General features: G+C 56.9%; 56 protein-coding genes (2 of these 56 running past the window's edge). 37 read left to right on the forward strand and 19 right to left on the reverse strand.

Annotated elements, in window-relative coordinates:
- The 4 genes from L0664_RS10670 to L0664_RS10685 all read right to left on the reverse strand — a co-directional run.
- Positions 1–1,017, reverse strand: the 5' portion of a protein-coding gene (locus tag L0664_RS10670) for a TRAP transporter large permease (RefSeq protein WP_235226181.1). It extends 306 nt beyond the left edge of the window; only the first 1,017 of its 1,323 coding nucleotides appear in the window; it begins with the start codon at positions 1,015–1,017; the stop codon falls past the left edge of the window.
- Between the two features lie 2 nt (positions 1,018–1,019).
- Positions 1,020–1,628, reverse strand: a complete 609-nt coding sequence (locus L0664_RS10675; RefSeq protein ID WP_235225788.1) for a TRAP transporter small permease — start codon at positions 1,626–1,628, stop codon at positions 1,020–1,022.
- Positions 1,629–1,649: 21 nt separating this feature from the next.
- A complete protein-coding gene (locus L0664_RS10680) occupies positions 1,650–2,663 on the reverse strand; it encodes a TRAP transporter substrate-binding protein (RefSeq protein ID WP_235225789.1) in 1,014 nt (337 codons plus the stop codon).
- An 89-nt stretch (positions 2,664–2,752) separates the two neighbouring features.
- Positions 2,753–3,511 (reverse strand): DeoR/GlpR family DNA-binding transcription regulator, encoded by a 759-nt coding sequence (locus L0664_RS10685; protein WP_235225791.1) that lies wholly within the window; start codon positions 3,509–3,511, stop codon positions 2,753–2,755.
- A 123-nt stretch (positions 3,512–3,634) separates the two neighbouring features.
- On the opposite strand from L0664_RS10685, the gene glpD reads away from it, so the two are divergent.
- Positions 3,635–5,212 carry a glycerol-3-phosphate dehydrogenase gene (glpD, locus tag L0664_RS10690; RefSeq protein ID WP_235225792.1) on the forward strand — a complete coding sequence of 526 codons (1,578 nt, stop codon included), beginning with the start codon at positions 3,635–3,637 and terminating at the stop codon, positions 5,210–5,212.
- Here glpD and bchO read toward each other — a convergent pair.
- From bchO to crtA, 4 genes are read right to left on the reverse strand one after another with little or no spacing between them, the layout of a single operon-like run.
- Entirely contained in the window at positions 5,200–6,018 is an 819-nt protein-coding gene (gene bchO / locus L0664_RS10695; protein ID WP_235225794.1) for an alpha/beta fold hydrolase BchO, read from the reverse strand. The two genes, glpD and bchO, sit on opposite strands and share 13 nt — an antisense overlap.
- Before the next feature lie 36 nt (positions 6,019–6,054).
- Positions 6,055–7,689 carry a magnesium chelatase subunit D gene (locus L0664_RS10700; protein WP_235225795.1) on the reverse strand — a complete coding sequence of 545 codons (1,635 nt, stop codon included), beginning with the start codon at positions 7,687–7,689 and terminating at the stop codon, positions 6,055–6,057.
- Entirely contained in the window at positions 7,689–8,693 is a 1,005-nt protein-coding gene (gene bchI, locus L0664_RS10705) for a magnesium chelatase ATPase subunit I (protein WP_235225797.1), read from the reverse strand. The genes L0664_RS10700 and bchI overlap by 1 nt, the downstream gene beginning before the upstream one ends.
- Positions 8,690–9,394 (reverse strand): spheroidene monooxygenase, encoded by a 705-nt coding sequence (crtA, locus tag L0664_RS10710; protein ID WP_235225799.1) that lies wholly within the window; start codon positions 9,392–9,394, stop codon positions 8,690–8,692. The genes bchI and crtA overlap by 4 nt, the downstream gene beginning before the upstream one ends.
- Positions 9,395–9,531: 137 nt before the next feature.
- On the opposite strand from crtA, the gene L0664_RS10715 reads away from it, so the two are divergent.
- From L0664_RS10715 to tspO, 3 genes are read left to right on the forward strand one after another with little or no spacing between them, the layout of a single operon-like run.
- Positions 9,532–11,082, forward strand: a complete 1,551-nt coding sequence (locus tag L0664_RS10715; RefSeq protein WP_235225800.1) for a phytoene desaturase — start codon at positions 9,532–9,534, stop codon at positions 11,080–11,082.
- Positions 11,079–12,101, forward strand: a complete 1,023-nt coding sequence (crtB, locus tag L0664_RS10720) for a 15-cis-phytoene synthase (protein ID WP_235225802.1) — start codon at positions 11,079–11,081, stop codon at positions 12,099–12,101. The genes L0664_RS10715 and crtB overlap by 4 nt, the downstream gene beginning before the upstream one ends.
- A 30-nt stretch (positions 12,102–12,131) precedes the next feature.
- On the forward strand, positions 12,132–12,611 hold the full coding sequence (gene tspO, locus L0664_RS10725; RefSeq protein ID WP_235225803.1) for a tryptophan-rich sensory protein TspO: 480 nt from the start codon (positions 12,132–12,134) through the stop codon (positions 12,609–12,611).
- Here tspO and crtC read toward each other — a convergent pair.
- Positions 12,608–13,477: a carotenoid 1,2-hydratase gene (gene crtC, locus L0664_RS10730; RefSeq protein ID WP_235226182.1), complete on the reverse strand. Its 870-nt coding sequence runs from the start codon at positions 13,475–13,477 to the stop codon at positions 12,608–12,610. The genes tspO and crtC overlap by 4 nt on opposite strands.
- A 41-nt stretch (positions 13,478–13,518) precedes the next feature.
- On the reverse strand, positions 13,519–15,000 hold the full coding sequence (gene crtD, locus L0664_RS10735) for a 1-hydroxycarotenoid 3,4-desaturase CrtD (protein WP_235225805.1): 1,482 nt from the start codon (positions 14,998–15,000) through the stop codon (positions 13,519–13,521).
- Between the two features lie 98 nt (positions 15,001–15,098).
- On the opposite strand from crtD, the gene L0664_RS10740 reads away from it, so the two are divergent.
- The 13 genes from L0664_RS10740 to dxs all read left to right on the forward strand — a co-directional run bounded on the left by L0664_RS10740 (position 15,099) and on the right by dxs (position 27,333).
- The gene (locus L0664_RS10740) at positions 15,099–15,974 is read left to right on the forward strand and encodes a polyprenyl synthetase family protein (protein ID WP_235225810.1); all 876 of its coding nucleotides are present in this window, start codon (positions 15,099–15,101) and stop codon (positions 15,972–15,974) included.
- Position 15,975: 1 nt separating this feature from the next.
- Positions 15,976–17,124: a methyltransferase gene (locus L0664_RS10745; RefSeq protein ID WP_336247104.1), complete on the forward strand. Its 1,149-nt coding sequence runs from the start codon at positions 15,976–15,978 to the stop codon at positions 17,122–17,124.
- Between the two features lie 98 nt (positions 17,125–17,222).
- Positions 17,223–18,164: a chlorophyll synthesis pathway protein BchC gene (bchC, locus tag L0664_RS10750; RefSeq protein ID WP_235225812.1), complete on the forward strand. Its 942-nt coding sequence runs from the start codon at positions 17,223–17,225 to the stop codon at positions 18,162–18,164.
- Complete coding sequence (locus L0664_RS10755; RefSeq protein ID WP_235225813.1) at positions 18,161–19,165, forward strand: chlorophyllide a reductase iron protein subunit X; 1,005 nt, start codon at positions 18,161–18,163, stop codon at positions 19,163–19,165. The genes bchC and L0664_RS10755 overlap by 4 nt, the downstream gene beginning before the upstream one ends.
- A 186-nt stretch (positions 19,166–19,351) precedes the next feature.
- Entirely contained in the window at positions 19,352–20,920 is a 1,569-nt protein-coding gene (gene bchY / locus L0664_RS10760; RefSeq protein WP_235225815.1) for a chlorophyllide a reductase subunit Y, read from the forward strand.
- On the forward strand, positions 20,920–22,386 hold the full coding sequence (gene bchZ, locus L0664_RS10765; protein WP_235225817.1) for a chlorophyllide a reductase subunit Z: 1,467 nt from the start codon (positions 20,920–20,922) through the stop codon (positions 22,384–22,386). The genes bchY and bchZ overlap by 1 nt, the downstream gene beginning before the upstream one ends.
- Positions 22,383–22,607: a cytochrome PufQ gene (gene pufQ, locus L0664_RS10770; protein WP_235225818.1), complete on the forward strand. Its 225-nt coding sequence runs from the start codon at positions 22,383–22,385 to the stop codon at positions 22,605–22,607. Before bchZ ends, pufQ begins: the two co-directional genes overlap by 4 nt.
- Before the next feature lie 123 nt (positions 22,608–22,730).
- Positions 22,731–22,886, forward strand: a complete 156-nt coding sequence (gene pufB / locus L0664_RS10775; protein WP_235225819.1) for a light-harvesting antenna LH1, beta subunit — start codon at positions 22,731–22,733, stop codon at positions 22,884–22,886.
- Positions 22,887–22,900: 14 nt separating this feature from the next.
- A complete protein-coding gene (gene pufA / locus L0664_RS10780; protein WP_235225821.1) occupies positions 22,901–23,059 on the forward strand; it encodes a light-harvesting antenna LH1, alpha subunit in 159 nt (52 codons plus the stop codon).
- 129 nt (positions 23,060–23,188) lie between these two features.
- A complete protein-coding gene (gene pufL, locus L0664_RS10785; protein WP_235225822.1) occupies positions 23,189–24,037 on the forward strand; it encodes a photosynthetic reaction center subunit L in 849 nt (282 codons plus the stop codon).
- Positions 24,030–24,947 (forward strand): photosynthetic reaction center subunit M, encoded by a 918-nt coding sequence (gene pufM, locus L0664_RS10790; RefSeq protein ID WP_235225823.1) that lies wholly within the window; start codon positions 24,030–24,032, stop codon positions 24,945–24,947. Before pufL ends, pufM begins: the two co-directional genes overlap by 8 nt.
- Positions 24,948–24,963: 16 nt before the next feature.
- Positions 24,964–25,212 (forward strand): RC-LH1 core complex protein PufX, encoded by a 249-nt coding sequence (gene pufX / locus L0664_RS10795; protein WP_235225825.1) that lies wholly within the window; start codon positions 24,964–24,966, stop codon positions 25,210–25,212.
- A gap of 204 nt (positions 25,213–25,416) precedes the next feature.
- Positions 25,417–27,333 carry a 1-deoxy-D-xylulose-5-phosphate synthase gene (gene dxs / locus L0664_RS10800; protein WP_235225827.1) on the forward strand — a complete coding sequence of 639 codons (1,917 nt, stop codon included), beginning with the start codon at positions 25,417–25,419 and terminating at the stop codon, positions 27,331–27,333.
- Between the two features lie 9 nt (positions 27,334–27,342).
- Here dxs and L0664_RS10805 read toward each other — a convergent pair whose 3' ends face one another.
- The 6 genes from L0664_RS10805 to L0664_RS10830 all read right to left on the reverse strand — a co-directional run bounded on the left by L0664_RS10805 (position 27,343) and on the right by L0664_RS10830 (position 33,623).
- A complete protein-coding gene (locus L0664_RS10805) occupies positions 27,343–27,891 on the reverse strand; it encodes an isopentenyl-diphosphate Delta-isomerase (RefSeq protein ID WP_235226184.1) in 549 nt (182 codons plus the stop codon).
- The gene (locus tag L0664_RS10810) at positions 27,888–29,066 is read right to left on the reverse strand and encodes a geranylgeranyl diphosphate reductase (RefSeq protein WP_418888028.1); all 1,179 of its coding nucleotides are present in this window, start codon (positions 29,064–29,066) and stop codon (positions 27,888–27,890) included. Before L0664_RS10810 ends, L0664_RS10805 begins: the two co-directional genes overlap by 4 nt.
- Positions 29,067–29,068: 2 nt before the next feature.
- Positions 29,069–30,349: a BCD family MFS transporter gene (locus tag L0664_RS10815; RefSeq protein ID WP_235225831.1), complete on the reverse strand. Its 1,281-nt coding sequence runs from the start codon at positions 30,347–30,349 to the stop codon at positions 29,069–29,071.
- A complete protein-coding gene (gene chlG / locus L0664_RS10820) occupies positions 30,346–31,248 on the reverse strand; it encodes a chlorophyll synthase ChlG (protein WP_235225833.1) in 903 nt (300 codons plus the stop codon). Before chlG ends, L0664_RS10815 begins: the two co-directional genes overlap by 4 nt.
- 111 nt (positions 31,249–31,359) lie before the next feature.
- On the reverse strand, positions 31,360–32,715 hold the full coding sequence (gene ppsR, locus L0664_RS10825; RefSeq protein ID WP_235225834.1) for a transcriptional regulator PpsR: 1,356 nt from the start codon (positions 32,713–32,715) through the stop codon (positions 31,360–31,362).
- Between the two features lie 95 nt (positions 32,716–32,810).
- Complete coding sequence (locus tag L0664_RS10830; protein WP_235225836.1) at positions 32,811–33,623, reverse strand: hypothetical protein; 813 nt, start codon at positions 33,621–33,623, stop codon at positions 32,811–32,813.
- A 289-nt stretch (positions 33,624–33,912) separates the two neighbouring features.
- On the opposite strand from L0664_RS10830, the gene bchF reads away from it, so the two are divergent.
- From bchF to L0664_RS10930, 20 genes are all read left to right on the forward strand, one after another.
- On the forward strand, positions 33,913–34,401 hold the full coding sequence (gene bchF, locus L0664_RS10835) for a 2-vinyl bacteriochlorophyllide hydratase (RefSeq protein ID WP_235225837.1): 489 nt from the start codon (positions 33,913–33,915) through the stop codon (positions 34,399–34,401).
- Complete coding sequence (locus tag L0664_RS10840) at positions 34,398–35,684, forward strand: ferredoxin:protochlorophyllide reductase (ATP-dependent) subunit N (RefSeq protein ID WP_235225838.1); 1,287 nt, start codon at positions 34,398–34,400, stop codon at positions 35,682–35,684. Before bchF ends, L0664_RS10840 begins: the two co-directional genes overlap by 4 nt.
- Positions 35,681–37,201: a ferredoxin:protochlorophyllide reductase (ATP-dependent) subunit B gene (gene bchB, locus L0664_RS10845; RefSeq protein WP_235225839.1), complete on the forward strand. Its 1,521-nt coding sequence runs from the start codon at positions 35,681–35,683 to the stop codon at positions 37,199–37,201. Before L0664_RS10840 ends, bchB begins: the two co-directional genes overlap by 4 nt.
- Positions 37,173–40,733, forward strand: coding sequence for a cobaltochelatase subunit CobN (locus L0664_RS10850; RefSeq protein ID WP_235225840.1), 3,561 nt, complete (start codon positions 37,173–37,175; stop codon positions 40,731–40,733). Before bchB ends, L0664_RS10850 begins: the two co-directional genes overlap by 29 nt.
- 17 nt (positions 40,734–40,750) lie before the next feature.
- Positions 40,751–41,653 carry a ferredoxin:protochlorophyllide reductase (ATP-dependent) iron-sulfur ATP-binding protein gene (gene bchL / locus L0664_RS10855; protein WP_268821640.1) on the forward strand — a complete coding sequence of 301 codons (903 nt, stop codon included), beginning with the start codon at positions 40,751–40,753 and terminating at the stop codon, positions 41,651–41,653.
- Positions 41,653–42,339 (forward strand): magnesium protoporphyrin IX methyltransferase, encoded by a 687-nt coding sequence (gene bchM / locus L0664_RS10860; RefSeq protein ID WP_235225841.1) that lies wholly within the window; start codon positions 41,653–41,655, stop codon positions 42,337–42,339. Before bchL ends, bchM begins: the two co-directional genes overlap by 1 nt.
- The gene (locus tag L0664_RS10865) at positions 42,336–43,769 is read left to right on the forward strand and encodes an MFS transporter (RefSeq protein WP_235225842.1); all 1,434 of its coding nucleotides are present in this window, start codon (positions 42,336–42,338) and stop codon (positions 43,767–43,769) included. Before bchM ends, L0664_RS10865 begins: the two co-directional genes overlap by 4 nt.
- Before the next feature lie 16 nt (positions 43,770–43,785).
- Entirely contained in the window at positions 43,786–44,559 is a 774-nt protein-coding gene (gene puhA / locus L0664_RS10870) for a photosynthetic reaction center subunit H (RefSeq protein WP_235225843.1), read from the forward strand.
- A 23-nt stretch (positions 44,560–44,582) separates the two neighbouring features.
- On the forward strand, positions 44,583–45,215 hold the full coding sequence (gene puhB, locus L0664_RS10875; RefSeq protein ID WP_235225844.1) for a photosynthetic complex putative assembly protein PuhB: 633 nt from the start codon (positions 44,583–44,585) through the stop codon (positions 45,213–45,215).
- Positions 45,216–45,220: 5 nt separating this feature from the next.
- Positions 45,221–45,679 (forward strand): photosynthetic complex assembly protein PuhC, encoded by a 459-nt coding sequence (gene puhC, locus L0664_RS10880; RefSeq protein ID WP_235225845.1) that lies wholly within the window; start codon positions 45,221–45,223, stop codon positions 45,677–45,679.
- A 25-nt stretch (positions 45,680–45,704) separates the two neighbouring features.
- Entirely contained in the window at positions 45,705–46,001 is a 297-nt protein-coding gene (locus L0664_RS10885) for a hypothetical protein (RefSeq protein WP_235225846.1), read from the forward strand.
- A complete protein-coding gene (gene acsF, locus L0664_RS10890; protein WP_235225849.1) occupies positions 45,998–47,125 on the forward strand; it encodes a magnesium-protoporphyrin IX monomethyl ester (oxidative) cyclase in 1,128 nt (375 codons plus the stop codon). The genes L0664_RS10885 and acsF overlap by 4 nt, the downstream gene beginning before the upstream one ends.
- On the forward strand, positions 47,125–47,925 hold the full coding sequence (gene puhE / locus L0664_RS10895) for a putative photosynthetic complex assembly protein PuhE (RefSeq protein ID WP_235225851.1): 801 nt from the start codon (positions 47,125–47,127) through the stop codon (positions 47,923–47,925). The genes acsF and puhE overlap by 1 nt, the downstream gene beginning before the upstream one ends.
- Entirely contained in the window at positions 47,915–49,129 is a 1,215-nt protein-coding gene (hemA, locus tag L0664_RS10900) for a 5-aminolevulinate synthase (RefSeq protein WP_235225852.1), read from the forward strand. Before puhE ends, hemA begins: the two co-directional genes overlap by 11 nt.
- Before the next feature lie 120 nt (positions 49,130–49,249).
- Entirely contained in the window at positions 49,250–49,711 is a 462-nt protein-coding gene (locus L0664_RS10905) for a c-type cytochrome (RefSeq protein WP_235225854.1), read from the forward strand.
- A 142-nt stretch (positions 49,712–49,853) separates the two neighbouring features.
- Complete coding sequence (locus L0664_RS10910; RefSeq protein WP_235226186.1) at positions 49,854–50,471, forward strand: CDP-alcohol phosphatidyltransferase family protein; 618 nt, start codon at positions 49,854–49,856, stop codon at positions 50,469–50,471.
- Positions 50,471–51,670 carry an ABC transporter substrate-binding protein gene (locus tag L0664_RS10915; protein ID WP_235225856.1) on the forward strand — a complete coding sequence of 400 codons (1,200 nt, stop codon included), beginning with the start codon at positions 50,471–50,473 and terminating at the stop codon, positions 51,668–51,670. The genes L0664_RS10910 and L0664_RS10915 overlap by 1 nt, the downstream gene beginning before the upstream one ends.
- Before the next feature lie 19 nt (positions 51,671–51,689).
- Positions 51,690–53,366, forward strand: a complete 1,677-nt coding sequence (locus tag L0664_RS10920) for an ABC transporter permease (RefSeq protein WP_235225858.1) — start codon at positions 51,690–51,692, stop codon at positions 53,364–53,366.
- On the forward strand, positions 53,359–54,006 hold the full coding sequence (locus tag L0664_RS10925) for an ATP-binding cassette domain-containing protein (RefSeq protein ID WP_235225860.1): 648 nt from the start codon (positions 53,359–53,361) through the stop codon (positions 54,004–54,006). The genes L0664_RS10920 and L0664_RS10925 overlap by 8 nt, the downstream gene beginning before the upstream one ends.
- 88 nt (positions 54,007–54,094) lie before the next feature.
- Positions 54,095–56,089 carry a hydantoinase/oxoprolinase N-terminal domain-containing protein gene (locus L0664_RS10930; protein ID WP_235225863.1) on the forward strand — a complete coding sequence of 665 codons (1,995 nt, stop codon included), beginning with the start codon at positions 54,095–54,097 and terminating at the stop codon, positions 56,087–56,089.
- Here L0664_RS10930 and msrA read toward each other — a convergent pair whose 3' ends face one another.
- The 3 genes from msrA to L0664_RS10945 form a co-directional block, all read right to left on the reverse strand.
- A complete protein-coding gene (gene msrA, locus L0664_RS10935; protein ID WP_235225865.1) occupies positions 56,090–56,596 on the reverse strand; it encodes a peptide-methionine (S)-S-oxide reductase MsrA in 507 nt (168 codons plus the stop codon).
- Positions 56,593–57,042, reverse strand: coding sequence for a peptide-methionine (R)-S-oxide reductase MsrB (msrB, locus tag L0664_RS10940; RefSeq protein WP_235225866.1), 450 nt, complete (start codon positions 57,040–57,042; stop codon positions 56,593–56,595). Before msrB ends, msrA begins: the two co-directional genes overlap by 4 nt.
- Before the next feature lie 94 nt (positions 57,043–57,136).
- On the reverse strand, positions 57,137–57,220 hold the end of the coding sequence (locus tag L0664_RS10945) for a trimethylamine methyltransferase family protein (protein WP_235225867.1). It continues 1,434 nt past the right edge of the window; the window shows 84 of its 1,518 coding nt (coding positions 1,435–1,518); its start codon lies off the right edge, out of view; it ends in the stop codon at positions 57,137–57,139.

Consider the following 57,220-nt stretch of genomic DNA (forward strand, 5'->3'; position numbering starts at 1 on the left):
ATCCATGACCGTTCCGAGGACAAGATAGAGCAGGAGCATCCCCGCGAGGATCAGCCATGGATCAAGGTCGGTTGTGGCGAATAGATCGGCCATTGTTTGGGGCACTTGGGCGGATGATAGGAACGAATTGAACACGCTTGCACCCACCACGATGAAGAAGATCATCCCCGATGTGCGGCCTGTTGCCAAAAGGCTGTCGCGCAGTGCGGGCCAGTCAAGGGACCGGTTTGCGAATGCGACCAATGCGGTGCCCATGACACCCACGGCGGCGGCGGCCGTGGGGGAAAATGCGCCAGTATAGATGCCGCCAATGACCAGCGCGAAGATCAGCAAGACAGGCCAGACAGGACGCAGGGCGCGCAGGCGGTCGGGATAGGATTGGCGCGGGCCGCGTGTGGCGGAGTCCGGTGCGACGCGGGCGTAAATGGCGATGGTGATCATATAGCCGATCATCGCGATGAGGCCGGGGATGAACGCGGCGATGAACAGTTTTTCGATGTTTTGTTCGGCGAGGATTGAATAGACGACCAGCACGACAGACGGCGGAATGAGGATGCCGAGGGTGCCACCCGCGGCGAGAGCGCCTGTCGATAACGCCCCCGAATAGCCCGCGCGTTTGAGTTCTGGCAGCGCGACTTTGCCCATGGAAGATGCGGTGGCCAGCGATGATCCGCAGACGGCGCCAAATCCGGCAGATGCCCCGACGGCCGCCATGGCCAGCCCGCCTTTGCGGTGGCCAAGCCAAGCGTTGGCCGCATTGAACAGACTGCGGGACATGCCGCCGCGTGTGGCGAATTCCGACATCAGCAGGAACAGCGGGATGATCGACAAGGAATAGCTGGTGAATTGGCCGTAGGTGAAGGTTTTGAGCTGGCTGTCCATCAGGCGCATGTTGCCTTCGACGAGGTACGTGCCGATCAAGCCGACAGTGAACAACGCAGCGGCGACGGGCACGCGCACAAAGATCAGGATCAGGAGGGCGGGAAAGCCCAGCAGGCCGAGTTGGAAATCGGTGATCATCATTGTGGGGCCGCCAGTGCGCGCAGGCTGCGCATGACACAGAACACGGCGACAATCAGGAACAGCGCAGTGAGGAGTTCTGCAACCAGATAGGTGGGCCAGAGTTTGAGGCCAAGGATTTGGCTTTCTTGGCGGTCGCGCAGGCGGTCCGCGATTTCGGCCCAGTTGCCGCTGATCAGGGCTGTGAACCAAAGCGGGTCATCGCCGCGCGCCGAGCTGAACAACAGTGTCCATTGGCGGGTGAACAACAGGTAGGCCAGGGTGGCGAGGATTGCGTCGCTTATCAAATCCAGGACGCGGTTAAGGCGCGGGCCGAAGGCGTTGGCAAACAGGTCTACTGTGATGTGGCCCTTGGCGTACATCACGTAAGGCAGGGCGGCGAACAGAGCGAGGGCGACGCCGTACTGCACCAGTTCTTCTTCACCCAGAATAGGCCGCACCCATGTGAGCACATCTGGCGTCCAGTCGATGTTTTCCATGCCGCGTCGGACGAGTTTCAGGATGATTGAAACGCATGTGATCACAGTCGCCACAAGGAGGCCGACGCCGCCCGTGACGGCGATTGCGATGCAGGATCGATGAACGAAGTGGTCGAGGCGGTCGAACATGATCGGTCCGCCCCGTGCCGTTTAACGGTTTGCTTCGATCAGGTCTTGGGCTTGATCGATTGCGGCCGAGCCGTCGAAACCTTCGTCTTCCGCGCGATCGATCCAGCGGTCATAGACAGGACCAGCAGCATCGACCCAACGCACGAGTTCATCTTCGTCCAGTTCGATGAAGGTGTTGCCCGCAGCAGCATCGCGGCCAACCTGATCGCGGTTGCGCATGACGCTTCCGGCAAATTCCGACATCAGCTTACCCGTCTGAGCATCTAGGATTTCGCGCAGATCGTCGGGCATGTCGTCATAGACATCGCGGTTCATCGCAAGGATGAAGGTTGCCGTGTAAAGGGCGGGGCCTTCTTCGATGACAGTATGGTTTGTCACCAATTCCGCAAGACGGATAGACGGTGTGATTTCCCATGGAAGCGCCGCACCGGAGATAACGCCTTTGGACAGGTTTTCAGGAATGAGCGGGAGCGGCATGCCAACCGGCGTCGCGCCGAGTTCGCCCAGAAGGTCGGTTACAACACGGGTCGGGCCGCGCATTTCTTTGCCTGCGAGGTCTTCGAGCGTGTAAATCGGTTCTTCTGAATGGAGGTGGCCGCGACTGTGAACCCATGCGGACAGGATTTGGGTTTCGTCGTATTCTTCTTCTTGCAGTTCTGCTTCGACCAGGTCCCAGAACGCCATTGAGCCTGCGACGGTGTCGTCCATCAAGAACGGCAGTTCGAACACCTCGGTGCGGTTGAAACGGCCAGCGGTGTACCCGGGCAATGTCAGGATTACGTCAACGGCGCCATCGGCGGCTTGATCGTAAAGATCGCCGGGACGCCCACCGAGAGACATCGAGGCATAGAGTTCAATGGCAATCCGTCCTTCGCTTGCGGCCTCAATGCTTTCTTTGAAGGGCACCAGCATATCGGCGTGAAGGCCGGATGTTTCGGCCATAAAGTGATGCACCTTGAGCGTGACATCCTGTGCCGCGAGCGGGGACGCGCAGGCAAGGGCTGCAAAGAGAGTGGAGCGAAGCAGATGAGCCATGGTGAATGTCCTTCCAAAGGCTTGGGTCGTTTGGGCCGTGTTTAACGCGGAGCTGAATGAGGGGCCAGTCTATTTGATGTCGTGGACTGTCAGCTTTCGTTGACGACGCGAATCGTGGGAATTGCGGCGTTCGCCGGGGGCTGGAGCGGGGTTGGTGCCGTGTCGGTCATGAAAAAGGACAGATCGGACAGGGCCGCGATGCGGGCGGGGGCCGCGCGTTCAAACTTTGACGCATCAGCCACGAGGGCGGTGGCGCGGCTGTTGTCGATGACCGTTTGGCTGACGATGACCTCATCGAGGTCATAATCAAACAGGTCGCCGGATTGATCGAGGGCGGAACACCCGATGACCGCGAGGTCGAATTTAAGGTTGCGCGCCGTGCTGGCCGCCTGTGCGCCAACAAGGCCGGAATCAGCGGCGCGGACCGTGCCGCCTGTCACAAGAACTTTGCAGTTTGGATTGGCAGACAGGATTGGCACCGCGTTCAGGTTGTTTGTCATCACCAGCAGGCCTTCGTGATGGACGAGGGCACGGGCCACGGCCTCGCAGGTTGTGCCGATACCGAGGAAAACAGAGCTGCCGTTTTTGATCTCATGGGCGCACATCACCCCGATGCGCGTTTTTGCGGCATCGTTAAGGCGGCGGCGGTCTTCGTAGCCGATATTGGTGATGCCCGACGGGAGAACCGCGCCGCCGTGCACACGCGACAAACGGCCCTGATCGGCGAGGTCAGACAAATCGCGCCGGATCGTTTGCAAGGTGACGCCGAACGCGGAGGCCAGCCCTTGCACGGTGACTTTACCGTGAAGACGCGCCCGATCGAGGATTTCTGTATGGCGAAAATTCATGGGGAACGTATAGCGGCAAATGTTCGTTTTGACCAGAAGCGAACATAAACGAACTTCGTTCTTTTTCTTTTACGGGCGATCTGATAGGGGCAATGCAACAGATTTTTGCATGGGGCGGGCCAGATGGCGGATGTGGAATTGGACTTTGATCTTTTTGTGATTGGTGGCGGCATCAACGGGTGCGGGATTGCGCGGGATGCGTCGGGGCGCGGCCTAAGTGTTGGCCTGGCCGAGATGAATGATCTGGCGTCTGCCACATCGTCTGCATCGACGAAATTGTTTCATGGCGGGTTGCGGTATTTGGAATATTTCGAGGTGCGTTTGGTGCGCGAAGCCTTGATTGAACGTGAAACCCTGCTGCGCGCCATGCCCCATATTTCATGGCCCATGCGGTTTGTGCTGCCCTACCACAAGGACATGCGGTTTGAGGGCGACACGCCGACATCCAAGCTGTTGAATATCGTGATGCCGTGGATGAAGGGGCGCCGCCCTGCGTGGCTGATCCGGCTGGGGTTGTTCATGTATGACAACTTAGGCGGGCGAAAGATTTTGCCGGGCACGAAGACGGTGGATCTGCGCACCGATCCTGCGGGCGAAGGGATCAAGGACCAGTTCGAGAAAGCCTATGAATATTCCGATTGCTGGATCGAGGATTCGCGGCTTGTTGTGTTGAATGCGCGGGATGCGGAAAGCCGCGGGGCGAAGATCATGGTGCGCACCAAGGTCGTGTCGACGATCCGCCACGAGGATCATTGGGTTGTGCAATTGGCCGACCAAGACACCGGTGAGCAAACCACGATCCGCGCCAAGATGCTGGTGAATGCGGCGGGCCCTTGGGTGGGTGATATCATTCAATCCAAGGTTCGGTTGAACACCAAAGAAGGCGTGCGGCTGGTTCGTGGTTCCCACATCGTGACCAAGCGACTGTTTGATCATGACAAATGCTATTTCTTCCAAGGGACGGACGGGCGGATTATCTTCGCCATTCCCTATGAGACGGATTTCACCCTGATCGGGACAACGGATGCGGAACAGGACGATCCGAACGAAAAGCCAGTTTGTTCGGATGAGGAACGTGATTATCTTGTGGCGTTCGCGAACCAGTATTTCAAACGCGATATAACGGCGGATGATGTCGTGTGGCGCTATTCAGGTGTGCGGCCTTTGTATGACGACGGGGCCAGCAGCGCGACGGCGGCAACGCGGGATTATACGTTGAAGGTGGATGCCGATGGTGGTGCGCCGATCCTGAATATCTTTGGCGGTAAGATCACGACCTATCGCCGCCTTGCGCAAAGCGCTTTGGCCAAGATTAGTCCGTATTTTGATGATGTGTCGGGCGATTGGACCGCAGGTGTCGCGCTGCCCGGTGGGGATTTTCCGGTGGACGGTGTGACGGATCTGATCACGGGCCTGATGGCTGATTATCCGTTTCTGAATGACGCTTGGGCCAAACGTCTGGTGCGCGCCTATGGCACGGATGCCAAGGTGATGTTGGGGGATGCGAAATCTGCGACCGATCTGGGTGCGGATTTTGGTGCGACCCTAACAGAGGTTGAGGTGATCTGGCTGATGGAGCGCGAATATGCGCGCCGCGCCGAAGATGTTGTTTGGCGGCGCAATAAGCTGGGCCTACGGATGAACGACCAGCAAATTGCGATGCTCGACGTGTGGATGGAAGCGCGGCGTCAGGCGGCCTGAAGGCACGCCAGAATTAGGGCTGCTATTTGATCTGGATCCTCTTCGTGGGCGAGGTGGCCCAGCCCTTTGACTTCAAACGTTTGTGCGTTTGGCAGGATTTTGGCGGCATCAAAGCTGGACGCGGGCGGCACGGCCTTGTCACCGTCCGCGACGATCAGGTCGACCTTTGCGGTGATGTTGGGCAAGTCCTCGTTCAAACGGTCAAGCGACCATTGCGACATCATGGACAGTGTCGCGTCCACATGTGGCGTGTCGCGTACTAAGCGTAGGTACAAGGCCTGCCCATCCATATCCAAGGTTGATCCTGTTCCTTTGATCAGGTTTTGCACCGACGAAGGTGTCGCCGCTTTGCTGAACAATTTGGCTGTAAAGGGGTTGAGCGCGAGGGCCTTGGCCATGATCGGGAACAACCATCCCGCCACGCCGCGGAAATTGGACAAGGCGGCATTGATCCCGATAACATGGTTTGCGTGGCCAGTGCGTGCGAGTTCCAAGGCGATCGCGGCCCCAGCAGAATGGCCGACAATGGTGCTGGGTTGCCAGCCTTCTTGGGTCATTAAAGCAGCAATATCTTCGGACATATGGCGTAATCCGCAACGGCTGCGTGCGCCAAGTTCCGTGAAGCCCTGACCGGGAAGATCAATGGCGATGACGTGATGGGTTTTGGCTAGAATCGGGAAAATACCCCGCCAGCTTTGGGTTGCGCCGCCCGCACCGTGGAGCAGCAGGATAGTGTCGCCTTTTCCGGCTTCCTGGATGTGCCAGCGGTGGGGGCGGCACAGGACTTTGCGTGACGTCGATGCCATGGGCCAGCCTTCTAGATCCGATGGCCATTTCACGGATTAACCCTCAAGCGCGGCACTGACCGCGCCGGACATTTTGCGGGCATCGGCGCGGGGCAAGGGCATGTAAAGCCCGTCCATATTTGCTGCCAGATCGGCAAGAAATTTCGCGGGCCTGTTGCCGAGATCGAGGGTGATGGCCTCGGTTCCGGATGTACGAATTTGGCGGGCGATCTGTTCTGCATCGCTTGCGGCCTTGGCCCTGTTTGCCGTTCCATCCAGCGCGACGTTCGCGCGGCCGTCCGTCAACAACACGATGCAAGGGGCCATGCCATGCGTGCGTGCCTGATGGGCCATTGTCAGGGCTTCGATCAGGCCTGCCGCGAGGGGTGTGCCGCCACCGCCAGGCAGCGCCGCGAGGCGTTTTTTGGTTTGAACGAGGGAGCGCGTGGGGGGCAGCAAGACCTCTGCCGTGTCGCCCCGAAATGAAATGAGGCTGACGTGATCGCGGCGTGAATAGGCATCGGCCAGCAGCAGTTCGATTGCGCCTTTTGCCTCTGCGAGGCGGGACATTGCAGCGCTGCCGGATGCATCCACGGCAAAAATCAAAAGCCGATCTGATTTTTCTTCGTATTGTTTGATGCGAAAGTCTGACGGGGTTACTTTGATGCGGCCCTTGGATGCACCGCGCAGTTTTTGCCACGGTGCGGCGGTGCGCAATGTCGCGATCAGATCGAGCCTGTTTCGCCCTGAAAGCCGCCCGGGGCGCGATGGTTTGGGGCGACCACGACGGTTGCTTTTGTTCTTAGCGCCCGCGCCGGATCCTTTGGAAATCGACCCTTTTGGTTTGAACTGATCCAGCAAACCATCTGGCAGGATCGCCAAGACCGCCTCAAGGACACGATCATCGAGAGCGCCGATTTCCATATTGCCGCCGTCGGTGTCCTGTTCATTCGTGTCTGGCGGCGTGGCGTCGGGTTCTTCGGTTTGAGGTTGCGGTGGGAGCACGGTGGCACGGTGCGCAAGGCACAAGGCGCTGGCGGCTTCGATGTCTGTCGGGGTGACGGATGTGTGACCGTGAAGCGCGGCATGGGCACGGGCGGCCCGCAGTGCAAAAAGCGGCGCGCGCTGGCTGTTAATGCCGAGTTGGGCGCACAACCCGACGAGCGTTTCATATGTTTCGGTGAGCACATCAACTGACGCCAATCCTGCACGTGCGCTTTCGATCATGGCGGTGTCTGGCAGTAATCCCACATCGGATGATGCGATATTGAGGTCGATGTAAAACGCCAATCGTTCGCCCAGCGCCGCTGGCGTGCGTTCGTCGGGTTCTGCCCCTTCGTCCATCGCGATGAGGGGCTGCAATGACCCATCATCAAGCGCCATCGCAAGACGTGCGGCCAAAGTCGCATCACACCGTTCGGCCATTGCCAGAATTGCCGTTCCGTTGCGCCCCAAAATGCCTTTGCGCATCGTGAGGCGTCCAAGGGTCAGCGTTTCGGTCAGATCGATCCCGCCAAACAAGGTTTCGTCGTCCATGGTGGGGTGCAATTTCAGCAAAGGTTGGGGCAGTGCATCCAGACATTCGCGAAAGGCGTCGCGCACCGGACCACAGCGGGCGCGTATGATAGCGCCCCCTAAACCGGCAGGATCAATCGCCAACAAAGTCAGCGCAAGGACGCCACGATCCCACATCAACCCAAGACGTCTTCGACCACACGGGTCACGCGCACGCCGCTTCCGGCGTCATCCAATGGGTCACGGCGTAGGCGATGGCGCAGGGCCATGGGGGCCACGGCGCGGATATGATCGCGGCCAATTGCAGTGTCTTCGCGGTAGGCGGCAAAGGCGCGTGCGGCCTTGAGCAAGGTCAGTTCACCGCGCAAACCATCCGCGCCCAGTTTCAGGCAGAGTTCGGCAATGTCGGTAAGTGCGGCGTCAGTTGTCTTGAGGGTTTTGATCGCGCCGCGTGCGGTTTCGATTTGGCCGCGTACCAGCGCGTCTTCGGCTTTCCAGCGAACCATGAAGGCTTCGTAATCTGTTTCAAAGGCGTCGCGGCGTTTGATGACGTCGACCCGTTCGGCGACAGTTTTGGGGGAGGCGACATCCACGCTCAGCCCGAATCGATCAAGGAGCTGGGGGCGCAATTCGCCTTCTTCAGGGTTGCCGGACCCGACGAGTACAAAGCGGGCGGGGTGGCGAATTGACAGGCCTTCGCGTTCAACGACATTTTCACCGGACTGGGCCACGTCGAGGAGCAGATCGACGATATGATCTTCGAGAAGGTTCACTTCGTCGATGTAGAGGTAGCCACGGTTTGCTTTTGCCAAAAGCCCGGGCTGAAATGCCTTTTCGCCCTGTGACAGCGCCTTTTCAATATCGAGCGCGCCGGTCACGCGGTCTTCGGTGACGCCGAGGGGGAGATCGACAACCGGGGTTGGGGCAAGGGAGGACTTTTTAGTCTCTAACTTGGCCCAATCCGGTACGTCTTCGACCTTTTCGGAGTTCACGGGGCACCCGCTGATCTTCGTGATTTGCGGTAGCAATGCCGCCAGTGCGCGCACGGCTGTGGATTTTCCGGTGCCACGATCCCCGAATACCAGAACACCGCCGATGGATGGGTCGATCGCGGTGAGGATCATGGAGAGTTTCATTTCCTCCTGACCGACGATGGCGGAGAACGGGAAAGGTTGTTTCATGGCATGTCCAGTGAGGCGAGGGGGGAGGCACCGTTCCAGGTGCCGTAGTCAGATTTGACCGCAAAGCGCGCATAAAGTTCTTCGCGAAACCAATCGTTTTCCCGCACTGCGCGGATGGCGTCGGCGTGATGGCCTGTGCGGGCGAAATTGGCCATACGGCGCGCGTCCGGCCAGATCGAAAAAGTGACTTGGTGCAGCAACGGCATTTCGCCGATGCCGATCTTGAACGCGACGTTTTCGTCTTGTCCGATGACGGATGAAATATCGGGGACGCGTTTCCAGAATTGCGCGGCAATCGATGGTTTAACAGTGGCACGGGTCAGTGCGGCAAGCGGCCCTGCTTGGGGTGTGTCGTTTGTTACGAACGGTTCAACGCCAGCCCATTCGCCTTTGACAGACGTGGGGGATAAAAACACTGTCCAGTCTTCGGCGGCGCGGTTGCGGTAGCGTTGAAAGATGGGGGCGGATGCAATCCGTTCGCGGGCAGTGTCATGGTCTGGCCATGTGGCAAGGATGGCGTAGACGCCGAAGTTGGGAACTGGTGTGAATCCTTCGCCTGTGCCTGATCCGCATAACTTCCAAAACCCGATGTCCGGTGTGCGTGGCAGCAAAGCGCGGGCAAAACCCATCATCGCGAACGCCCAAAGGCGGTCCCTTGTCCGATCAAACCGGAAGAGGCTGAGGCTGACTGTTTGGCTCACGCGCGAATTTCCCTTGGCGGTGTAAACTTAGACTGACACATTGTACTAGATTTGGGAAGCCAAATTGGAATAGGCTACGTTTAAGGGAATTTACGCCACCATTGATACAGGAACGCCAAGCGCGTTAGTGTAAAGCCATGTTGACAGAACAGCACATAGACGAATCGGAAAACAGTGCCATTGTGATCGGTGCGGGGCTTGGTGGTTTGTCTGCTGCCATGCGTTTGGGCGCCAAAGGATACCGTGTGCAAGTGTTTGATCGTCTGGATCGCACGGGCGGGCGTGGAAGTTCGATCACGCAGGACGGGCACCGTTTTGATCTTGGGCCGACAATCGTGACTGTGCCCCAGCTTTATGAAGATCTTTGGGCGGCATGTGGCCGTGATTTTCGCAAAGACGTGGAATTGCGCCCGGTGATGCCGTTTTATGAAATCCGCTGGCCGGACGGTACATCGTTCAAGGCGTCGTCGGACACTGAAAAGATGAAGGCCGAGGTGGCTAAAATCAATCCGGCAGACGTTAACGGCTACGAGAAATTCCTGCGCGGCAGCAAGGCGCGTTACAAAGTCGGCTATGAAGGGCTGATGACCACGCCCATGCATAAGCTGTGGGAAACGATAAAGGTCCTGCCGCAGTTTGTGCGGTTGCGGGCGGATAAATCCATTTACGGATATGCCAAAACCTGCGTGAAAGACGAAAAGCTGCGTATGGCGCTGTCGTTTCACCCGCTGTTTATCGGGGGCGACCCGATGAATGTGACGTCTATGTATGCGCTTGTTGGATATCTCGAAAAACAGTTCGGTGTGCATTACGCGATGGGTGGGGTGCAGGCGATTGCAGATGCCATGGCTAATGTGGTGCGTGAACAGGGCGGAGTGATCCACCAGAACGCCGAGGTGGATGAAATTCTGGTTGAGGGCGGTGCCGCGAAGGGTGTGCGGTTGACGTCTGGTGAAACGGTGGCCTGTCCGTTGGTTGTGAGCAATGCGGACGCTGGGCACACCTATGACCATCTGTTGCGAAATCACTCGAAGCGGCGCTGGACGTCAAAGCGGCTAAAGAAATCGCGTTGGTCGATGGGGCTTTATGTTTGGTATTTCGGCACCAAAGGTACGAAGGGCAAATGGCCTGATCTGGGGCATCACACGATTGCGGCGGGTCCACGGTATAACGGTTTGCTGAATGATATATTTATCAAGGGGAAGCTGGCGGACGACATGAGCCTGTACATCCACCGCCCGTCCTTGACCGACCCAAGCGTTGCGCCCGAGGGTGATGATACCTTCTATGTCTTGTCGCCTGTGCCGCATCTTGGCTGGGACAAATCTGTGGACTGGCAAAAAGAAGAGCCGATTTACCGAGAGAAGGTCGCGACAAATCTGGAGCGTCTGATGCCCGGTTTCCGCGATCATATTGTGACGGAAACCGTGTTCACGCCGGAAACGTTCCGCGACCGATATCTGTCCCCGCATGGTGCAGGTTTTTCTGTTGAGCCGCGGATTTTGCAGAGCGCGTATTTCCGGCCCCACAATATTTCCGAAGAGGCAAAGGGGCTTTTCCTTGTCGGGGCGGGCACCCATCCTGGTGCGGGCGTTCCCGGTGTTGTTGGCAGTGCTGATGTGGTGTCCCAACTGATTCCCGATGCGCCGTCTGCGGCGGATTCGACATTGCCAATGGCTGCCGAATGATCCGCGCGGATGATCTTGAACACTGCCGTGAGGTGATCCGCACTGGATCGTATTCGTTTCATGCGGCGTCTAAGCTGTTGCCTGCGGATGCGCGTGATCCTGCGCTTGCGCTTTATGCGTTTTGTCGGTTGGCGGACGATGAGGTGGACGAGGGCGATCATAAGCGCCGTGCGGTTCTGGACCTTCAGCGGCGGTTGGATGCGATTTATGCGGGCCAGCCGCGCAATGCACCCGAAGACCGTGCGTTTGCCGCGATTGTCGAAGAATTTGAAATGCCCAAGGCGCTTCCGGATGCGTTGCTTGAGGGGTTGGCGTGGGACGCGCAGGAACGCCGCTATGCTGATCTGTCTGGTGTGCGCAGTTATTCCGCACGGGTTGCATCCGCCGTTGGCGTGATGATGTGCGTTCTGATGCGGGCGCGCGATCCCGATGCTTTGGCGCGTGCCTGTGATCTTGGCGTTGCCATGCAGTTGACGAATATTGCCCGCGATGTGGGTGAAGACGCACGAGCGGGGCGGGTTTACCTGCCGCTTGATTGGTTTGACGAAGTGGGGTTGGACGTTGATCAATTCCTGCGCAACCCCGAACCCAGCGTTGCTACGCGGCGCATGACGTCGCGCTTGCTGGCCGAGGCGCACCGTCTTTATCTTCGATCAGAAGCGGGGATACCTGCGTTGCCGCGTGATGCACGCACAGGTATCTATGCGGCGCGGTTCATTTATGACGGGATCGGTAAGGATCTGCGGCGCGGTGGCCTCGATAATATTACGCGACGCGCGCATACGTCCAAGGTACAGAAAATCGGCTGGGTTGGTCGTGCGATGCTGCGATCGGGACTTAGCATGGTCACACCACGTTCCCCTGTGTTACATGCTCGGCCTCTCAGTGAAGTTGCATTCCTTGTGGATTCGGCATCTTGTGAAAGCAGACCGCTGGGTCGCGCCGCTGCGCTGCTTGATGTTCTTGCACAGTTGCAGCAACGCGAGGCGGAGATTGAACACAGGTCGTCCCGGGCGTAACCGCCATGGGCCACCGCTAGGAGCCCGTTTATGGATATCATCCTGTTTCTTATCTTCCTTGCTGCGTGTTTTTCCGCGGGCGCCACTGGCGCGATGTTTCCCCCCGGTCCTTGGTATGAACAGTTGGAAAAACCAACATGGACCCCGCCGAACTGGTTGTTTCCCGTCGCGTGGACGACGCTTTATGTCTTGATGTCATTTGCAGGCGCGCGCGTCGCCGGTGAGGCCGGAAGCGGATATGCGATGGCATTCTGGGCGTTGCAGATCGCGTTAAACGCGTTGTGGACGCCTGTGTTTTTCGGGCTGCGCCGTCTGAAACAGGCCATCCCGATCATGGCGATGCTGTGGGTTGCGGTCGCGGGGTGCATGGTCACGCATTGGGCGATTGATGTTTGGGCGGGCCTTGCGTTTGTGCCTTATCTTGCATGGGTCACGGTGGCTGGCGCGCTGAACATGACCGTTGCGCGGATGAATCCGGATGTTGAAATCGTTGATATGACGAAGATTTAGAACGTCCATTTCGCACGGCGTGGAACCCGCACGGCGAGCATGGGTTTCAGAAAAGGTGACGCAAAACGGTTGAGGTCGAGGGCTTCATAAACCCCCGTTACGCGTTCCCCGTTGAGCGTCGTTTCCACCGCTGATCGTGAATAGAATGGCGCGTCGAGCATCGGCAAAACCTGGCGTGGCATTGTGCCCACATCTGCCCGTGTTTCGCGCCGTACTTGCCACAGTGACCGTTTGAACGATGTGCGTGGCGGCGCGTTTGTGTAGGCCATGTCGCCGTCCGGCGTGAACGCAATTGCGCTGTCGAGCGTCGTGCCATCGCGGCGTTCAGCATCATAGATACATACCGCCCCGTCCGAGGTCGGATAGCGGCCCCATGTCCAAAAGCTGAAATCTTCTTCCAGTGCGCGGGTGCCAAAATTACTGTCAAAATACCCGTGGCCGGACCATTGCCAACCCGGTGCATCAAGTTCGACCGAGATGTCAGAAATGGGGGCAAAGGGCCGCCAGACATGCGCGCCGTCTTGCGTCAGCAGCAATTCTTTTGACGTCATCGCCTTTGGGGTGACGCGGATTTGCCCACGCACGCGGCTGATGATCGGGGGGGCAGATATTTCGTCGATGTCGATGATCAATTCGTCGCCGTTCCAGTGCAGGGAGGACGGGCCGACGGTGAATGTGTCTTCGGTTTGCTTCAGTGCGCTGCGGCCGCGATCTGTCATCGTGAATCGCCCACCCGGCCCGTAGGTCGCGACGTTGATGCAAACGTGATTTTCGGGGTCTTTGCGCCCCGACCATTTGTACCACGGCGAAAAGACAGACCCGATAAACGCAATGACGGATATCGCACGTTTCCCATCGTCGCTGATGCCATCGATGTACCACCACGCATAGCCGTTGGCAGGCACGTCTAGATCAAACCGAGGTCCGTCTTGATCGCCGCGACCGCGTGCATCGCGGAGAGGGTCGCCATCGGCACCCCCGCCCCTGGATGCGCCCCGCCCCCCGCCAGATACAGGCCCTTTGTCGTGGTGCGCGCCGTTGGTCGTTTCAGACCTGCCGTCATCCCATGCGGGGATCGCCCGTAAAGGGATCCGAGGCTGGCTGGAAACATCGCGTGAAAATCCGCCGGTTGGGTCAGGTCTGCCGCTGTGGGCATTGGTGAGAACGTCAGGCCCATCTGCGCCAAGCGGTTTAGAATCTGTGTTTGGCATGCTGTGGCTTTCTGTTCGTTGCGCTGGGCGGCGTCGGTGCAGGGTGGGGCGTTCATGATGATTTCGAACCGTTCTGCCCCGTTTGGAACATGCCCGCCGCCACGATCCTGGGCGCAGACATAAAGTGTTGGGTCAGTCGGGTCGTGCCCTTGGGCGAGGGGGCCGAATTCGTCTTTGGGATTGTCACCAAAGAAGACGTTGTGATGGGACAGGTCCGTGCGCGTTGGAACGGCGGCAAAGGCCATGACGTTTGCGGACAGGCTTCGAGGTTCGAGAGCGCTTTGCGGCATGTTTTTGCAAATATCATCACCCAGTAAACCATGACCGAGCGCGCGGGGATCACCGTTGAAGACCACCGCATCTGGCGTGAAGGTATCTGCGTTTGTTTTTACTGAAAGGCCCGTGTTTGTCGGCGTGATCGCGTGGACAGGACTGTTGAGGTGGATGGTGCCGCCCTTGGTCTGGATCAGTTCGGACATTGCGGCGCAAAGACGGTGCATCCCGCCTTTGACCGCCCAAACGCCCGTGCCCTCGGCGTGCCAGATCAATGACAGCAATGCTGGCGACAGATAGGGTGATCCGCCGACATAGGTTGCGTATCGCCCGAACAATTGGCGCAATTTCGGTTCGGTAAAAGACGTTTCCAGAAGCTGGGCCAATGTCTTGTGCGGTGCCATCGCCGCAAGCAGCCGAGGATCACGCAGCACGGTTGCTGCCAGTGCCATGGATGACGGTTGCGCCGCCCGCATCATGGGGGCGTCGAATGCGGTAAACAGTCTTTCGGCTCGTTCCGAAAAAGCGGCAAATTCTTGTGCGGCTTTTGCCCCAAACGTAGATTGAACCTTGGCGCAGCTTTGGGATGAATCGGCGCAGAGATCGAGCGTTGTGCCATCTGACCAGAAGTGGCGCGCAATGGTGTCTGCCTGGGTCAGGGTGACGTGGTCGTCCAATGTTTCGCCGACAGCAGCGAACAGATCATCAAACACCCAGCGCATTGTCAGAACCGTTGGTCCGGCGTCCACGGGCCCTGCGGCGGATGGCACCGTGCGCATTTTTCCGCCTGTCGCTGCTGCGGCTTCAAGCACTGTGACACGCGTGCCGGCGGCCAAAAGGCGCAGCGCGCTTGCCAAGCCACCGACGCCAGCACCGATAACGATGACATGTTTTTGGCTGCTCATGAGGTCCGTTGACTCGTTTCGTTAAAGTGTCCAGTATAGTTTACACATAGGCTGTCTAATATGCGAGACAGTATTGTCAGAACAATTTCGGAGCAGGCATGCCATTAAGTTTTTTCAGTGAACGGATCGAAGCCGCGATTGCCGATGCGGTCGGGATGACCCAATCCGGTATGCCGCCCGCCCAACTGACAAGTGCCGTGCAATACGCCGCCGCCCCCGGTGGCGCGCGCATCCGGCCGACGATTTTATTAAGCGTGGCGATGGCCTGTGGCGATGATCAACCTGCCGTGACGAATGCCGCTGGTGCCGCCCTTGAGTTGATCCACTGTGCCAGCCTTGTTCACGATGATATGCCCTGCTTTGATGATGCGGATATGCGGCGCGGGAAGCCGACTGTGCATTTGGCGTATTCCGAACCCCTCGCGCTTTTGACGGGGGACAGCCTGATTGTGCTGGCGTTTGATGTGTTGTCGCGCCAATCGCCGGATCGTGCATTGCCGCTGATCCGCCATCTAGCGACCCGCACCGGTACGCCGTTTGGCATCTGTGCAGGGCAAGGTTGGGAGAGCGAGAGCGAGATTAATCTATCCGCCTATCACCGTGCCAAGACGGGTGCTTTGTTCATTGCAGCGACCCAAATGGGTGCGATTGCAGCGGGCCAAGACCCCGAGCCGTGGGAAGAACTTGGGGCGCGTATCGGTGAGGCGTTCCAAGTTGCCGATGATTTGCGCGACGCGCTTTATGATGAAGTCGAGCTGGGCAAACCTGTTGGACAGGATGAAATCCACAACCGCCCCAATGCGGTGACTGAGCTGGGCGTAGACGGCGCCGTGAGCCGTCTGAAAGATATTTTGGGGGGCGCGATTTCGTCGATCCCGTCGTGCCCGGGCGAAGCAAGCCTTGCCAAAATGGTTCAAGCGACCGCGAAGAAACTGATCCCATCCAGCAAGTTAAATCGCGTCCCGGGTGAGTGACATGGCAGATGGAGCCGGTTTCGGATCGTCCCTGACACCTGCCAAGCCTTTCGGTCTGCGCAACAAAATCATGGCGTCACGTAAGTTCCAAAGTTGGGCGGCGCGGTTCCCGTTGACCCGCCGGTTTGTGCGCCAAGAAGGCGATGCCTTGTTCGATTTGATGGCCGGATTTTGCCATTCACAAATCTTGATGGCGCTTGCTGAATTACAAATTCCCGAGGCCTTATTGGGCGGGCCTGTGGCAGTGGCGGACATTGCCAGCCAAACCAACATTCCGCCCGAACGGTTGCAGGTTTTGTTGCAAGGCGGGGCGTCGATCGGGGTGTTGAAATTGCGCAAAGGCGGTGTCGCGCTGACACGCCGTGGTGCGGCGTTTGCCACGGTGCCCGGGTTGTCTGCGATGGTGCGCCATCACCGTGCGTTTTACCGTGACCTTGAAGACCCTGTCGCGTTTTTCCGAGGGGAGACGACGACCGAACTGGCGGAAATCTGGCCTTATGTTTTTGGGGATACGTCCAACATCGATTCAAAAACTGCGAGCGCCTATTCAGATCTGATGGCCCAAAGTCAGGCGTTGGTCGCGGAAGACACGCTGCGCATGGTCGATGTATCTGGCATCGACACGTTGATGGATGTGGGCGGCGGCACGGGCGCGTTTCTGGTTGCTGTTGGGCAGGTCAATCCGGACGTTAAATTGCGGCTGTTTGATTTGCCGTCCGTGGCACCAGACGCCGCATCGCGATTCGCCCAAGCGGGACTGTCAGACAGAACTGACACCCATTTGGGATCGTTTCGCGAAGACACCTTACCAGAAGGTGCGGATGCGATCAGCCTTATTCGGGTTCTTTTTGACCATTCGGACGACACCGTGCGCGCGCTTTTGGGGAAGGTATATGATGCCCTGCCCGAGGGTGGCCGCCTGATCGTGTCCGAGCCGATGAGCGGCGGAGCGACCCCGAACAAGGCCACTGATGGTTATTTTGCCCTTTATACCATGGCGATGCGGACGGGGCGGACCCGATCCGCAGCCGAGATTGTCAAGCTGGTGACAGAGGCGGGGTTTGGGCAGGTCACATCGCCCAAACCATTGCGCGCCTACGTCACGTCTGTGGTGATGGCGGTAAAGCCAACTTCGACGCTATCTGTCTAATTTTATTGACAGCGTAATGTGTAAGGTTAAACTTACACATGACAGAATGTCGCAATTGAGTCTGTAAGCCTCGGACAGCGACGCACCAGGGAACGAAGATGCATTCAACCGCCGTCATGTTAGAAGGACCCCGCAAGCTGTCGCTTGCTGATGTCCGGCTTGTTGATCCGGGCGCGAATGATCTTGTGGTTGAGATCAAACATTCCGGCATTTCCACGGGTACAGAAAAACTATTTTACACGGGCGAGATGCCGCCGTTCCCCGGAATGGGCTATCCGCTGGTCCCGGGATACGAGGCCGCTGGCGAAGTCGTTGAGGCAAGTGCCGGTTCCGGTTTCAAAGTTGGCGATCATGTTTTTGTGCCGGGCGCGAATTGTTATGATGGCGCGTTTGGTTTGTTTGGTGGATCGTCGTCACGTTTGATCACAGCGCCTGAGCGTGTTTCGCGGATTGATGCTGGTCTGGGTGCGCAGGGCGCGTTGTTGGCTTTGGCCGCAACCGCCCGTCACGCGATGGCCGGACAGGGCAAAACGGTTCCTGATTTGATTGTTGGCCACGGTGTCCTCGGGCGTCTGCTGGCCCGTTTGACGATTGCGGCTGGTGCGCCTGCGCCGACGGTTTGGGAAATTGATGAAACCCGTCAGGCCGGCGCTGTTGGTTATGACGTCATTCATCCCGACGCGGACGAGCGCCGCGACTATCAGTGCATTTACGATGCGTCCGGCAACGGTGCGCTGCTGAATGATCTGGTTGGGCGCATCGTTAAGGGCGGTGAGATTGTTCTTGCCGGCTTCTACACCCAGCCTTTGAATTTCGCATTTCCGCCGGCCTTTATGAAAGAGGCGCGGTTCCGGATTGCTGCGGAATGGAATGCTGACGATTTGATCGCCACGCGCGCGCTGGTCGAAGGCGGCGGGCTGTCACTGGACGGACTTATTACACACGAACGTAACGCTGCGGATGCGTCGGATGCCTACGAACAGGCGTTCACCGACCCCGCTTGCCTTAAAATGATCCTCGATTGGAGTGCTATTCAATGAAAGACGAAATCCCGAACCTGAAGGACTTCGATCAGCGGCTTCGTGATGAGGCAAATGAAGACGCGACGCTTGAGGTGCCGCAGGGTGAACCCACGTCCAAGACACAGATCATTGCGATTTATGGTAAGGGCGGGATCGGTAAATCCTTCACGCTCGCCAACCTCAGCCACATGATGGCAGAGCAGGGCAAACGCGTGTTGTTGATCGGGTGTGATCCGAAATCCGACACCACATCGCTGCTGTTTGGCGGTAAAGCCTGCCCGACGATTATTGAAACATCGAGCAAGAAAAAGCTTGCGGGTGAAGAAGTGAAAATCGGCGACGTTTGCTTTAAGCGCGGCGGTGTTTTCGCGATGGAGCTTGGTGGGCCCGAGGTTGGCCGTGGTTGCGGCGGACGTGGCATTATCCACGGGTTTGAATTGCTTGAAAAGCTGGGGTTCCACGATTGGGATTTCGATTACGTCCTTCTCGATTTCTTGGGCGACGTCGTGTGTGGTGGCTTTGGTCTGCCAATCGCGCGGGACATGGCGCAAAAGGTTATCCTTGTCGCGTCCAACGATTTGCAGTCGCTTTATGTGGCCAACAACGTGTGTTCCGCCGTGGAATATTTCCGCAAGCTGGGCGGCAATGTCGGCGTTGCGGGCCTCGTGATCAACAAGGATGACGGATCAGGTGAGGCGCAGGCGTTTGCCAAGGCTGTTGATATTCCGGTCCTTGCGTCGATTCCGCAAAATGATGATTTGCGCAAGAAATCGGCGAACTATCAGATTGTTGGCACGGCTGAATCCGAGTGGGGCGATATGTTTGCCGCCCTTGGTGACAATGTTGCGGTCGCCCCGCCAATGCGCCCGTCTGCCCTGAACCAAGACGAACTGCTTGAGCTGTTTGACGGGTCCGAAACCGGTGCGGGATACGAATTGGTCCCCGCGACTGACATGGATATGCGCGGCAAGAACGCAGAGCCGAAAGCATCGTTGGAAGTGGTCTATGATGATGCATGATCCTGTTAAATCCGTCAGCGCGGCATTCGATCTGAAGTCCCGATTGACCGACAGTCTTGTTCACGGCGCAAAAATCTTGACCGAAGCCACGCGCAGTTCCACCGAGCAGACTAGCAAGCGGTTGTCTTGCAGCGCAGAGGCGACCACGCGATCGCGCGGGCTGATGGATAAGTTGGTACACGTTAAATGACCGAAACGCGGGATACATATCGCGTTGCCTACGATGAGGCGGGGGAGGTCGAAGTGGTTTCGGCCCCTGACGCCGTTCTGGATGCGGAATCCGAAAAACTGGGCTGTCATTCCGGTACTGAAATGGCCGATGCCGCACGTGCTGCCGGCCAGTCCGAGATCATGGATCAATTCGCCAAAGATTATCCCATGGGCCCCCACGACCGCCCGCAATCCATGTGCCCTGCATTCGGGTCGTTGCGTGTAGGTTTGCGGATGCGGCGCACGGCGACGATCCTGTCCGGTTCTGCCTGTTGTGTGTACGGCCTGACGTTCGTGTCCCATTTCTACGGTGCGCGTCGTTCTGTTGGCTATGTGCCGTTCAATTCTGAAACCCTTGTTACGGGGAAACTGTTCGAGGACATCCGCGAGAGCGTGCATGACCTTGCTGACCCAGAGAAATTAGACGCCATTGTAGTGACGAACCTTTGTGTACCGTCGGCGTCCGGTGTTCCGCTTCGGCTCTTGCCGAGCGAAATCAACGGCGTGCGCATCGTCGGGATCGACGTGCCGGGCTTCGGTATTCCGACCCACGCTGAGGCCAAGGATGTCTTGGCCGGTGCGATGCTGAATTACGCCCGTACCGAGATTGAGGCAGGCCCTGTTGCGGCCCCCGCATCCGGTAAATCCGATCGCCCGCAGGTCGCGTTACTGGGTGAAATGTTCCCCGCTGATCCGATGATGATCGGTGCGATGCTGGCCCCGATGGGTCTGGCCGCTGGGCCGGTTGTGCCCTGCCGTGAATGGCGTGAACTCTATGCCGCGCTTGATTGTGGTGTCGTTGCGGCGATCCACCCGTTTTATACTGCAAGCGTCCGTGAATTTGAGGCCGCTGGCCGCAAGGTTGTCGGTTCGGCCCCCGTTGGCCGCGATGGCACGATGACGTGGCTTGCCAATATCGGGGAGGCCTATGACGTCCCCAAAGATCAAATCGCTGCTGCGCAAAACGCGTTTTTGCCTGCGATTGATGGTGCGCTGCAGGGTGCCCGTGTGAATGGCACGATCACTGTGTCTGGCTACGAGGGTTCCGAACTCCTGGTGGCGCGTCTGTTGATCGAAAGCGGGGCGAATGTTCCGTATGTTGGTACGGCTTGTCCCAAGACGGCGTGGAATATTGCCGACAAAGAATGGCTTGAGGCTAAGGGTGTGAAGGTCAAATTCCGCGCGTCATTGGAAGATGACTGCGCGGCGATGGAAGCGATCCGCCCTGATTTGGCGATTGGCACGACGCCTGTTGTTCAAAAGGGCAAAGAGCTGGGCATTCCGTCCCTGTATTTCACCAACCTGATTTCGGCGCGTCCGCTTATGGGCCCTGCTGGTGCCGGGTCTTTGCAAGAGGTCGTGAATGCGGCCATGGGTAACAAGGCCCGCATGGATCATATGCGCGAATTCTTTGAAGGCGTGGGCCATGGTGACACGGCTGGCGTTTGGGAAGGATCCCCCAACGTGCGGGACGATTTCCGCGCCTTGAATACAAAGAAACTTGAACGTGCCGCGAAAGCCGCCAAAGCAGCGGAGATGATCTGATGCTCGTTCAGGATCATGATCGCGCGGGCGGATACTGGGGCGCTGTTTATGCGTTCTGTGCTGTAAAGGGTTTGCAGTGCGTTATCGATGGTCCGGTGGGGTGCGAAAACCTGCCTGTGACGTCTGTGTTGCATTATACCGATGCTTTGCCGCCCCACGAATTGCCTATTGTGGTGACAGGTCTTGGCGAAGAAGAACTAGGCCGTGATGGCACCGAAGGCGCGATGAAACGTGCTTGGGACACGCTTGATCCTGCATTGCCTGCGGTTGTTGTGACCGGTTCGATTGCTGAAATGATCGGCGGGGGCGTGACCCCTGCGGGCACCAACATCCAACGCTTTTTGCCGCGCACCATTGATGAAGACCAGTGGGAAGCAGCGGACCGTGCGATGACGTGGATCTTTACCGAATTTGGGATGACCAAGGGTCGTATGCCGAAAGAAGTGAAGCGCGAAGATCATGATCTGCCGCGCGTCAATATTCTTGGGCCAATGTATGGCACGTTCAATATGCCGTCCGATCTGGCGGAAATCCGTCGTTTGGTTGAAGGCATTGGTGCCGAAGTGAACATGGTCATGCCGCTTGGCGCGCATGTCGCTGAAATGCGCAATCTGGTGAACGCCGACGTGAACATTTGCATGTATCGCGAATTCGGGCGCGGGCTGTGCGAGGTTTTGGACAAGCCGTATTTACAAGCGCCGATCGGTATTGAGAGCACGACAAAATTCCTGCGCAAGCTGGGTGAGTTGCTGGGCCTTGACCCGGAGCCGTTCATCGAGCGTGAAAAACATTCCACCATCAAACCCGTTTGGGATTTGTGGCGGTCCGTGACGCAGGACTTTTTTGCGACGGCGTCTTTCGCGGTGGTGGCGAATGAAACCTACACACGCGGGATGCGAAAATTCCTTGAGGATGATCTTGGCCTGCCCTGTGCGTTTGCCGTGGCGCGGACCCGCGGCAAGAAGACCAACAATGATCAGGTGCGCGCGGACATGCATGCCAAACGCCCGTTGATCGTGTTCGGGTCGATCAACGAAAAGATGTATCTGGCCGAGATGAAGGCGGGCTTTGGCCCATCACCGACGTTCATCCCTGCAAGCTTCCCCGGTGCTGCGATCCGCCGTGCGACAGGCACACCGTTTATGGGCTACGCTGGCGCGACCTACATGGTCCAAGAAGTCTGCAACGGACTGTTTGATGCGCTGTTCCACATCCTGCCTTTGGGCACGGACATGGACGCCGCCGAGGCCACACCAACAAATCTGCGACGTGATTTCCCGTGGGACGAGGACGCCGCGCGCGCCTTGGACGCGATTGTCGCAACACACCCCATTCTGACCCGTATTTCAGCAGCAAAAACGCTGCGCGATGCGGCTGAGAAATCTGCGTTGGAGGACGGCGCAGAACGAGTGGTCCTTGAGACCGTTCAAAGATTGCAACCTGCCAATGGAGGGCAAAACGCATGACCGACTTTACCAACAACAGCCAATCAGAACCGCGCAGCACCAATGCGGCGAAACGTGAATATGGCGCGTACTTCGCGATCATATTTATGGCGTGCCTGCCTTTGGCGCTGTTCACGTGGATTTTGTTCACGGCCCGTAATTTCCGCCTGCCTGAGAAAGACCCGGTGCAAGCCGCATGGTCCCAGGCTGGTATTATCACACCGATGATCTTCAACGCCTGAAGTCTTTCGGACACCAATTCGCTGACCCTTTCCGGGGAACGTGATGCAGGACAGGGGATGAGCCCCTGTCGTAGCCCTGTCGCGGGGAATACGCGGCGTTAGTTTTTGTAAGGAGTATATTACATGGCTGACAAAACTGATCTGTCCTTCACAGGTCTCACTGACGAGCAAGCCCAGGAGCTGCATTCGGTGTACATGAGCGGGTTTACGGTTTTCACAATCGTAGCCGTCGTTGCTCACGTTCTCACCTATATCAAGCTTCCTTGGTTCGCTTGGTAAAGGAGTCCTAAGCAATGGCACAGTTTTACAAGATCTGGCTGATCTTTGACCCCCGTCGCGTTTTCGTGGCGCAGGGTGTTTTCCTCTTCTTGCTGGCTGCGATGATTCACCTCGTCCTGCTCAGCAATCCGGAAACCAACTGGTTTACCCAAGCGTTCGGCGCAATGGAATAAGCCAGCTGCACACAGCTGACTGAAGATAGTCGCGGGCGGGCCGTTCACCGTTTCGCCCGTGGCAAACCAACCGACAGAACCGGCGACATGAACGCGATCGCGCCATGCCGCATTATAAGGAGTTTGAAGATGGCAATGCTCACCTTCGAAAGAAAATACCGCGTCCGAGGCGGGACGCTGGTCGGCGGTGATCTGTTCGACTTTTGGGTGGGGCCGTTTTACGTCGGCTTCTTCGGGGTCACGACATTTTTCTTCGCCGCCCTTGGCACGATACTGATTTTCTATGGGGCCGCATTGGGCGACACATGGAATCCCTGGTTGATTTCGATCAACCCACCGTCGCTTGACGTTGGCCTTGGCATGGCGCCACTGGCCGAAGGCGGGCTTTGGCAAATTATCACAATCTGCGCGATTGGTGCCTTCGTAAGTTGGGCCCTGCGCGAGGTGGAGATCTGCCGCAAGCTGGGCATGGGATATCACGTTCCGGCTGCATTCGGTGTGGCGATCTTTGCCTATGTGACGCTGGTGGTGATCCGCCCCGTCCTGATGGGCGCATGGGGGCATGGCTTTCCGTACGGGATTTTCAGCCACCTCGATTGGGTGAACAACGTGGGCTATGCCTACGGTAACTTCCACTACAACCCGGCGCATATGATCGCGATCACGTTCTTCTTTACGACGTGTTTTGCACTGGCGCTGCACGGATCGCTTGTTTTGTCTGCGGTGAACCCCGCCAAAGGCGAAGAGGTGAAATCACCGGACCACGAAGACACCTATTTCCGTGATCTGATCGGTTATTCGATCGGGCCATTGGGCATCCACCGCTTGGGCTTGTTCCTCGCGCTGAGTGCAGGTTTCTGGAGTGCGATCTGTATCGTGATTTCGGGCACCATCTGGTTCGATGAATGGATCGTGTGGTGGTATGGCTGGGTCGACCTTCCGATCTGGATTGACCTTGAAGGAGGCGTCAATGGCTGAGTATCAAAACATCTTCACTCAGGTGCAGGTCGCTGGACCGCCTGAGATGGGCATGGGTGAAAACCTTGCGGGTGCGCGTTCGAACGGTGCGACGATATCCAAGCTGGCAGGCCTGTTTGGCAATGCGCAGATTGGTCCTATCCACCTTGGGATGTTCGGTGTCATTTCGATGATCACCGGTCTGATCTGGTTCGTCATCATCGGGTTCAACTTTTGGGCGCAGGCTGGTTGGTCTCCGGGCGTTTTTGCCCGCGATCTGTTCTGGTTTTCGCTTGAGCCGCCATCGCCCGAATACGGTCTTGGCTTTGCGCCGCTGGCCGAAGGCGGTTGGTGGTTGATTGCCAGCTTCTTCTTCCTTGTCAGTTTGTCATGCTGGTGGATCCGCACCTATTTGCGGGCCGAAGAACTGGGCATGGGCAAACACGTTGCGTGGGCTTTTGCCTCTGCGTTGTGGCTGGTCCTTGTGTTGGGTCTGTTCCGCCCCATTCTGATGGGATCATGGTCTGAGGCTGTGCCTTACGGCGTGTTCAGCCATCTTGATTGGACGAACCTGTTTTCGATCACTTACGGCAACCTGTTCTACAACCCGTTCCACGCGCTTAGCATTGCGTTCCTTTATGGATCCGCCCTGTTATTTGCGATGCACGGTGCGACGATCCTCGCGGTGTCCCGTTTCGGTGGCGAACGTGAGATCGAACAGATCGTGGACCGTGGAACAGCTTCTGAACGCGCTGCTTTGTTCTGGCGCTGGACGATGGGTTTCAATGCAACGATGGAAGGTATCCACCGTTGGGCATGGTGGTTCGCAGTTCTGACAACGCTGACTGGCGGTATCGGAATTCTGCTGACCGGCACGGTTGTCGACAACTGGTACGTGTGGGCCCAGCTCCACGGCTACGCACCGATGTAATCGAGAGGATAGTTACATGAGCGATCAAGACCAAAACGACTATCTGCGCACAAGCAATGGTGACTTTCGCCTTACGGCGGACGTGACGGCCCTGATGTTGAAGGGTGCGGGCTATGCCGCGATCTTCTGTCTGGTGCTTGGCCTTGCCTACGCCGTGTTGATCGGGATTTCGAACGTGCTGCCGGAAGACAGCAAGTTTGCACCTGATCCAACACCGACGTCGATGATGATCATCGATGCCGATGGCACGCGCACACTGATCTGAGGATGAGGGCGGGATAGCCCCCGCCCGCCTCACCCGGAGTTTGGGCCCTGTTCCCTGGGTCCAAGCGTCAGAATGTTTGTCTAGGCGGGCATTCTGGTTCCCTTCCTGTTGGCTACAGGAAATCGGTGCCGTGGGAGTTTACGCTTCCACGGCATCACTCGTTTCAGGGAACATTTCTAGGGAACCTATTGAGGAAAAATTGCCATGACCGACCGCCCCCACACCCCGACGTTGAACCGCGTGAACATCCCCGCCGACCTGAAGGGGCTGACAGACATTGAACTGAAAATGCTGGCGGATGAGTTGCGGTCAGAGGTCGTTTCAGCGGTGTCGGAAACCGGTGGTCATTTAGGGTCATCCTTGGGTGTGGTTGAAATGACGGTCGCCTTGCACGCGGTGTTCAACACCCCCCACGACAAGATCGTTTGGGACGTGGGCCACCAGTGCTATCCGCACAAGATTTTGACAGGACGGCGCGACCGTATCCGCACGTTGCGCCAAGAAGGCGGGCTGTCCGGTTTTACCAAACGCGCGGAGTCTGAATATGATCCGTTCGGCGCGGCGCATTCATCTACGTCCATTTCTGCCGCGTTGGGGTTTGCCACAGCGCGTGACCTTGGCCAGAACACGGGCGATGCGATTGCCGTGATCGGCGACGGATCAATCTCGGCCGGTATGGCGTATGAGGCGATGAACAATGCCGGATCCGAAGGGCGACGCATGTTTGTGATTTTGAACGACAATGAAATGTCGATTGCCCCGCCTGTCGGCGCGATGAGCAAATATCTGAGCGGTCTTGGCGCCGAAGCCTTTGGCGGCATTCAGAAGATGGCCGAAGGGTTCGAGGATGCATTGCCCGGCCCGATCCGTGATCACGCGCGGCGTGCACGGCAATTGGTGACGGGCGCTGTTGGTGGATCTGCGACGTTGTTCGAAGAACTTGGCTTTGAGTACATGGGCCCGATTGACGGGCATGATATGGGCCAACTTCTAACGGTTTTGCGTGCGGCACGGACCCGTGCAACCGGACCGGTTTTGATCCATGCGTGTACCGTAAAGGGCAAGGGATATGGCCCCGCTGAAGGGTCAGACGACAAATACCACGGCGTCGCGAAGTTTGATGTTGCCACCGGAACACAAAAGAAATCGCGCCCCAACGCGCCGAGCTATACGAAGGTGTTTGGGGAAACCTTGGTGAAAGAGGCTGAAATAGACTCTGGAATCGTTGGCATAACCGCCGCGATGCCGTCGGGCACGGGCATGGATATTTTTGGCAAGGCGTTTCCCAAGCGGATGTTTGACGTTGGGATCGCGGAACAGCACGCGGTTACGTTTGCTGCGGGTCTGGCGGCGTCTGGGTCAAAGCCATTTGTCGCAATTTACAGCAGCTTTTTGCAACGGGGCTATGACCAGATCGTGCATGACGTTGCCTTGCAGAACCTGCCTGTCCGGTTTGCTGTGGATCGCGCCGGTTTGGTTGGCGCGGATGGCCCAACCCATGCAGGTGCGTTCGATATCGGTTATTTAGCGGCCCTGCCGAATATGGTTGTGATGGCCGCCGCGGATGAGGTTGAACTGATGCATATGGTGGCGACCGCCGCCGCCTATGACGACGGGCCAATCGCGTTTCGATATCCCCGTGGTGAAGGCGAAGGCATGGAAATGCCGGAGCGGGGCGAGGTTCTGGAAATCGGCAAAGGCCGCGTTGTGCAAGACGGCAGCGATGTCGCGCTGCTGTCCTTTGGTGCCCACCTCGGTGAGACTCGCCGCGCTGCGCAACTTCTTGAGGCGCAAGGTGTGAGCGTCACGATTGCTGACGCGCGGTTTGCCAAGCCGCTCGATATGGGTTTGATCCGTAAGTTGGTGAAGTCCCACCGCGCTGTGATCACAATTGAGCAAGGGTCCGTTGGTGGTTTTGGTGCGATGGTTCTTCAGACGCTCGCCAACGAAGGGATGCTTGGTGATAGCCAGCTGCGCACCATGACGTTGCCAGACCGGTTTATTGATCAGGCCGCACCGGATGCGATGTATGCAGATGGTGGTTTGTCTGCCGTGGATATTGCGGCGATGGCGTTAGAAGCGGCGGGCATCGACGCGTCAAAATCCAAAACTAAGGTGTAACAGAGTCGATTATTCGCCAGCTTGCGCAATATTTGCGTGGTTGGCGATCACGAGGTCGAGGTGATCAGCGAGGTAAATACGCAGCCAAGCTGTATACATCTCGGGGTGGCGCGCGACCTCAGCCGCGAGGTCGTAAATATTGACCCAACGGGTTTCCATAACTTCATCGGGATTAAGTTTCATCTGTAGGGTGCGCGCAGAGGCGGGCGCGACGAACAAATCCACCACTTCGTGTTCAATCATGCCACCGCCAACGTCAGCGCGGTATTCAAGTTGGTCACGGTAGACGGGATAGACCCCTTTGATGCCAAGTTCATCATCAAGTCGGCGCACAGCACAAGTCGCGGAATCTTCATTCCAAAGGGGATGGGTGCAGCAGGTGTTCGCCCACAGACCAGGCGTGTGATATTTCGACAGCGCACGACGCTGGATCAGCACGTTTTTCCCGTCCATCACGAAGACAGACACGGCTTTGTGCTTGATGCCTTTTAAATGCGCCTCAAGCTTGTCGATCGGCGTTAGCTGACCGTTCACCCAGGCCGGGATCATCGTCATCAGACGTGGTTAGGCCGCACAAGGCCTGTCAGATGGCTAAGGTTTTTGATGCCGATTTTGAGGTGTGCCATGGGGCGGGCCTTTACGAGTTTCTTGTTCATATAGGCCTCAAACGTCAGGCGTTGCACGTCGACATCATGACATAGGGACACGAACCGTTCGCGGCGTTCGTCGGATTTATAATATGCGTCTTGCATGGAGCGCAGGACGCGGAAGACCATTTTATGTTCTTTCATGAAGGCTTTGCGGGCAAGTTTCAGATCGCGGACCTTGGAGGATGCCAGACAGGCCAGACACGCCTCTGCGGCGACGCGGCCACCGACCATGGCGTAATAGATGCCTTCGCCAGATGACGGCGCAACAACACCAGCCGCATCACCCGCCAGCACGACGTCGCGGCCGTTGTCCCAACGATCAAGCGGCTTTAACGGGATGGGCGCGCCTTCTTTGCGGATGGTTTTACAGTCTGTCAGGCCAGAGGACGCGCGCAGTTTTGCGGTCGCGTCTTTCAGATCGACGCCATCGACTTCGGTGCCCATGCCGACGCTGCATTGCGCGCCGTGGGGAAAGACCCAGCCGTAAAAATCGGGGCTGATCGTGCCATCATAAATCACATCACAACGCATCGGGTCGTAGCTGTCGTTTGCGGCCGGGGCTTCGATGATTTCGTGGTAGGCGATAACGTACGGAATCGTGTCGCCGCCGGGAACTTCTTGTGCGCCAACTTTGGAGCGGGCCCCGTCTGCACCAATGATCAGCTTGGTCGTCAGCGCCATTTCATTGCCACTGATTTTATCGCGGTAGATGACGTGCGTGCCTTTGTCATCGCGATCAATCCGAACGAAGGTTCCGGTGTAGCGATGTGCGCCAGCTGTCTTGGCGCGCACCCGCAAGAATTCGTCGAAATGTTCGCGATCGACCATACCGACGTATCCGTTTTCAATAGGGATATCGACGTGGCGTTGCGTCGGGGAAATCATGCGGGCTGTATTCACACGGCACACGATCTGTTCGTCAGGAATATCGAAATCCGTGATCAAACGGGGCGGAACTGCGCCGCCACATGGCTTGATCCGCCCGTCACGGTCGATAAACGCAACGGTCTTACCCGCCTCAGCGAGGTCCGTTGCAGCGGTCGCACCGGATGGGCCGCCCCCGACAATAACAACATCATACATGTTCATTCTCCTGGAACGAGGGAGGAGCCCGTGGGCATCCTGTCCATAACTTTAGTGGCGAGGAACGCCGCGAATACGAAAAGCAAGGCTTCCAAGACAAACACCGAACCGAAGGCGGTGGCGTCGTTGGATTGTGTGCGGGCGATGTCGACGAAGGCGGCACCGGTCAACCCGCCAAAGCCCGCGGCGATGGCCTGCGCGGCGCCCCAAAGGCCCATGCGGGTGCCTTCACGGCGCTCCCGACCTTCGCCGGCTAATGACATCATTGATCCGATCGCGGCGACAGCAAACATGCCATTGAAGAACCCTAAGGCGACGACAACGGGGAGAAGAAGGGTCGGGAGGGCGGCCGTGCCGATAAAGGACAGCGCCGCAAGCGACAGCGCAGAGCCGAGGCAGCCTGCAATGACCCAATTGCGCAATGACCCGAATTTCAGGCCAGTCGCTGCAATGCCAACCAGTAGCATGCCCATGAACACGCCGCCGTTTTGCGCACCAGACAACGACGTGGATTCGCCCGGCGTAAGGCCAAACACGAGGCCTGCGTAAGGTTCAAGGATCAGTTCCTGCATGAAATATGCGGTCATCGACAGGAATACGAAGATGGTGAAGCGGCGCGCGCGATCTTCGGCCCAGACTTCCGCAAGGCCTTGGCGAAATGGTGTTGGATCCGGTTCGCGTTCCGCCTGAACGGTGCGTTCAATGCCCCAGACGGCAAGGGCCGTCAGCAGTGTCGCGATCACGCAGACTGCGCCGACGAGTTGGAGGAGGAGTTTGGGGGAATAGGGATCAAGCATATTGCCAATAATAGTGGCAGTCACCGCGATCCCGAATATCATCATCAACCAGGTGATAGTTGCGGCTGCTGCACGGCGCTGCGGGGCGGTGGCCGTGGCAAGCAAGGCCAGCAGGGACGTCCCTGATGCGCCGACGCCCACACCGATAAGGGCATATGCGATGATCGAAACCACAAGACCAACCCAGTAGTTCGCCGCAAGAAGCGGCACGCCGAGAGCCGCAAGGAACCCGCCAAGGCCAAGAATCGCCATACCGCCAATGATCCAGCGAGTGCGTTTGCCGCCTGTATCGGACTTGTGACCCCAGCTTGGGCGGCTAAGTTGAATGGAATAATGCAGCGCCACCAGCAAGCCCGGAAGAACAGCCGGAAGTGCCAATTCAACCACCATCAGGCGGTTTAGGGTCGATGTTGTGAGAACGACAATCGCGCCAAGACACATTTGCACAAGGCCGAGCCGCACGATTTGGAACCATGTGAGTTTCATGTAATCAGCCCCCTTAAGGCGACGGCGGCGACCATCATGCCGCTGATGTAGAACAGGACTCCGGTGCCATTATACCAAGGCGCTTTGCCTTTTGGATCGCGCATCATGATGGACATGGCCCAAATTTGTGCAGCGAGCAGTGCGGTGATGAGGGCTGCCTGAATTGGGCGATCCCAGAGGAGCAGCAGCGTGATCACAACGACTTGTGGGATGGCCATGATCCAACAGGCGACTTTGGCCGCGCGATCCGGGCCGAGGGTGACGGGGAGGGAATTGACGCCCATCTGGCGGTCGCCTTCAAGCGCTTTGAAATCATTGAGGGTCATGATGCCATGTGCGCCGACGCCATAAAGGACAGCGATGACGACAATGCGCAGATCTGGTGCGCCCGCGGAAAGCACGACAGCGCCGGTGATCCACGGCAGGGTTTCATAGGACAAACCCACAAGACCAGGACCCCACCAGCCCGACCGTTTCAGACGGATCGGTTCAACCGAATAAGCCCACGCCGCAAGAACACCCACCACTGTGGCGGCAAACCCCCACGGCCCAAGGGCGGCACCGACAAGCAAGGATAGCGCAGTCATGGCCAGCGCGATCCATAGCCCCCAACGACCCGGAATGCGACCGGACGGAATGGGGCGATCAGGTTCGTTGATTGCGTCAACGTGGCGGTCACACCAATCATTCGCCGCTTGTGACATGCCGCAGACAATCGGACCCGCGAGGATAATGCCTAGCAAAACAAGCGACCAGTTCTGAAGTGGGGACACGCCTGACGACACTGTTCCACACAAATATGCCCACATCGGCGGGAACCACGTGATCGGTTTAATCAGGCGGAGCATCGCAGTGGGTTCGGGGAACTTCCCTGTTCGTATGGTGGGGCTAACACTCATACTGTCAAGATAGAGTTACAGTGTGCGAGTCGGCAAGTGTAAATTCAAGTTTACAGGTTTGGGTGGCGCAGATTCCTGCTGCAACCGCGAGACCTGAACAGAATTGGTGGATCAGTCGTTCTTGTTGAGCAGCGTATACTTGCGCAGTTTCACATAAAGCGACTGGCGCGACAGGCCGAGCATTTCTGCGGCGGCGACACGATTGTTCGATGTCAGTTCAATCGCGGTTTCGATACACATCCGTTCAACGACATCGGTGGTTTCTGCGACGATTTCCTTGAGGGTCGCGGAGCCCACGAGTTCCATCACCGATTTTACGTTCTCTTCGCCCACAGGCGCTGGTGACACCCGCACGGCATCTGCACGGGACGCATCCCGCAGGATAAACGCATAGCCGGGGTTTTCGGAGTGGTTCAGATAGGTCGCTGAAATTTCCACGGTGCGTGATGCGCCATAATTTCCCGTAATCTTAGTAGAATAGAGTCGAATATGCCCGCTGCGCGCCGCATTATCGAGAAGAACACGCAGGTCGACATGGCCACGGTGCAAATAATCGCCAAGCGAGTGGCCTTTAACATTCAAAGAATGAGTGACGTCGGTCAGTTCCAAAAATGCTTCGTTAACAGAGACGATAGCACCTTCGGCGTCCGTGAAGGCGATGGCATCCGCGCCTTGTTCAAACAAACCATTGAGGTTGCGCGGCAGCGCGTCGGACATTGCGTTTTCGCCGGCGTTTTGATCGATACGGCACAGCAACATCCGTTCGCCCGATGCCCTGAACAGGATCGGATACAGGTGGACGTTTTTGCCGCCTTTACGCGTTTGAGCCGGCACGCTTGTCGTGCCTTCGGCGACGGCGGCTGCGGACAGTGCATCCATCATTTCGCCTTTGCGGCGACCGTCGAATTCTTGCGCAAAGGCTGACCCTGTCAGATCGTTGCGATCACGGCCCAAAAGACGCGCAGCGAGGGTATTTGCCTCAACCACACGGCCGGACCCTTGGGCGATAAAGATAAATGCATCGCGGGTTGATTCCATGAGAACGTGGAAGCGGGTGTCGTATTCGCGCTGCTGTTCGTAATCCTGTTCAAGCGCCATCTGGGCCTTGACCAGTTGTTGCTGCATTTCCGAAATCGGGCGCAAGTCGCGCCCGAGCATCAGGATTGACCCATCAGGCCCAACGCGGTGGAACGTGTAATTGACCGGAAAGCCCCAATCGCGCAATTCATCTGTATGGTTCAGCTGCGTTGGTTGCGGCGTTGTTTCACCAGCCAGAAACGTGCGCAGGGCGCGGTCGAATTTAGGGACGCTTTCAGACAACAAAACAGTGCGGATGTCGCGATGTTCCCAGTCCGAGATATTTTCGAATGAATCACTGTCCGGGCTCGTCAGAATTGACGCGATCTGACCGGTTTCATCCACAACAAGAGCGATATCCGCGAGCGCAGAAATGATGTCACCCAACATTTCAGGTGCAAGCAGGGGAATGGCCCCGGTATCCCAATATTTGGTGCCCCGAGGAGTCATCGGGCCACGTCTTCCATCGGCCCGTGTACCATACTCTAAGTCCGCCGTTCTGTGTGACGCGTTTCGTTTGGCGTCACGGTTGTTATTCCGCAATGTTCAAGTGCCTTCAGAGGGTCGTTTGTCGTGTAGTCCGCACCTGTCAGGGATTGAACATCAGCGTCTTGATCCAAAATGTTGCCGCCGATGATGATCGGCGGGCAGATTGAGGAGGACTGACGTACAACATCCACACATTCTTTCAGGGAATCAAGGCTTTCGGAGGAACTGGCAGAAATTAGCGCAGCATCGAAGCGTGTTGTTACAAAGATGGCGCGCAGCTCTTGCGAGGTGGCGCCCATTGCGAGCCGTACTGATAGGCCCAGTCGGCGCAATTGCCCGCAAAGCACCATGGCGCCCAATGTGTGAAATGGGTCTTTGGCAATAATCGCGACCACGCCTTTGTCGTCGTTGGGGTCTTCGGAATAACCGTGGGATGCCCAATCGGCACCCAGTGTGCGCAAAGATGCTTGTAGGCGTGCGGTGCCAATCGTGACTCGCGCAAAGCTGAGAGTGTCATCACACCAATCATCGCCCATCTGCCGTGCGGCATAGGGTATATAGATACAGGCGATCGATTCAGCGGGAATACCCGCCTCGAGCATTTGGTTGATCACCTCTGGAACGGGGTTATGGCTGCTTTCGGCTGCGGCATCGCGAAGACGGGTGCCAACGTCTGGATCAAAATCCTGGGCAGCTTTGGCGTTGCGTTCAGCAACAAGTGACAGGGCTTTGGTGGCAAGGGCGTCAACCGAGGGGCTTTTGACAGCGCCTAGCGGGTCTGTACGATTTGTCCTGGACTGCTCTGCCATCGTAAACTCCGATCTGATCGGAGATGGAAGAGGGATGCCCTTCCATATGTAAACCAATCAACACACCTATTGTCCGTTACGAGGACTTTAATGTCAAAGGTAATTGACATTTGACCCCGTACTCGGTGGATGGTCGCATCAAAATAAGCCTAAAATAAGAGAAAACAGGAAGGTTTTGCAAAGTCTGACACATTGAAAGTGTAAACCCTGACAGTGTAAATCTAAATTGACACATATGGGATTCGCCGCGTAGTCTTAACAGGCAAGACACGACAGGGAACGCGATTCTATGCGGCATAGCCAAACGCCACAGTCCGGGAAAACCCAGCTTTATACGACCGATGAACGCGCCCGCCGGGACGCGACGATCTGGACGTTGATCCAAGGCATTCTTGCGCCCATTCAGTTTGTGGTTTTTCTTGTCTCATTGGTGTTGGTTGTCCGCTATTTGAGCACGGGCAACGGATACGCCGTGGCGGCGGATAGTGTCGTTGCCAAAACCGCCCTGTTGTACTTGATTATGATCACCGGCGCGGTCTGGGAAAAAGTTGTGTTCGGGCAGTATTTGTTTGCGCCCGCGTTCTTTTGGGAAGACGTGTTTAGCTTTGCTGTGATTGCGCTGCATACCCTTTATATCATTGGGCTTTATGGCACGAACTGGTCACCGACGACGTTGATGATTATCGCCCTTGCGGCCTATGCGACCTACGTCGTGAACGCTGGGCAATTTATCTGGAAATTACGCCGTGCGCGACTGGATGCAGAGGTGGTGGTATGACCTATATTCCTACCCCTCCAACGGGCGGCGGATGCCGTACCGCGCCGGTCCTAAAAGAGAGAGGCCAGCGCGAGGTTTTTTGCGGTTTGACGGGGATTATCTGGCTTCACCGCAAGATGCAGGATGCGTTCTTTTTGGTTGTTGGGTCGCGCACGTGTGCGCATCTTTTGCAGTCCGCTGCCGGGGTTATGATTTTCGCCGAACCACGATTCGCGACGGCCATTCTGGAAGAGGGTGATTTAGCCGGTCTGAAGGATGCACAAGACGAGCTGGACGCCCAGGTTGACAGATTGCTGGCCCGACGGCCTGACATCAAGCAGCTATTCCTTGTGGGGTCTTGCCCGTCCGAAGTGATCAAGCTCGATCTTGCGAAAGCTGCTGAACGGCAGTCGCAAAAGCACGGGCCAAACGTTCGCGTGTTGAATTATTCCGGTTCGGGAATCGAAACGACATTTACCGAAGGTGAGGACGCCTGCCTTGCGTGCATGGTTCCGGTGTTGCCGGAAACAGACAAGCGCCAGTTGGTCGTCGTTGGCGCGCTGCCGGATGTTGTCGAAGATCAGATGCTGGATCTTCTGCGCGATCTTGGGATTGATACGGTGCGGTGTTTGCCGACGCGCACTGCCGCCGATGAATTGTCAGTGGGCCCGAACACGGTGTTTGCGCTGACGCAGCCGTTTTTGGGTGAAACCCACGCCGCATTGCTGCGCCGTCATGCCCGCCATTTGCCTGCACCTTTCCCGTATGGCGAAGAAGGGACGACTGCGTGGCTCGCGGCGATTGCACATGAGTTTGATGTGGATGCCGAGACGTTCGCCCGTGTGACGGATGCACCCCGCGCCCGTGCGCGCGCTGCGGTTGCGAAGGCGTCCGAGGCTTTGCGCGGCAAGTCGGTGTTTTTCATGCCCGACAGCCAGATGGAAATTCCGTTGGCTCGTTTTCTTGCGCGTGAATGCGGGATGCAGCCGATCGAAGTCGGTATGCCATATATCCATGACGCAATTCACGGCCCTGATATGGATCTGCTGCCCGCGGGCCCGCAGATTTCTGAAGGTCAGGATGTCGATAAGCAATTGGATCGCGCCCGCGCCGCACGCCCTGATCTGACAGTGTGCGGTCTTGGCCTTGCTAATCCGCTCGAGGCCGAAGGGCTGACAACCAAGTGGGCTATCGAATTGGTCTTCACGCCCGTACATTTCTACGAACAGGCAGGTGATCTTGCCGGTTTGTTCAGCCGCCCTGTGCGCCGCCGCAATATCCTTGGTCTGGAGGCAGCAGAATGAAGCTGTCGGTCTGGACATACGAGGGCCCACCCCATGTTGGCGCCATGCGCGTTGCGACTGGGATGAAAGGTTTGCATTACGTTTTGCATGCGCCGCAGGGCGATACCTACGCCGATCTGTTGTTCACGATGATCGAACGCCGCAATCACCGCCCACCTGTGAGTTATACGACATTCCAGGCCCGCGATTTGGGTGAGGATACGTCACATCTGTTCAAAGATGCGTGCCGCGATGCTATCGCGCGTTTTAACCCAGAAGCGATCATTGTTGGTGCGTCGTGTACGGCTGAGCTGATTCAGGATGATCCCGGCGGTCTGGCCGAGCGGATGAATTTCGACATCCCCGTCATCGCGCTTGAACTGCCCAGCTATCAGCGCAAAGAAAACTTTGGCTGTGACGAGACGTTCTTTCAGATTGTCCGCCACCTTGCCAAACCGATGGAACGCACAAAGCGTGTGACTTGTAATCTAATTGGGCCAACTGCCCTTGGATTCCGTCACCGTGATGACATCGAAGAACTGACAGGGTTGCTGTCAGACATGGGCATTGACGTAAACGTTTGCGCCCCGATGAATTCCACGCCGTCCGACATCGCCCGCATGGGTGCCGCGCATTTCAATGTTTTGATGTACCCCGAAACCGCAGAAGCCGCAGCGCGCTGGTGTGAAAGCAACCTTGACCAGCCCTATACAAAGGTCGTGCCGATTGGTGTTGGCGCAACCCGCGATTTCATTGCTGAAGTGCGCGAGATTACGGGCCTTGCGTGTAACGCCGATGACAGCCGTTTGCGCCAGCCATGGTACGCCGCAAGCGTCGATTCAACGTATCTGACCGGCAAGCGCGTTTTCATCTTTGGTGATGGCACGCATGTTAAGGCCGCAGCGCGGATCGCGCGTGATGAAATGGGGTTCGAGGTCGCGGGAATTGGATGTTTCAACCGGGAAATGGCCCGCGATATTCGTAAAGTCGCCAAAGAATACGGCGTCGAGGCGTTGATCACGGATGATTACCTTGAGGTCGAAGAAGCGATTGAAAAGATCCAGCCAGAAATGATCCTTGGAACGCAGATGGAACGCCACATCGGCAAGCGTCTGGGCATTCCTTGCGCTGTCATTTCTGCCCCTGTCCACGTTCAGGATTTCCCTGCCCGCTATTCTCCGCAGATGGGGTTTGAGGGCGCGAATGTGATGTTTGATACGTGGGTTCACCCGCTTGTCATGGGCCTCGAAGAACACCTGCTGCACATGTTCCGCGACGATTTCGAATTCCACGATGATGCGGGTGCGTCCCATCACGGTGGCCAAGCGAAAGAGCGTGTCGCAGAAGCCGAGGCCGTCCAGACTGTAACGGACGATAATGTGATCTGGCTGGCCGATGCGGAAAAAGAATTGCGGAAAATCCCGTTCTTTGTGCGTGGTAAGGCGCGCCGGAACACCGAAACTTTTGCGGCTGAAAAAGGCCTGCATGAAATCTCCAAAGACACTTTGTATGAGGCGAAAGCACACTTTGCGCGATGAAGTGACATATCCTGATTACCGCGTGGCGATTATCACGTTGGACCAGCACACCGCTGGCCCAATTGCACGTGTGTCGCCCAAGCTGGCTGCGGAATTCCTGGGGCTGCGTGTGGATGTGTTTGCCGCGGCTGAGTGGGAAAATGATCCGGCGTCGCAGAAATCGGCGCAAGATGCAGTCGCCAAGGCAGATATTGTCGTGAGCACGCTGTTGTTCCTCGAAGACCACCTGAACGCGATTGTGCCTGTAATGGCGGCGCGGCGTGCTGATTGTGACGCCTTCGTCGGTGTGGTGACGGACGCGAGCATTGTGCAGCTGACCAAAATGGGCGAGCTGGACATGTCCAAGCCTGCGTCCGGCCCGATGGCGTTGTTGAAAAAGCTGCGGCCTGCAAAATCGCACGACACAGCGTCTGGCGCAAAAAAGATGAAGATGCTGCGCCGTCTTCCCAAAATTCTCAAACTGATCCCTGGTAAGGCACAGGATTTGCGCAACTGGTTCTTGTGCATGCAGTATTGGCTGGGCGGATCTGACGAGAATATCGAACAGATGTTGCGCATGCTGTTGTCGAAGTATTCCAGCCGCGCTGATTGGCGTGGAATTTCTGTGCAGGCGCCCATCGAATATCCCGAAGTCGGCATTTATCACCCAGAACTACCTGATCATGGGATCAGCACGGATATTTCTGATTTGCCCAAGATCAATGGCCCCAAGGTCGGGGTGTTGATGCTGCGGTCGTATATCCTTGCGGGGGATACGGCGCATTACGATCGCGTCATTCGCGCGTTTGAAGAAAAAGGGATGCAGCCGATCCCCGCTTTCGCTGGCGGTCTTGATGGGCGTCCTGCGATGGATGCGTATTTTGATGGTATCGATACGATGGTGTCGTTGACCGGATTCAGTCTTGTCGGTGGACCTGCGTACAATGACAACGACGCGGCGATTTCGGCCCTCACTGATCTTAACGTCCCCTATATCAATGCGCAGCCGCTCGAGTTTCAGACGCTTGGCCAATGGGCCGAGTCTGCGCAGGGTTTGGGGCCCGTTGAAACCACAATGCTTGTTGCGTTGCCCGAAATTGATGGCGCGTCTAACCCGACTGTATTCGCGGGGCGGCATGGGCCGCAGGGCTGTCAGGGTTGTGCGCACATGTGCGCACCGCAAAGCGACCAAAAGACAATGGCCCCTTGTTTTGAGCGCATTGACGCCCTTGCGGAGAAGACCCAGCGGATGGCGAATCTGCGACGCAAACAGAATGCCGATAAAAAGGTTGCCGTTGTCCTATTCGGCTTTCCACCCAATGCGGGGGCTGTCGGCACGGCGGCGTACCTGAGCGTGTTTGAAAGCCTGTTCAACACCCTGACCCGTATGAAACGTGACGGGTACGATGTGGATGTACCCGCAGATGTGGATGCATTGCGTGCTATCGTTCTAAAAGGAAACGCGCAGCAATACGGGCAAGAGGCGAATGTTGCCGCCCACGTTAGCGCAGATCATATCGTCGGACATACGCCGTATCTGGATGACGTTGAGGCTGTTTGGGGTCCGGCCCCCGGCAAGGTGCAATCAGACGGTCGCGGAGTGTTTATTCTTGGCGCACATTTCGGCAACGTGTTTGTCGGCGTGCAGCCTACCTTCGGCTATGAGGGCGATCCCATGCGCCTGTTGTTTGAAACGGGATTTGCCCCGACTCATGCGTTCACGCAGTTCTATCTGTGGCTCCGCAACACCTACCAAGCTGATGCGGTTTTGCATTTTGGTATGCACGGCGCGTTGGAATTTATGCCCGGCAAACAGGCGGGTATGGGGGCGCAGGACTGGCCTGATCGGTTGATCGGTGAGATGCCGAACATCTACCTTTACGCGGCAAACAACCCATCCGAGGCCACTTTGGCGAAGCGTCGGTCTGGTGCAATAACCGTCACGCATTTGACGCCGCCGTTGCAGTCTGCGGGCCTATATAAAGGTTTGGCAGAGCTGAAAGATTCATTGGGTCGCTGGCGTGCAATGCCTGCCGATGATGCGGCCCGCGCCGAGTTGGAGGCACTGATTTGCGTTCAAGCTGACGCCGTTGACATGGACGGATCCAAGCCCGACCAGCTGTGGCTTTCTTTGTTGGACACCGAGGACGCGCTGATCCCTGATGGTTTGCACATCGTCGGGGCACCAATGGATGATGCGGCCCTTGATGGCATGCTTGACCTGATGGAATTTGCAACGCCCGCAGACCGTGCTGATGCCCGTGCAAAGATGCGCAGCGATGGTGAACTGGACGGGTTGATGAAAGCCCTGTCCGCGAAATTCATCGCACCTGTGCCAGGTGGTGACGTGATCCGTTCACCCGATATTTTGCCGACTGGCCGCAACATTCACGCGTTTGATCCGTTCCGTATGCCCACGGCATTCGCGATGAACGATGGTGTGAAGCAGGCCGATCTTTTGATCGAAACCCATGAAAGCCTGCCGCGCACGGTGGCCTTGGTTTTATGGGGGTCGGACAATATAAAATCTGATGGCGTGCCGATTGCGCAAGCTTTGTCACTGATGGGTGCGACGCCGCGGTTTGATGATTATGGCCGTTTGTGTGGCGCTGATCTAATCCCGCTGGCTGAATTGGGCCGCCCGCGCGTTGACGTCATCATGACGTTGTCCGGTATTTTCCGTGATCTGCTTCCATTGCAAACGCGGATGCTGGCCGAGGCTGCGTACAAAGCGGCGATGGCGGATGAGCCGCTTGATCAGAATTATGTGCGTGCCCATGCGCTGGCCTATGCGAATGAAATGGGGTGTGACATGGAAGCGGCGTCCTTGCGTGTGTTCTCAAACGCTGAGGGTGCCTACGGGTCCAACGTCAATTCCTTGGTCGATAGTTCCTTGTTCGATAACGAAGACGAATTGGCGGACGCCTATGAAGCGCGCAAATCCTTTGCTTACGGCATGGACGGTAAGGCCACCAAAAACCCGAGCCTGTTGCAAGCCGCGTTGAAAGACGTCGATGTCGCCTATCAGAACCTCGAGAGTGTTGAGCTGGGTGTAACCACGGTTGACCATTACTTTGATACACTCGGCGGGATCGCTCGTGCGGTGAAACGCGCCAAGGGTGGCGATGAAGCCGCCGTTTATATTGGTGATCAGACGCGCGGCGCGGCGAAGGTGCGTACCCTGAAAGATCAAGTCGCACTGGAAACACGCAGCCGCGCGTTGAACCCGCGCTTCTTTGAGGCACTGCTTGATCATGGCCACGAAGGCGTGCGCCAGATCGAAGCGCATATCACGAATACTCTGGGATGGTCCGCCACGACGGGGCAGGTCGATCCGTGGGTCTATCAGAAACTGAGCGAAACATTCGTGTTGGACGAAGAAATGCGTGAACGGCTGGCGGCGTTAAACCCGCAGGCGTCGGTTCGCATGGCAAGCCGCCTTCTTGAGGCAAGCGACCGGGACTACTGGCAACCGGATGAACAAACACTGGCAGATCTTCAGGACGCAGCCGACGCCCTAGAAGACCGCCTCGAAGGTATTGCGGCTGAATAGCCGGAAAGGGAATTATCATGGCTTTAGACAAATCACCCCCGATCTTAAAAGGCGCTGACGGAGAAGGGTCCGTGCAGGTCCACCAAGACGAGAGCATGAAAATCGAAGGCGCGAAGGTTTTTGCGATCTACGGCAAGGGCGGGATTGGCAAATCAACGACGTCATCGAACATGTCCGCAGCCTTCACGAAGATGGGCAAGCGGGTGTTGCAGATTGGCTGTGATCCAAAGCATGACAGCACGTTCACGCTGACAGGCCAGTTGCAGCCGACGGTCATCGATATTCTGAAAGAGGTGGATTTCCACCCAGAAGAACTGCGGCCAGAGGATTTCGTCACCGAAGGGTTTGGTGGTGTGAAATGCGTTGAGGCTGGCGGCCCGCCCGCTGGAACGGGCTGTGGTGGTTACGTGGTTGGGCAGACGGTAAAGTTGCTTAAGCAGCACCACCTGTTGGAAGACACCGACGTTGTGATTTTCGACGTGCTGGGCGATGTTGTGTGCGGTGGTTTTGCCGCCCCGTTGCAGCATGCTGATCGCGCGCTGATTGTGACGGCGAATGATTTTGACAGCATCTACGCGATGAACCGGATTATCGCCGCCGTTCAGGCCAAATCGAAGAACTATAATGTCCGCCTTGCTGGCTGTGTCGCCAACAGATCCAAAGACACGGACGAGGTTGATCGCTATTGCCGTACAGTCGGGTTTAACCGGATCGCGCATATGCCCGATGTCGATGCAATCCGCCGTTCGCGTTTGAAGAAAAAGACACTGTTCGCGATGGATCTGGATGACGATGTGGCAGCGTGTCAGGCGGAATATATCCGTATGGCCGAGGCTTTGTATAATTCGACGACGCTTCCAGGGTCCGCGCCGCAGCCGCTGGAAGATCGTGAAATTTTCGAACTGTTGGGTTTTGATTGATGACCTATGAGGCGACCAGAGACCGCGTCGAAACTTATTTCGACAAGTCCGCGACCAAGGTATGGGAGCGTCTGACATCGGACGCGCCCGTGTCCGGTATTCGCGCGACTGTACGGGCTGGTCGCGACAAGATGCGTGATATCATGTTGGCTGAATTGCCAGCCGATCTGACGGGTTTGCGCGTACTGGACGCCGGGTGCGGCACGGGTGCCAAGGCCGTCGCTTTGGCCGAACGCGGGGCGCAGGTCGTTGCAATCGATATCGCGCCTGAGTTGATCAAGATCGCCGAGGCACGATGCCCTGACCGTTTGCGCAAGCAGATTACGTTTCATGCGGGTGACATGCTGGACAGCGCGCACGGTACGTTTGATCACGCCGTCGCGATGGATTCTATGATTTATTATTCTGACGCGATGCTGGTGAGCCTTTTGAAGGCAAATGAGAGCCGTATTCGTGGGAAGTTTGTCTTTACCCTCGCGCCGCGCACGCCGCTTTTGATGGCTATGTTTCGGGTTGGAAAACTATTCCCGCGCTCTGACCGCTCGCCGGTCATGATCCCGCACAAGACAGCGAAACTGGCGTCCGATCTGCGGATTGCAGGCGTGCAGGGAAAGCTGGCCGAGGTCGAGCGTGTGACCTCAGGTTTTTATATTTCGCAGTGTTTGCGGTTCGGTGGGCGCCCATGATTTTCCGCGCGTCTGACCTTCAGAAAGTGACGCTTAAGATGCTTCCGTTCGCGGACGCAGCGTCCGAAGGTTTGCCGCTGGGCCAGTTGCTGCGCCTGTCGTTGTTCCAGGTGTCTGTCGGCATGGCAGGGGTCATGTTGCTCGGCACGTTGAACCGCGTGATGATCGTGGAATTGGGCGTGCCCGCGTTGATCGTCGCGTTGATGATTGCGATTCCGGTTCTGGCCGCGCCGTTCCGTGCACTGCTTGGGTTCAAGTCCGACACCTATCGAAGTGCGATTGGCTGGAAGCGTATTCCATACCTGTGGTTCGGCACCCTGTGGCAGTTTGGTGGCCTTGCGATCATGCCGATGGCCTTGCTGGTTTTGTCCGGCAATACCGCCGTTGATGTGCCCGAAGGGTTCCGGCAATTCGCCGCGGGTCTGGCGTTTTTGCTGACCGGTGTGGGTATGCATATGACGCAGACGGCTGGTTTGGCATTGGCGGCAGATCGTGCGGATGATGAAACGCGGCCACGGGTCGTCGCGCTTTTGTATGTGATGTTCCTTGTGGGGATGCTGGTGTCAGCGATTATCATCGGCACGCTGCTTCGGGACTTTAGTGACTTGAAACTGGTGCAGGTCGTTCAAGGCGCCGCTGTTGTGACCGCGTTGCTGAACCTGACCGCCCTGTGGAAGCAGGAAAAGGTCCGCCCGATGAGCCGCGAGGAACGCGCAGCACCGAAGCCCGCATTCAGCGATGCTTGGGATGATCTGATGTCGGGCGGCAGTGCGGGGCGTTTGTTGGTTGTCGTGTTCCTTGGAACCATGGCGTTCAACATGCAGGATGTTTTGCTGGAACCCTATGGGGGTGAAATCCTTGGCCTGTCAGTGTCGTCCACGACGTTGCTGACAGCTGCGTGGGCGATCGGAGCATTGCTTGGGTTTGCCGCCGCCGCAAAATGGCTAGGCCGCGCGACCGATCCGTATCGCATCGCGGGTCGTGGTCTTTTGGTGGGGCTGGCCGCGTTTACGGCTGTGATCTTCGCAGCGCCTTTGAATTCAACAGTTATGTTTTTCGGTGGCGCGTTTGCCATCGGGTTGGGGGGCGGCTTGTTTTCCGTCGCCACCTTAACGGCCGCTATGACGATGCCTGCCAAAGGAATCGCCGGACGCGGGCTTGCGCTTGGTGCGTGGGGGGCCGCTCAGGCCACTGCTGCCGGGCTTTCGACGGTGATCGGTGGCGGCCTTCGGGACGTTGTCGGTGGCCTTGCTACTCAGGGAACCTTCGGGGAGGCGCTCGCCACGCCTGCCACAGGATATTCGGTTGTTTATCACACCGAGATCGGACTGCTTTTCTTAACCCTCATTGCTTTGGGCCCGCTTGTGCGGGTCAGGGCCGTGACAGAAGACCGTGAGGGCCAATTCGGCCTCGCGGACTTCCCGACCTAATACGGAGGACATACCCATGGTTGGCGTAGACTTTTTTGGAAATTTTGATCTGGCGAGTGCCGCGATCTGGCTTTTCTGGCTCTTTTTTGCGGGGTTGGTGTATTACCTCCAGACCGAAAACATGCGCGAAGGTTACGAGCTAGAGGATGACGATGGAAACATCGCCCCAAACCAAGGCCCGTTCCCTTTGCCAAAGGACAAGACGTTCAAGTTGCCGCATGATCGTGGCGAAATGACGTTCCCGTCGGGCGCGCGCAAAGATCGCCCAGACCTTGCATTGGCCCGCACGTCCAAGGCCGCGGGTTCGCCGTTTGTCCCCACAGGCGATCCGATGTTGGACGGTGTTGGTCCAGCATCCTGGGCGCCGCGCCGCGATGTGCCTGAACTTGATGGCCACGGTCATGTTAAGATCCGCCCGATGTCCAGCTTGCCTGATTTTGCACATACCGCTGGGCATGATCCGCGCGGTAAGCCGGTTGTGTCGGGCGACGGCGACGTCGTTGGCCGTGTCACAGATATGTGGGTCGATGTGCCAGAAGCGATGGTGCGTTATCTGACGCTTGATCTGAACCCGGAAGGCCAAGGCAACACGCGCCTGATCCCGATGAACCTTTGCCGCGTCAAATCCGACCGCATCGTGGTGAAATCCCTTTATGCCCACAACTTTGAGGGCATCCCGAAAACCAAAAAGAATGACGAAGTTACGCTTCTCGAAGAGGATAAGATCACCGGCTACTACGCTGGTGGTACTTTGTACGCCTCTGAAGCGCGGCTTGAGCCTCAGATCTAATCGCGTACTGAAAGGACGAATAAATGTCTCATGATGATTTCAAGTTTGAACCCGTAAGGGGGCTGCCAGAAGCATTGCCAGAGGGTGAACACATCCTTTGGCAGGGCAGCCCGGCACCCTTGCGATTGGCGCGTGACGCGCTGGGCCTGACTTGGGTTGCGGGATATTTCGCCGTTCTTACCGTGTGGCGTGTAGGCGTGTCCTCCACCTACGTGCCGTTTGGTGAAGCATTAGCGCACGGCATCCCGTTCCTTGTGGTCGGGATGCTGGCGTGTCTGTTGATCTTTGGGCTGGCCTATATGCAGGCCCGTTCGGCGGTTTATACGCTGACCAATAAACGTGTCGGGATGCGCATTGGTGCAGCCCTGACGATGACGTTGAACCTGCCTTACACCCAGATCGGAAATGCTGGGTTGGATACCAAGAAATCCGGCCACGGGACGCTTGCGTTTGAATTGATCGGGGACACACGGTTTTCATATATGATGACATGGCCGCATGTGCGCCCTTGGCATATGTCAAAGACCCAGCCTGCCTTCCGGTCCATTCCAGATGCACACAAGGTCGCGGCGATCTTTGCAGAAGCGGCAGAGGCACGCGTGTTTGAACCCAAAGTCGAACGTGCCAGCCACGCCAACGCAGTCGCAGCGGAGTAGATTCAATGTCAGCACTTGAACAACAGATGAAGCACCGCGATCACGATATGGTCCCGCTGTTTTTGGTGCGGTCTATGTTTGGACTGATGTTCGCGGCGTTGTGTCTTGTCGCCTACGCGCAGTGGGCGGATGTACCACAGTCAGCGGTCTATCAAGAAACGCCAATCGTGGCGCAAATGGATGTGCAGTTCGTCAGCTCCCGCGAGGGGATGTCGACTGTGTTTGACATGGACGGCAACCAGATCGCCGCATCCGGTGACGACAAGATGGGCTTTATCGGGGTGATCGGAATTGCAGTGCGCCGCGAACGCGAAGTTGCGGGTCTGGCCAATGACACGCCGATCACGATCTTGAAACGAGAGAGTGGCACCTACGGAATCCACGACCCAGCGACCGGTTGGTCGATGGAGTTGATCGGATATGGTGCTGATAATGTAGCCGCTTTCGCCAAGCTGCTTGATTGAAACTGATCTAAAAGGAGGGAACCCCATGGGCCTTTTGACACGAACGAAAGAAGAGGTGCCCTGCGTGGTCACCATTTCACACCGATTTGAGGAACTGTCCGCTCACGTGAAATTCACAGACGGCAGTGTCGTGGGACCAGGTGATAGCGTGCTTGTTCACGGTGCAGAAATCATGGCGGCCTTCGGTGAGATGGTCGAAGAGGAACGCATGGCGACAATCACCCGTGCATCCACAGTGGAGCGCATGTGGACCCGCGCAACGGGTGATTTTGAATTCATGGAATTGTGCGAGTTTTCATTCAGCGATGAGGTGATGGCATGAACGTTCAAGCAAAACATTCATCCGGTGCGGCAACTGCCGAAGAGGCGATTGCGTTGCAAGAGGCGCTGCCGCCGTTGACCAACGAAGATGCCACAGCCGTTGCGATGCAGAATACGTTGCTGACACCACGGTTTTACACAACCGATTTTGACGAAATGGACAAGATCGACGTGACCCCTGTTCGCGAAGATTGGGACAAACTGATCGCGCAAATGGTGAGCGATCCGAACAAGGGCCATTTCAAAAAGAACGCTGATTGGGATGAAGTCGATTGGGATGGGATGGAGCCGAAACTCAAGCGCGAGTTTATCGATTTCCTGATCTCGAGCTGTACGGCTGAGTTTTCTGGCTGCGTTTTGTACAAAGAAATGAAGCGTCGTGGGTCCAACCCCGACATCACACAGCTGTTTCAGTTGATGGCCCGTGATGAGGCCCGTCATGCAGGTTTCATCAATGACGCCCTGCGCGAGGCGGGTATTGCCGTGAATCTTGGGTTCCTGACGCAATCCAAGAAGTACACGTACTTTCGGCCCAAGTTCATCTATTACGCGACATACCTGTCCGAGAAGATCGGCTATGCGCGCTACATCACGATTTTCCGTCACCTCGAAAAGCATCCTGAACATCGGTTCCACCCAATTTTCAAATGGTTTGAGGAATGGTGCAACGATGAATTTTCGCACGGCGAGGCGTTCGCGTTGTTGTTGAAGACAGATCCGAAACTGACGCAATCGTTCAGCAATAAGCTGTGGATCAAGTTCTTCCTGACGGCTGTGTATTCCACGATGTATGTGCGTGACCATCAGCGCCCCGAATTTCACAAAGCGCTGGGCGTTGATCCTGATTGGTACGCCCATGAGGTGTTCACAAAGACGTCCGTGCTGACCGGGCAAATCTACCCGTTGATGCTGGATATTGAACACCCGCGTTGGCAGAAAAATCTGGAACGGATGCAGGTGGCGAACGTGCAGATTGCAAATGCCAAAAAGGCAGGCGGGATCGGTGGATTTATTGGCAAAACACTAGGGTCTGCCAAGGCGGCATTCGCGTTTGTGTCGCTGTATACGATCCCCGCGATCAAGCATGACGTTCCACAGGAAACCCTCATGAAGCCTGCTTATTGATGATTGTTTGGGGCGCATCTCTCGTCGCGCTTTTTACCTGGTGGTTTGCCACCGGGCTGATTTTGCTTGTCATCCGTGCGGCTGATCGTACGGGCGGCAATGCCTATAATCGTGCAGTATTCCTGAGTGTTCCAGTCCTCGCGCTTGGCGTGGCGGGCGTGATCCTGTCGATCTCCAACACTGGAATGACGGGTTTATACCAGGGGTTCTTCGGGGCCTTGGCGATCTGGGGTTGGATCGAGCTTTCGTTTTTATCCGGTGTGATCACCGGGCCAGAACGCGCCGTCGCCTCGCGCAATGCCCCCCGCACCGACAGATTCTGGAAAGCATGGGACGCGCTTGCGTATCATGAAATCATGTTGCTGGTGGGGATGGCTTTCATCGTAATCGTGACCACAGGGTCCGATAACACCATTGCCATGTGGACCTATGCGATCCTGTTTTTCGCCCGTATCAGCGCCAAGCTGAACCTGTTTTTTGGTGTGCCACGCATCAATTTTGAATTCCTCCCGCTGCCGCTGCAGCACCTCAAGACCCACATGACCAAGGGTCCGATAACAGCGTTTTTCCCGCTGTCCGTCACGGTCTTGTCGTTTGCAACTGCGTGCTTTGCGCAGTTGTTGATAACGGCCGACACGCAGGTTGAAGCCACAGGCTTTGCCTTACTCACATCTCTTTGTGCGCTCGCGCTGCTGGAACACTGGTTCATGGTGATCCCGCTGCCTGACGCAAAACTCTGGCGGTGGATGCTGCCGGCACAGAAACGAATAACTGCCAAGGAAGAAACCCATGGACTTTGACGCCCTGTTTAACGATCAACTCGATGCTCTCAAGGGCGACGGGAACTACCGGTATTTTGCTGAACTCGAACGCAAGGCGGGTAAGTTTCCGCGCGCAGCGAGCCACGCAGAAGATGGCGTGCGCGACGTAACCGTTTGGTGTTCAAACGACTACCTTGGCATGGGCCAGCACCCCAAAGTCATTGCCGCGATGGTTGAAGGCGTACAACGCACAGGCACTGGCGCGGGTGGTACACGCAATATCAGCGGCACAAATCACGACCACCTTTTGCTCGAACGCGAGTTGGCAGACTTGCACGGCAAAGAATCGGCGCTGATATTTACATCCGGTTATGTGTCCAACTGGGCCAGTCTTTCGACGCTTGGCAGTCGTCTTGAGAACTGTGTCATCCTGTCTGACGCCGGCAACCACGCCTCAATGATCGAAGGCATCCGTCATTCGCGCGCACACAAAGTCCTGTGGAAGCACAATGATGTCGAAGACCTTGAGATGAAGCTGCGCGCGATTCCGGCCCATCACCCCAAGATCGTCGCATTCGAGAGCGTGTATTCCATGGATGGCGATATCGCCCCGATCGAAGCAATCCTCGACGTGGCCGAAAAGTACGGCGCAATGACCTACATTGACGAAGTCCATGCGGTTGGCATGTACGGAGAACGTGGTGGCGGTGTGTCCGAAGAGCTTGGCCTCGCAGACCGGATTACCTTGATTGAGGGCACATTGGGCAAAGCGTTTGGCTGCGTTGGTGGCTATATCACCGGGTCCGCCGCGCTATGTGACTTCATCCGCAGCTTTGCGTCCGGTTTCATTTTTACCACCGCCTTGCCGCCCGCCGTTGCCGCCGCTGCACGCGTATCAATTGAACACTTGAAGGAAAGCCAGTTGGAACGTGCCGGTCAGCGCCGTCAGGTTGCCCGACTGCGCAGAATGCTGGATGCACAGGGCATTCCACACATGGAGAACAACAGCCACATCGTGCCCGTCATGATCGGGGATCCCGTAAAGACAAAGATGCTTGCGGATTATTTGATGGATGAATGGGGCATTTACGTCCAGCCCATTAACTATCCGACGGTTCCCAAAGGCACCGAAAGACTGCGTTTTACACCGTCGCCATTGCACACGGACGACGATATTGCACATCTTGTGGCGGCGTTGACTGTCCTTTGGAAACAATGCGCTATCGCCCATGCGGTGGCTTGATATCGTATAACTGGCGCCAATTCACTATTTTTGCTGGACGGCGATAATCAATAAGCTAGCTTTCTATCCGATGCGGTATACCACCGCGAACGACACGACCAAGTTTCAGGGAGAACACCTATGACTAAGTTTATCTACGCCGCTGCTGCGGCACTTTTGGCGACACCTGCATTCGCTGACGGCCATGCCGCAACCGGTGACGCCGCCGCAGGCGAAGAGCAGTTCAATCGCCAATGTGTTGCATGTCACATCGTGGCTGACGCAGACGGTGAAGTATTGGCTGGTCGCAACGCCCGCACAGGTCCGAACCTTTATGCGGTTGCGGGTCGTCAGATTGGGTCTGTCGAAGATTTCCGTTACGGCGATTCCATTGTTGAAGTGGGTGAAATGAACGACGGAACTGTTTGGACCGAAGAACTGTTCATTGGATACGTACAGGACCCGACAGGCTGGCTGCGTGAAACCCTCGACAACAACCGTGCGCGGGGCAAAATGGCCTACCGTGTTCGCGACGAAGAAGAAGCACTTAACATCTACGCGTATCTCGCGACGTTCGGTGCAGAAGAAGCTGAATCCAACTAAGTATCGCTTTGAATGATTGAATAGGGGCCGCACAGTTTGTGTGGCCCTTTTTCGTTTTGGCCGTCTGGTAACATTCGTGTCACCGCGATTGCGCGATGGTGTCGGTTGCTGCACAACACGGCTCAGACACATGAGAGGTCCTATGCTGGACGCCGCCGCCCGAAAACTTATCGACCCGCCGTTAAACGCTGTTGGCAGAACGCTCGCGGCGCGTGGTGTGACGGCGGACGGCGTGACTTTAACGGGTCTGGGGCTTGGTTTGTTTGCGGCACTGTTGATTGCGGTGGGTTTGCCGGTTCTGGCATTGGTGCCCCTTTTGGCGTCCCGGATTGCGGATGGTTTGGACGGGGCCGTGGCGCGTGCATCGCGGAAGACGGACTTTGGCGGTTACCTCGATATTGCATGTGATTTTCTATTCTACGGTGCGATCCCGTTTGCGTTTGTCGTTATGGATCCCGCTGCCAATGCCATTGCAGGCGCGTTCCTTTTGACGAGCTTCTATTTCAACGGTACGAGTTTCCTCGGCTATGCCATCCTCGCCGAAAAGCGTGATATGGAAACATCTGCCCAAGGGGTCAAATCGTTATACTTTTCCAACGGGCTGCTTGAGGGCACAGAAACAATCGCGTTCTTTGTTCTGCTGTGCCTGTTTGCATCGTCTTTCGCGATGCTTGCCTGGATATTCGGGACGCTGTGCTTTGCCACCGCAACCCTACGTCTCTTTGCCGCAAGGCGCGTTTTTACCATGAAGGAAGACTAATGAAATACCTCGCTTTGATTGCGGCACTTGCTGCCCCGACGTTCGCGTTTGCGAACCCTGATCCATCTGATTGGGATGCCGTCACGTCACAGGCCAATGGCCAAACTGTGTATTGGAATGCTTGGGGTGGTTCGACGACCACGAACGACTTCATTGCATGGGTCGGTGACCGCGTGATGGAAGACTACGGTGTTGTTCTTGAGCACGTGAAGCTGACAGATACGGCTGACGCAGTGACCCGTGTTCTGAGCGAAAAGCAGGCCGGTGAGGATGATGACGGTGCGATCGACATGATCTGGATCAACGGATCAAACTTTGCCGCAATGAAAGACGCGGATTTGCTGTTTGGCCCATTTGCTGAACAGTTGCCGAACTGGGCCGTTGTCGACAGCGAAGGCAAGACTGTTCAAACGGATTTCACGGTACCTGTTGAGGGATATGAGGCCCCTTGGGCCATGGCGCAGGTCGTGTTTGTGCATAATACAGCAACGATGCCCGACACCCTTGGATCTATGGGCGAATTGCTTGAGTGGGCGCAGGCGAACCCGGGCCGGTTCAGCTATCCACAGCCACCGGATTTTCTGGGGACGACGTTCCTGAAACAGGCCTTGGTCGACATTCTCGAAGATCCTTCCGTGTTGCAGGCCCAAGCAACGGACGAAAATTATGACGAAGTCACCGCCCCGCTTTGGGCTTATCTTGACGCGTTGACGCCGCACCTGTGGCGTGAGGGCCGCGCGTATCCGGCAACTGGGACTGCTATGTTCCCATTGATCGCGGATGGTGAGCTGGACCTGTCGATTTCCTTCAGCCCGGGTGCGGCATCTACGGCCATCGCCAACTTTGAACTGCCCGAAACCGTGCGAACCTTCGTTTTGGACAAAGGGACCATCGGCAATGCGTCGTTTGTGGCGATCCCTTACAACTCTGGTTCTGCAGCTGGTGCGATGGTTGTCGCCAATTTCTTGATGTCACCAGAGGCACAGGCCCGCGCGCAAGACCCCAACATCCTCGGCTATGGCACGGTGTTGAACATGGATGCGCTAGGCGAAGATGAACGTGCTGCATTTGATGCGCTCGACCTCGGTATTGCGACGTTATCACCAGCAGACCTCGGGTCTGTTCAGGCGGAACCACACCCGTCTTGGATGACGCGCATCGCTGACGATTGGGCAGATCGCTACGGCACCGGCCAGTAATTCTGGACATAAGAAAGGAATGCTCCGTTTCCTGCCAGCGCTGACTTTGTTGGCAATGCTCGGCCCCGTGATTGCGGGCCTTTGGGGGACGGTGCTTCCTGCGTTCGGTCATTTACCTGCGGCGGGTCTATCGGGACCATCGCTGGACCCGTTTCGCACGTTATTTGATTGGCAGGGTTTGGGGGCCGCATCGCGGCTCTCTTTAACGACGGGTCTCATTGCGACGTCGGTGTCTTTGGCTATCGTTGCTTTTATTACGGCCGGTTGGTCGGGCACCAAATCGTTCCGCGTGCTTGAACGGCTTTTGTCACCGCTGCTGTCTGTGCCTCATGCGGCGGCGGCTTTGGGCCTCGCATTTTTGATCACACCTTCGGGCTGGATTGCGCGCCTTATGTCCCCCACACTGACGGGGTGGGATCGACCACCGGATGTGTTGATCCTGCAAGACCCGCTTGGCCTTGCGATGATTGCAGGACTTGTGATTAAAGAAGTTCCGTTTCTTCTATTGATGACCATCGCAGCAATGGGGCAGGCACAGCCACGCCGCTCCCTTCTGGTGGCACAAGCGCTTGGTTACGGGCGGCCGACCGGATGGCTCAAGACGGTTTTTCCACGCGTCTATTACCAGATCAGGTTACCGATCTACGTGGTCCTCGCCTATTCCATGAGCGTCGTAGACGTTGCAGTGATCCTTGGCCCGTCAACACCCCCGACCTTATCCGTTCAGATCGTCAAATGGATGAGCGACCCAGACCTTGCCATGCGTTTGACGGGTGCCGCGGCGGCCCTGTGGCAGCTTGGGCTGGTCGTGTTCGCGCTTGGTCTTTGGTGGGTCGGTGAAAGGGCGGTGGCTCATTTGGGGTGCCACTGGATTGCATCGGGGCGACGCGGTCGTTTTGACGGCCCTGTGCGCGTGGTTTCCCTGATCCTCGGAGGGTTGTCCGCATGTGCAATCCTGTTCGGAATCCTCGGCCTGATCGTTTGGTCCTTCGCAGGGTTCTGGAGCTTTCCGAACGTGTGGCCCGATACCTTCACGTGGCGATCTTGGGATCGCCATGGGCCTGACGCATTAGCCACCTTGGGGGAAACATTTCTTGTCGCAGGGGTAGCCGTTGGATTTGCACTGGTGCTGGTTCTGGGGTGCCTTGAGGCAGAGCACCGGAGCGGTCGCAGTCTGTCGTGGCGCGGGCTTTGGTTGCTGTATTTGCCATTGTTGGTACCGCAAACTGCATTCTTACCCGGCTTGCAGACATTATTATTGAACTTGGGCGCGGACATCGGGCGTGTTCCGGTCATCTTCGCGCATTTGGTTTTTGTGCTGCCTTACGTTTTTCTTTCGCTCGGTGATCCGTGGCGGTCATGGGACGTGCGCAATGCCACCGTCGCCAGTGCGCTGGGTGCGACGCCCAACCGGATTTTCTGGCAAGTCAGGCTGCCGATGCTGACCCGCCCCATTCTAACAGCCGTCGCCGTTGGAATTGCAGTTTCCGTGGGGCAGTACCTCGCGACGTTGCTGATTGGGGGTGGTCGTGTCTCGACCCTGACGACCGAGGCTGTGGCCCTTGCGTCTGGGGGTGATCGCCGCGCCATTGGTGTTTATGGTCTCATGCAGACGTTTGCTGCATTGGTGCCGTTTACGCTCGCGCTTCTTATCCCCACACTTGTGTGGCGCAACCGGAGGGGATTGCATGAATAAGGGTCTAACATTGCGGAATGTCTGCATCTTGAGGGGGCAATCACCCCTGATTGAAGTCGATTACAATATTTCGGAGGGTGAGGTTTTGACGGTAATGGGGCCGTCTGGTGTCGGAAAATCTACGCTGCTGGCCTTTATCACGGGCACGCTGCCGTCTGGTTTTAAGGGAATGGGGCAAGTCCTTCTGGATGGTGAAGACATTACCTCTCGCCCTCCTCATCAACGACATATCGGAATTTTGTTTCAGGATGATCTACTGTTTCCGCACATGAGTGTTGGCGCAAATCTTGCATTTGGAATGCCGGCTGGTGGAACAATGACAGCACGGCGTGCGAAAATTGATACGGCATTGGCCGATGTCGGTTTGTCGGGCTATTCTGATCGGGATCCAGCCACCCTTTCGGGAGGTCAAAAGGCGCGCGTCGCCTTGGTACGTATGCTACTGTCAAACCCTAGTGCGCTGTTGTTAGACGAGGCGTTTTCGCGTCTTGATGCTGAATTGCGCGCCCAAGTACGTGATCTGGTTTTTCGCGTCGCCAAGGAGAGGAAATTACCTGTCCTGATGGTAACCCACGACGGCGAAGATGCGAAAGCTGCCGGAGGTAAGATCATTGAATTAGAAAGCCTAACCAAAAACTAAGCGCCGCAAGGGCCCATGGCTGATGTCGCCTTTGGGCTAGCGATAGCCTTTCGTAGCAGTAGAGTTACAAGAGCGATTGAGGGCAAACATGGCAGTATTACTGGGCATCGATACGGGCGGCACCTATACCGACGCCGTTTTGTTGGATGATGAAACCGATCAGATCATAGCAAAGGCAAAGTCGCTGACCACGCGGCCAGATTTGTCCCGTGGGATTGGCGCGGCCATTGACGCTGTCTTGTCCGACAGCGGGGTTGTCGCGTCTTCGATTGCGATGGTGTCATTGTCGACCACGCTTGCGACCAATGCATTGGTCGAGGGCCAAGGTGGGCGCGTCGCGTTGGTGTTCATAGGATTTGAACAGGCAGAACTGGCTAAGGCCGACCTAGGCGAAGCGCTGGGCGGCGATCCCGTTTTCTATATTTCGGGGGGGCATAGTCATTCGGGTAGTGCGATTGCACCTTTGGATACAGACGCTCTTTCCGCTGGATTAGAGTCTATTTCAGCAGATTTGACCGGCGTCGCGATCGCCAGTCGGTTTGCGACCCGCAACCCTGAACATGAAATCTTGGCCCGTGACATCGTGCGTGATCAAACGCAGTTGCCTGTGACCTGTTCTCACGAACTTAGCCAATCTCTTGGTGGGCCCAAGCGGGCTTTGACTGCTGTGCTGAACGCGCGACTGATTGGGCTGATTGACCGGCTCATTTCGGCGACCGAAACGCATATGCGCGCGCGCGGCATTGATGCCCGTCTGATGGTCGTTCGTGGCGATGGGGCGCTTGTGTCGTCTCAATTGGCGCGGGAACGCCCCATCGAAACGATCCTCAGCGGCCCCGCGGCCAGTATTGCAGGTGCACAGTGGCTGACAGGCGAACAGAACGCGATGGTCAGTGACATCGGAGGGACAACGACAGACGTGTGTTTGTTGAAAGATGGAATGCCCAAGATCGATCCGCAGGGTGCCAAGGTCGGTAAATACCGGACGATGGTCGAAGCGGTCGCTATGCGGACCTTTGGCCTTGGTGGCGACAGTGAAGTTCAAATCACAGAGGGTCTCGAGGGCGGTATTGTGCTGGGTCCAAAACGAGTGATGCCTGTGTCACTGTTGGCCCAAAAATACCCCGATTTGGTTCACGTGGCTTTGGACAGGGCTTTGGCGATGGAGGCACCACCCAAAGAGGCCACGAAATTTGTGATCGCACAGTTCGACAGTTCGCCAGTCGGGCTCGATGCCCGTGAACAGGCGGTTGCTGCCCGCCTGTTAGACGGCCCATTGCGGTGGGCAGATGCGGTGCAGTCGCGCATTGAAGAACCCGCGCTTCAGCGGCTTGTGACACGTGGGTTGGTGATGTCGTGCGATGTAACCCCGTCAGATGCGAGCCACGCCTTGGCCCGTATGGACAGTTGGGACAATGATGCTGCATGCAAGGCCATTGCCATTCTTGCGCGTCAACGGGTCGGCAGCGGCGATCGATTGTCGCGAAACCCGGATGATGCCGCGCAAATGATCATCGACCAGCTGACACAACAAACAAGTTGGGCCGTGTTAGAGTCTGCTTTTGCGGAAGAAGACTGGCCTGATCCCGCCGGTTTGGCGCGCCATATGCTCACGAATGAGGGGCGCAAAAACCATTCCAATATTGTGCGGATCAGTGCCGGGATGGCGATGCCGATCATTGGTCTCGGTGCCTCTGCCAAGGCCTACTACGGTGCGGTTGGAACATCACTGGGGTGCGCCACGATCCTTCCAGATGACGGCGGTGTCGCGAATGCTTTGGGTGCTGTTGTTGGGCAGGTCGCAATTCATGAGGAAGGGTCCGTCACCAGCGCAGGAGAAGGTGCATTTCGCGTTCATTTGCCGGACGGTCCGACACAGTTTTCAACCAAAGACGACGCAATACGTGTCTTGCGTCAGGTGCTGACCGACCGCGCGACCGCGCAAGCCGCAGTATCAGGCGTTGAGGAAATCCGGATAAGTGAAAGCCTCGATCTGCGAGAAGCACAGATCGAGGCTCAAACGATGTTCATCGAAGCCCACTTGCGTGTAACGGCCCGTGGGCGTCCGCGTATCACGGGTTAGTTATTCAGCGGCTTCGCGACGTGGCAAAACCCAATCAGGCCGGATGAAATGGCAGGTGTAGCCGTTTGGAATGCGTTCAAGATAATCCTGATGTTCCGGTTCCGCTTCCCAGAATTCAGAAACGGGATCAAGTTCTGTCACGACCGTTCCCGGCCACAACCCTGATGCGTCGACGTCTTTGATGGTGTCCTCGGCAACCGCCTTCTGTTCTTCATCCACGTAATAAATGGCAGAACGATATGACAACCCGCGGTCATTACCTTGGCGGTTTACAGTGGTCGGATCGTGGATTTGAAAAAAGAATTCGAGGATACGACGATAGGTGATCTTGCTGGGATCGAACATGATCTCGATCCCTTCGGCGTGGGTGCCGTGGTTGCGATACGTCGCGTTAGCAACATCACCACCCGTGTAACCAACCCGCGTTGAAACAACGCCTGGCAGTTTTCGGATCAAGTCTTCCATGCCCCAGAAGCAACCCCCGGCTAATACTGCGCGATCTGTCATAATACTTCCTCCACTTGGTTGATGTAGTCGCCATATCCTTCGTCTGCCATGTCGTCTTTGGCGATGAAACGGAGGGATGCGCCGTTGATACAATACCGCAGCCCGCCGCGATCCGCTGGGCCGTCTGGAAACACGTGACCCAAGTGGCTGTCGCCATGGGTTGAACGAACTTCGGTGCGGGTCATTCCAAGGGAATTGTCGACCAGTTCGTTCATGAATGCAGGTTCGATTGGCTTGGTGAAACTCGGCCATCCGCAACCGGATTCGTATTTATCAGCAGATGCGAATAGCGGTTCCCCCGAAACAATATCGACGTAAATACCGACCTCTTTGTTGTCCAAATAGGCGCCGGTCCACGGGCGTTCTGTGCCGCTTTCTTGTGTGACGTGAAACTGTTCAGGCGTCAGCGTTGCGACGACATCAGCGTTCTTTTCATACTTGGCCATTGGGTAGGTCCCCTTCTTCTTTATTAGAACCTAGATATGGCATTGGTTCGGAAAAATTCCAGCTTTGTGACAGTCGCCTCACCACTGCGCGAGGTTAGCTTTCAGGTGGCGCGCCGCCTAGTGCCGTTTTTTCTGCTATATATGCGTCCAAATCTGCAATTTTGCCTGGCGCGTGTTT

Origin of the sequence: Octadecabacter dasysiphoniae (assembly GCF_021532615.1) — a bacterium.
GTDB lineage: Bacteria > Pseudomonadota > Alphaproteobacteria > Rhodobacterales > Rhodobacteraceae > Octadecabacter > Octadecabacter dasysiphoniae.

Bases quoted from the DNA above. Each gene is read 5' to 3' on its own strand.
- L0664_RS10830 (WP_235225836.1), bottom strand. From the start codon at position 33,623: ATGGCAGAGCAGTCCAGGACAAATCGTACAGACCCGCTAGGCGCTGTC.
- L0664_RS10815 (WP_235225831.1), bottom strand. From the start codon at position 30,349: ATGAAACTCACATGGTTCCAAATCGTGCGGCTCGGCCTTGTGCAAATG.
- dxs (WP_235225827.1), top strand. From the start codon at position 25,417: ATGACCGACCGCCCCCACACCCCGACGTTGAACCGCGTGAACATCCCC.
- L0664_RS10755 (WP_235225813.1), top strand. From the start codon at position 18,161: ATGAAAGACGAAATCCCGAACCTGAAGGACTTCGATCAGCGGCTTCGT.
- L0664_RS10715 (WP_235225800.1), top strand. From the start codon at position 9,532: ATGTTGACAGAACAGCACATAGACGAATCGGAAAACAGTGCCATTGTG.
- L0664_RS10925 (WP_235225860.1), top strand. From the start codon at position 53,359: ATGAATAAGGGTCTAACATTGCGGAATGTCTGCATCTTGAGGGGGCAA.
- L0664_RS10680 (WP_235225789.1), bottom strand. From the start codon at position 2,663: ATGGCTCATCTGCTTCGCTCCACTCTCTTTGCAGCCCTTGCCTGCGCG.
- chlG (WP_235225833.1), bottom strand. From the start codon at position 31,248: ATGAGTGTTAGCCCCACCATACGAACAGGGAAGTTCCCCGAACCCACT.
- L0664_RS10915 (WP_235225856.1), top strand. From the start codon at position 50,471: ATGAAATACCTCGCTTTGATTGCGGCACTTGCTGCCCCGACGTTCGCG.
- L0664_RS10905 (WP_235225854.1), top strand. From the start codon at position 49,250: ATGACTAAGTTTATCTACGCCGCTGCTGCGGCACTTTTGGCGACACCT.
- pufL (WP_235225822.1), top strand. From the start codon at position 23,189: ATGGCAATGCTCACCTTCGAAAGAAAATACCGCGTCCGAGGCGGGACG.
- L0664_RS10700 (WP_235225795.1), bottom strand. From the start codon at position 7,689: ATGTGGGATCGTGGCGTCCTTGCGCTGACTTTGTTGGCGATTGATCCT.
- pufX (WP_235225825.1), top strand. From the start codon at position 24,964: ATGAGCGATCAAGACCAAAACGACTATCTGCGCACAAGCAATGGTGAC.
- puhE (WP_235225851.1), top strand. From the start codon at position 47,125: ATGATTGTTTGGGGCGCATCTCTCGTCGCGCTTTTTACCTGGTGGTTT.
- crtB (WP_235225802.1), top strand. From the start codon at position 11,079: ATGATCCGCGCGGATGATCTTGAACACTGCCGTGAGGTGATCCGCACT.
- bchZ (WP_235225817.1), top strand. From the start codon at position 20,920: ATGCTCGTTCAGGATCATGATCGCGCGGGCGGATACTGGGGCGCTGTT.
- glpD (WP_235225792.1), top strand. From the start codon at position 3,635: ATGGCGGATGTGGAATTGGACTTTGATCTTTTTGTGATTGGTGGCGGC.
- L0664_RS10810 (WP_418888028.1), bottom strand. From the start codon at position 29,066: ATGTATGATGTTGTTATTGTCGGGGGCGGCCCATCCGGTGCGACCGCT.
- bchI (WP_235225797.1), bottom strand. From the start codon at position 8,693: ATGAAACAACCTTTCCCGTTCTCCGCCATCGTCGGTCAGGAGGAAATG.
- puhC (WP_235225845.1), top strand. From the start codon at position 45,221: ATGTCAGCACTTGAACAACAGATGAAGCACCGCGATCACGATATGGTC.
- L0664_RS10865 (WP_235225842.1), top strand. From the start codon at position 42,336: ATGATTTTCCGCGCGTCTGACCTTCAGAAAGTGACGCTTAAGATGCTT.
- L0664_RS10675 (WP_235225788.1), bottom strand. From the start codon at position 1,628: ATGTTCGACCGCCTCGACCACTTCGTTCATCGATCCTGCATCGCAATC.
- ppsR (WP_235225834.1), bottom strand. From the start codon at position 32,715: ATGTTGGGTGACATCATTTCTGCGCTCGCGGATATCGCTCTTGTTGTG.
- L0664_RS10930 (WP_235225863.1), top strand. From the start codon at position 54,095: ATGGCAGTATTACTGGGCATCGATACGGGCGGCACCTATACCGACGCC.
- msrA (WP_235225865.1), bottom strand. From the start codon at position 56,596: ATGACAGATCGCGCAGTATTAGCCGGGGGTTGCTTCTGGGGCATGGAA.
- L0664_RS10685 (WP_235225791.1), bottom strand. From the start codon at position 3,511: ATGAATTTTCGCCATACAGAAATCCTCGATCGGGCGCGTCTTCACGGT.
- L0664_RS10740 (WP_235225810.1), top strand. From the start codon at position 15,099: ATGCCATTAAGTTTTTTCAGTGAACGGATCGAAGCCGCGATTGCCGAT.
- pufB (WP_235225819.1), top strand. From the start codon at position 22,731: ATGGCTGACAAAACTGATCTGTCCTTCACAGGTCTCACTGACGAGCAA.
- puhB (WP_235225844.1), top strand. From the start codon at position 44,583: ATGTCTCATGATGATTTCAAGTTTGAACCCGTAAGGGGGCTGCCAGAA.
- hemA (WP_235225852.1), top strand. From the start codon at position 47,915: ATGGACTTTGACGCCCTGTTTAACGATCAACTCGATGCTCTCAAGGGC.
- crtD (WP_235225805.1), bottom strand. From the start codon at position 15,000: ATGAGCAGCCAAAAACATGTCATCGTTATCGGTGCTGGCGTCGGTGGC.
- bchL (WP_268821640.1), top strand. From the start codon at position 40,751: ATGGCTTTAGACAAATCACCCCCGATCTTAAAAGGCGCTGACGGAGAA.
- msrB (WP_235225866.1), bottom strand. From the start codon at position 57,042: ATGGCCAAGTATGAAAAGAACGCTGATGTCGTCGCAACGCTGACGCCT.
- pufQ (WP_235225818.1), top strand. From the start codon at position 22,383: ATGACCGACTTTACCAACAACAGCCAATCAGAACCGCGCAGCACCAAT.
- bchB (WP_235225839.1), top strand. From the start codon at position 35,681: ATGAAGCTGTCGGTCTGGACATACGAGGGCCCACCCCATGTTGGCGCC.
- pufM (WP_235225823.1), top strand. From the start codon at position 24,030: ATGGCTGAGTATCAAAACATCTTCACTCAGGTGCAGGTCGCTGGACCG.
- L0664_RS10840 (WP_235225838.1), top strand. From the start codon at position 34,398: ATGACCTATATTCCTACCCCTCCAACGGGCGGCGGATGCCGTACCGCG.
- bchO (WP_235225794.1), bottom strand. From the start codon at position 6,018: ATGGCATCGACGTCACGCAAAGTCCTGTGCCGCCCCCACCGCTGGCAC.
- tspO (WP_235225803.1), top strand. From the start codon at position 12,132: ATGGATATCATCCTGTTTCTTATCTTCCTTGCTGCGTGTTTTTCCGCG.
- L0664_RS10885 (WP_235225846.1), top strand. From the start codon at position 45,705: ATGGGCCTTTTGACACGAACGAAAGAAGAGGTGCCCTGCGTGGTCACC.
- bchM (WP_235225841.1), top strand. From the start codon at position 41,653: ATGACCTATGAGGCGACCAGAGACCGCGTCGAAACTTATTTCGACAAG.
- acsF (WP_235225849.1), top strand. From the start codon at position 45,998: ATGAACGTTCAAGCAAAACATTCATCCGGTGCGGCAACTGCCGAAGAG.
- bchY (WP_235225815.1), top strand. From the start codon at position 19,352: ATGACCGAAACGCGGGATACATATCGCGTTGCCTACGATGAGGCGGGG.
- L0664_RS10910 (WP_235226186.1), top strand. From the start codon at position 49,854: ATGCTGGACGCCGCCGCCCGAAAACTTATCGACCCGCCGTTAAACGCT.
- pufA (WP_235225821.1), top strand. From the start codon at position 22,901: ATGGCACAGTTTTACAAGATCTGGCTGATCTTTGACCCCCGTCGCGTT.
- L0664_RS10745 (WP_336247104.1), top strand. From the start codon at position 15,976: ATGGCAGATGGAGCCGGTTTCGGATCGTCCCTGACACCTGCCAAGCCT.
- L0664_RS10850 (WP_235225840.1), top strand. From the start codon at position 37,173: ATGAGGCGAAAGCACACTTTGCGCGATGAAGTGACATATCCTGATTAC.
- bchC (WP_235225812.1), top strand. From the start codon at position 17,223: ATGCATTCAACCGCCGTCATGTTAGAAGGACCCCGCAAGCTGTCGCTT.
- bchF (WP_235225837.1), top strand. From the start codon at position 33,913: ATGCGGCATAGCCAAACGCCACAGTCCGGGAAAACCCAGCTTTATACG.
- puhA (WP_235225843.1), top strand. From the start codon at position 43,786: ATGGTTGGCGTAGACTTTTTTGGAAATTTTGATCTGGCGAGTGCCGCG.
- L0664_RS10920 (WP_235225858.1), top strand. From the start codon at position 51,690: ATGCTCCGTTTCCTGCCAGCGCTGACTTTGTTGGCAATGCTCGGCCCC.